We start from the raw sequence: 53,026 nt of genomic DNA, 5'->3' as shown, positions 1-53,026 counted from the left end.
CTGCGAGGGCGGCCGGCGCCGCCCTGCGCCTGGGCGCCTTCGGGCCGCGGCCGCCCGCGCCCGGCGCACCCCGCGCCCGCCTCAGCGGCCAGGTGCACAGCACCGCCCGCGACCGGGCCGCGATCAGCCATCACTACGACCTGTCCAACGACTGGTACGCGGCCCTGCTCGACCCGTCGATGGCGTACTCCTGCGGGTACTGGACGGCGCCTGACGACCCCGGGTACGGACTCGCCGACGCCCAGCGCGACAAGCTGGAACTGATCTGCCGCAAGCTGGCGCTCACCCCCGGCGCGCGCCTGCTGGACGTCGGCTGCGGCTGGGGCGGCCTCGCCCTGTACGCCGCCCGCGAGCACGGGGTGCACGTCACCGCCGTCACGCGCTCCCGCGAGCAGCGCGACCATGTGGCGTCCCGTATCCGCGAGTCGGGCCTCGGCGACCTGGTCCAGGTGCGGCTGGGCCACTACCGCGACATCGGCCCGGCCGCCGGAGCGGGGTACGACGCGGTGTCCGCCGTGGAGATGGGCGAGCACGTCGGCGAGCGCGACTACCCGGGCTTCGCCGCACGGCTGCACGGCCAACTGCGCCCGGGCGGACGGCTGTTCGTCCAGCAGATGTCCCGCGCCTCGGCCGCACCGGGGGGCGGCGCCTTCATCGAGGCGTACATCGCGCCCGACATGCACATGCGCCCGGTCGGCAGGACCGTGGACATGCTGGAGTCCGCGGGTCTTGAGGTGCGGTCCGTGGAGTCCGTGCGGGAGCACTACGTGCGCACCATCAGGGCCTGGCTGCGGACGCTGGAGGAGGACTGGCCGCGGTTCACCGCCCTGGCCGGCGAACCGACGGCACGCGTATGGCGGTTGTACCTGGCAGGCTCGGCACTGGCCTTCGCCGAGCGGCGTATGGGCGTCGACCAGTTCCTCGCCGTGCGCCCCGCACCCGGCGGCAGGTCCGGCATGCCCGGCACGCCGTCGCGCTGGTACGGGGCACGCCCGTGAACGCGGCGGCGGGCAGCGCGGGAGACGGTTTCGCGTGGGCGGCCTTCGCGGCGGGACTGGGCTGGTCCGCGGCCGCCGGCCTCGCGGTGATGCTCGCCGCCTTCGCCGCCGGTGCGGCCAAGGGCGTCCACCGGGGGGCGGACGTCGCGTGGGGGGTGGCTTTCACCGCGGTCGCCGGCGTCACATGTGCGGTGTCGGCCGGGCACGGGGACCCGGCACGGCGGTATCTCATCACCGCGGCGACGGCCGTGTGGGGCCTGCGACTTGCCGCGCACATCGCCCGCCGCGGCTGGGGACGCGGCGAGGACGCGCGCTACGACCGGCTGCTCGCCAAGGCGCCAGGCAGCCGCACCGCCTACGCCCTGCGCACGGTCTACCTGGCCCAGGGCGCCCTGGTCTGGCTGATCTCGATGCCAGTCCAGGCCGGGCAGTACGTGCCCGCCCGGCCCGGAGCCGTCACCGCGGTGGGCGCCGCGCTCTGGGCGGCCGGCACCCTGTGCGAGGCCGTCGGCGACCACCAGCTCGCCCGCTTCACCGCCGATCCGGCCCACCACGGCCGCCTCATGGACCGGGGCCTGTGGTCCTGGACCCGGCACCCGAACTACTTCGGGGACTTCCTCGTGTGGTGGGGCCTGTATCTGGCGGCCTGCGGCAGCCGGCAGTCCGCGGCGGTCTCCGCACCCGCGCCGCTGCTGATGTCGTACCTGCTGGTCTTCGGCAGCGGCAAGCGCCTGCTCGACCAGCACATGGCCGAACGCCCCGGCTACGCCGAGTACACGGCCCGCACCAGCGGCTTCGTCCCCCTCCCGCCCCGCTGGTACGCCCGCCTGCGCAAGGCGGGCGCCCGCATCGGGGCGGGGTCCGCGAACACGGCCAGCCGCAGCAGGAGGTAGCGGCCGACCCCGACCAGCGCGGTGGCCGACAGGTACACCGTCTGCTGCAGGACGACCCCGGTGCCGGGACGGAGCGCGGCCAGCGCGGCGACCGCGCCGGAGGTGGCCAGCCAGCCGAGGACCATGGTGGCCGCGCTCTTGAGGTGGCCTGCCAGGCCGGGCCGGCCATGGCCGAACGAGACGCGGGCGTGCAGCTCCGTGGCGAGCACGGTGGAGACGACGGTGGTCAGCGCGTTGGCCGCCATCCACGGCATCCACTGCGACAGCACGACCAGCGCCGCCGAGGCCGCCAGGGTGACCCCGCTGCCCAGCCCGGCGAAGCGGCAGAAGGCCGCCGCGTGCCGACGGATCAGTCGCAGGCCGTCCATGGTGGTCCCCTCCGTGTCCGCTGCCCCGGGAGGGGCTGTCGTCGTCATGCCGCAGACCGTCGCCGACCGGCCCTTCACCGCGGTTTCAGCGCGTTCTCAGGGGTGCCGGCAGCGCTGAAACCGGTGCGGCGCGAGGGTGGACGGGCCGGGCGTCTTGTCGAACCCAGGACTGATCGACAAGCTGTGTACATGACACTTCCATGGCGCCTGCCCGGCGAGGCCGGCTGACGTACGTCAGCGCCATGCGCCCCGCGGCATCCCGCCGGCGGCGGCGTAGCGGACACGCAAGATCACGCCTGACCCGGAGGTCGGACATGCGCTTGACATTTGCACGAGCACGGCGCCGCGGGTGGTTGAGAGCGCTCCATCTGGTGCCCGTCGTCGCGGTGACGGTGGCCGCCACCGTCACCGCGACGCTGAACGCCCAGGCGGCGGTGCCCCCCACGCCATCGGGCTTCACGCTCACCTGGAGCGACGACTTCAACGGTGCGTCCGGCACCGGCATCGACCAGAGCCTGTGGAAGTACGACACCGGGCCGGGCAGCAACTTCGGCACCGGCGAGATCGAGACCATGACCAGCAGCACCTCGAACGTCTATTACGACGGTCAGGGCCACCTGGTGCTCCAGGCGCAGCACTCCGGTTCCGACCCGCGCGGCGGATGGACGTCCGGGCGGGTGGAGACCCAGGCCGCGACCTTCGGCGCCCCGGCGGGCGGTGTCGTCCGCATCGAGTCCGTCCTCCAGCAGCCCGACGTCAGCACCGCCAACGGGGCCGGCTACTGGCCGGCGTTCTGGATGCTCGGCGCGCCGCTGCGCTCCGGTGTGACCTGGCCGAAGTCCGGCGAGATCGACATCATGGAGGACATCAACGGCCGCAGCTCCGACTTCAGCACCATCCACTGCGGGGTGAGCCCGGGCGGGCCGTGCAACGAGTCGACCGGCATCGGCTCGGGCGAGCGCGCCTGCTCCGGCTGCCAGACCGGCTTCCACGACTACGCGGCGGAGATCGACCGCTCGGTGTCGCCTGAGCAGATCCGCTTCTACCTCGACGGGAACAACTTCTTCACCGTCAACGCCAACCAGGTGGACGCGACGACCTGGTCCGACGCGATCGACCACCCGTTCTTCATCATCTACGACCTGGCGATCGGCGGCGGCTTCCCCGACGCCTTCGGCGGCGGCCCGAACGCGGCCACGGTCTCCGGCGGCAGGCTGGTCGTCGACTCGGTGGCCGTGTACAACAAGGGACCCGGCTCCGGGGGAGGCGGCGGCGGTACGGTGAGCGGCCAGACGATCACCGGTCCCGGCGGCAAGTGCGTGGACGTGGCGGGCGACGACAACGGCGGCGACGGCACCGCGGTCCAGCTGTGGGACTGCCAGTCCGGGGCCAAGGACCAGCACTGGACCTGGAGCGGCCAGACCCTGCAGACCCTCGGCAAGTGCCTGGACATCGCCGGCGGCAACAGCGCCGCCGGAACGCAGCTGCAGCTCGCCACGTGCAACAGCGGCGGCTACCAGTCCTGGGTGCGGCAGGCCGACGGCTCGCTGCGGAACCCGGCCAGCGGCCGGTGCGTCGACTCGCCGTCGGGTGCCACCGCCAACGGCACGCGGCTGCAGATCTGGGACTGCAACGGCTCCGGCGCCCAGAAGTTCGCCATCGGCACCCCGATCTACGGCCCCGGCGGCAAGTGCGTGGACGTGGCGGGCGACGACAACGGCGGCGACGGCACCGCGGTCCAGCTGTGGGACTGCCAGCAGGCCACCTCACTCGACCAGAAGTGGACCTGGAGCGGCCAGACCCTGCGCACGCTGGGCAAGTGCCTGGACATCGCCGGCGGCGTCAACGCGGCGGGAACGCAGCTCCAGTTGGCCACCTGCAACGGCGGGGGCTACCAGAACTGGGTCGCCAACGCCGACGGTTCGCTGTCCAACCCGACCACGGGCCGGTGCGTCGACTCGCCGTCGGGCGCGACCGCGAACGGCACGCGGCTGCAGATCTGGGACTGCAACGGGTCGGGCGCCCAGAAGTTCGCGCCGGCCTGAGAGCGGGACCCGGGTGCCGGCGGGCACCACCTGGCGCGTGCCCGCCGGCATCACGGTCCGGTATCGACCGCAGAACAACGCGATGTTGCCCAGCTACCTGCCCGACCGGGGGGTAGACGCCCCCTGCGGCCGCAGAGGGCGGCCGGCTGAGGGGGGCGGCGACATGCAGAAGTGGACCGGCCGCGCGTATCCGCTCGGAGCGACGTACGACGGCTCAGGAACGAACTTCGCGCTGTTCTCCGAGGCCGCGGAGAAGGTCGAGCTGTGCCTGATCGACCAGGGCCGGCGCGAGCGGCGGATACCGCTGACCGAGGTCGACGGCTTCATCTGGCACGCCTACCTGCCCGGCGTCGGCCCCGGCCAGCGCTACGGCTTCCGGGTGCACGGCCCCTACGAGCCGTGGCGCGGGCACCGCTGCAACCCGGCCAAGCTGCTGCTCGACCCGTACGCGAAGGCCATCGACGGCCAGGCGGACGGCCACGAGTCGCTGTTCGGCTACCCCTTCGGCGATCCGCAGGGCCTCAACACCGCCGACAGCCTTCGCCACACGATGCTGTCCGTGGTGACGGACCCGGCCTTCGACTGGGGCGACGACCGGCCGCCGGGCCACTCGTACCACGAGTCGGTGATCTACGAGGCGCACGTCCGCGGCCTGACCCAGCTGCACCCGCAGCTGCCCCGGGAGCTGCGGGGCAGCTACGCGGGACTGGCGCACCCGGCCGTGATCGACCACCTGACCGGGCTCGGCGTGACCACGCTGGAGCTGATGCCGGTGCACCAGTTCGTCCAGGACGGCCACCTGCTCGACCGCGGGCTGCGCAACTACTGGGGCTACAACACCATCGGCTTCTTCGCCCCGCACAACGCCTACGCCTCGGCCCGCGGCAGGGGCAGCCAGGTCACCGAGTTCAAGTCGATGGTCAAGGCCCTGCACGCGGCCGGCATCGAGGTGATCCTGGACGTGGTCTACAACCACACCGCGGAGGGCAACCACTTCGGCCCGACCCTGTCGATGCGCGGCATCGACAACGCCTCGTACTACCGGCTCGTGGACGACGACCCGGCGCACTACTTCGACACCACCGGCACCGGCAACTCGCTGCTGATGCGCAGCCCGCACGTGCTGCAGCTGATCATGGACAGCCTGCGGTACTGGGTCACCGAGATGCACGTCGACGGCTTCCGCTTCGACCTGGCGGCCACCCTGGCACGGCAGTTCCACGAGGTGGACCGGCTCTCCGCGTTCTTCGACCTGGTCCAGCAGGACCCGGTGGTCAGCCGGGTCAAGCTGATCGCCGAGCCGTGGGACGTCGGCGAGGGCGGCTACCAGGTCGGCAACTTCCCCCCGCTGTGGAGCGAGTGGAACGGCCGCTACCGGGACACCGTGCGCGACTTCTGGCGCGGCGAGAACTCCACGCTGCCCGATCTCGCCTCCCGGCTGACCGGCTCCTCCGACCTCTACCAGGACGACAGCCGCCGGCCCCGGGCCGGCGTCAACTTCGTGACCTGCCACGACGGTTTCACGCTGCGCGACCTCGTGTCGTACAACGACAAGCACAACGAGGCCAACGGCGAGGACAACCGCGACGGCGAGAGCCACAACCGCTCCTGGAACTGCGGCGCCGAGGGCGACACCGACGACCAGGACGTCCTGGACCTGCGTGCCCGCCAGCAGCGCAACCTGCTCACCACCCTGCTCATCTCGCAGGGCGTCCCCATGATCAGCCACGGCGACGAGTTCGGCCGTACGCAGCACGGCAACAACAACGCCTACTGCCAGGACGGCGAACTGTCCTGGACCCACTGGGACCTCGACGCCGGGCAACGCGAACTCCTCGACTTCACCCGGCGGTTGATCACGCTGCGGCGCGACCATCCGGTCTTCCGGCGCCGCCGGTTCCTGCGCGGCGACACCCCGGGACCCGGCCTCGGGGACGCGGTGTGGCTCACCCCGGGCGGCCGCACCATGGCGGAGGGCGACTGGCACCGCGACGACGCCCACGCGGTCGCCCTCTTCCTCAACGGCGACGCCATCTCCGAACCCGGCCCGCGCGGCGGCCTGATCGTGGACGACTCCTTCCTGATCCTGCTCAACAGCCACCACGAGCCCGTCGAGTTCGTCCTGCCGGGCCGGGCCTACGCGGAGGCGTGGCAGGTCGCCGTGGACACCGCCACCGGCGCGGAGACCACCGACGAGACCGAGGCCAAGGCGGGCGGCACCCTGTCCGTCCCGCCCCGCGCGACCCTGATCCTCACCAGCCCGCGCCGCCGGTCCGGCCGTATCCGCCGCGCCCTGAACGCCGCCCGCCGCCCGCTCAGGCCCCGCTAGAGCGGTGGCCACCTCCCCGGCGGGCCGCGACCGCCGGGCGAGGGCACGGCGCAGGACCTCCGAGGCCGGCTCGCCCCCCGCGGTGGCGCGCCCTAGTCCTTACGCCGGTACTTCGGGCCACCCATCATGAACACCAGGGTCGCCACGGAGAAAGCGATCACCACCAGCGAGAAGCCGATCGTCTCCAGTGCTCTCATCGTGAGGTCCTCTCCTGGGCGCGGCTTTTGCCACAGGCCTCACCGCGCAGCCGTACAGGCCCTTCGACCCACCGTCTCACGGCTCACCCCGGTCGGCAGATCGCACGCCACCAGCCGAAACGCGCGTCTCACGGACCGGACGGGGGCACCAGGCCGCGGCCGCCGGCTCCCGCGATTCAGGAGATCACCGTGCTCGCCGCCCACGGCAGGTCCAACGCCGAGATCGCCGCGGAACTCGTCCTCAGCGTCCTGACAGGTGGCGGGCCACCCCGAGCCCGATACCGCACGAAAGCCCGTGGCGGGTGTGGCAGCGGATCCGGCACTATCCCCGTGTGATCGTGATGCAACCCGTTCGGGTGATCGAGCTGCCGGTAGAGCAGGTACGCACGCTCGTCGCCGGGGCGCAGCAGGACCTGCTGGACTTCCTCAGCCTTGCCGGAACCTGGGCAGGACAACACCTGCCGGCACACGCCGCCGCCGTCACCGCAGCCCTGGCACGGGCACTGGACCTGGAACCCGCACGATGGCCGGCTTCCTGACCCACCGAGCGTACGTGGACGACGCCCACCTCCCCCTCCGTCGCCGGCACAGCGCGCTGCGGACCTGCATCACCCTCTTGGTGGCGAGACGGGTCCTGGCGCCAGGCGTCGTCCGGGCCGTCCCACCTGCTCCGTAGCCACCATGGTCGCGCCGTACGGCTTCCGGGCGACGTACCACCACCTCACGCACGGGATCTGGCAGCGAGCGCACATGAGCGACGACGGCATGCCGAACCCACACTGGCCTGCGGGCTAGCCAGTTGGATGCGGCACTGCGAGCGCTCGGAGAATGAGATCCCGTCAGCTAGGCCGGAACCCGCACGCTTCTACCCATGCGGAGGGCGCGGACGTCGGGCGGTTGGGGCCGCTGGCGAGCCGGCGGCCACGGGCCACCTGCCGGGCTCGGCCGGCCCGGCGTGGGCTCGGGGTCGATGCATGCAGCATGAGCGCCTTCGGGCGCTTCGTCTGCCACGACGGCTCTTGACCTGGAGCGCGCTCCAGATCCCAGCATGGAGGGCATGAACACCACTGATCCCCAGATCGTCCTCGGGACGATGGACTTCGGCACCCGCGTCGACCCTGACCGAGCCTTCGCGATCCTCGACTCCTTCGTCGCCGGCGGCGGCATCTGGCTCGACACCGCGAACTGCTACTCCTTCTGGAGCGACCCCAGTGGCGTCGGCGGCGCGAGCGAGCGCGTCATCGGCGCGTGGCTGCGGGCACGCCCGGGCGCGCGTGACGCGGTGCGGATCGCAACCAAGGTCCGACAGAATCCGCTGGTCCCGCACTCCTGGCCGGAAAGCGCCGAAGGGCTGTCCGCCCGCGCCATCCGGGCTGGTGTGGAGGAGAGCCTGGAGCGGCTCGGCGTCGATCACGTGGACCTGCTCTGGGCACACGCCGAGGACCGCACCGTTCCGCTGGAGGAGACGGTCGGTGCCTTCGGCGAGCTGGTCACCAAGGGGGTGGCCCTGCGGGTCGGGGCGGCGAACCATGCCGCCTGGCGCGTCGAGCGTGCCCGGTCGCTCGCGCGGGAGCAGGGTGCGGAGCCGTGGACCGCCCTGCAGTTGCGCCACTCGCTCGTCCAGCCGCGCCCGAGTACTTCCCTCTCGGAGGCCGGCCACCGGATGCTCGCCGCCGAGGACTTGGACCTCGCTCGGTCGGAAGGACTCTCCGTGTGGTCGTACAGCTCGCTCATGTGGGGTTCGTACGTGCGTGCGGACAAACCCCTGCCGGAAACCTATGACCACCCCGGGACCGCCGGGGTGCTCGCGGTCCTGGAGGAGGTCGCCGACGAGCTGTCGGCCACTCGCAACGAGGTCGTCCTCGCATGGCTGATGCGGCAGGGCATCGACCCGATCGTCGGCGCGAGCCGCGTGGAACAGATCGAGCAGGCACTCGCTGCACGCCAGGTGCGGCTCGGCGACGAGCACCTGGCGCGCTTCGCCGAAGCGCGGTAGCGGCGGTTCCTGGCGCCGGCCGAGTGCCGGTCTGGAGGGGAAAACCGGTGGCGCGCGCCGGCGGGAGGGGCTGACGTGCGCTCACCGCCGGCCTCCTCGCCGGCCGCTCCCATGAGGGCCTTCTTCGCGTCGGCCGGCGGCTCGGGTACGTCTTCGTAGGCGTACGTGTTGTCCTTGCCGCCGAAGCTGTAGATCTTCGCGGGCTCCCGCATCTGCTCGGTGAGCCGCTCGGCCTCTCCCTGGAGGGCCTCGGCGAGGTCCATGCTGCGTACGGCGAGCTGGGCCTTGCGTTCGCGGGTGGCGACCTCGGTCATCTCCGCATTGGCGAACGTCACGCCCATTGCGGCAGCCTGGATGCTGACCGTGCGGGTGCCCCGGCCGATGGTGCGGGCGATCTCGTTGCAGCCGAGGCCCTGCGCGTGCAGCTCGCGGATCCGCTCCCGCTCTTCGTCGGTGACGGGCGTGAAGGCTCCCACGGGTCACCTCCTCGCGAGCGGGTGCGCGCCTGGCGCGCGGTGTCAGCTGACGGTCTGGCAGCTGTCCCAGTGCCACTTCCCGCCTTCGCGGGTCCAGGGCTGCCCTTTGCGGTCCATCGCGGGGATGTGCCCGGCACCGTAGGTGACGCGGGCGAGGTTCCCGGACAGTTCGTCGATGTGGATGTCGGTGGCGACTTGGGACCCGTAGTCGTGGTGGCCCTTCTTCGCGAGGACGGCCCACTCGTACTTCGTCATGTTGAGCTTGCATCGGGCGGACACGAGGTCGTAGCCGTCGAGGTCGCCGTTGAAGAGCTTGGTGGTGTAGTCCTGCACAGCCTGGGTGAGCGCCGTCTTATCGGCGGCCGCGGGGTCCTGCTTGCCCGCGGCGGGCGCGGGGCCGGCCGCGGTGTTCCCGGCGGGGGCGGGCTGGTCGGCCTTGTCGTCACTGCTGGAGGAGCAGGCGGTCAGGGTGAGGAGTACGGCGGCGAGCGTGGTCGCGGCGGCGATACGGGTACGCATGCGGGTCAGCGTGCCGTATCGGACTGACAGTCAGGGGCGGTGTGACGGTGCTGTGACCGATTCCGTCAACTCTTCCGCGCGATGGCCGCGTTCGCCCAGAACATGACCTCTTCGAGCTTCGTGATCGCCAGTGCCTTCTCGCGGCCCTCGGGCAGCAGATCGTCCAGCGACCCGGCGAGCGTGGCGCAGCGCTCACGGACGATGGTGTGCGCCTCCTGCCGCTCGGACGGATGCGCCTTCCAGTCGCGGCCTGACGCAAGCGGCGCCCCTCCCCAGGTCTCGTGGGGAGGGGCGCCTGCGCGTGAGGGTAGCCACCTGCGCCACGCCTACGACGGGCGGGGGCGCTCATCCGTCGTGTAACGCCCTGCTGGTTCCCGTGGTCGCGTCACCGCTGCCGGAGTGGCCGCCAGGTCGCCCTTTGTCCATCCTCTGGGTAGTAGACCTCCGGTGTGCCGTCGTCCGGGTACTCGTCGAACATCATCTTGTCGAGTTCGTATCGCACGGATTCCAGAGTCTTCAGAGCCTCTTTGAGCAGTTCCTCTGGTACTGCTTCCGGTCCCGCCTGCGGGTAGGCGTTGGCGAGCTGGATGGTCCGCTTCTGCAGTTCGTCCCTGACGCAGGCCAGGGACAGCCCCAGGTCTTGGTGCTCCTCCAGCGTCAGCCTCGGCTTCATGGGCCTCTCCTTTGGGTGGCGTCACGGGCGGGCGCCGGGCTAATGATGCAGCACCCGTCCGGCCCTGCCCGACCTGCGGCCCTCGCCGCCTACTCCTAGCGTGTCCTCCGGGGGCCGTCTTGCGAGAGGACGCCGTCGTGCCCCCGATCTGGAGTGGAACCTTGACTTTCGGCCTGGTCGCGATCCCGGTCCAGGTCCAGCCGGCCACCCACTCGCACAAGGTGGGTTTCCGGCAGATCCACCTGGACGACGGTGGCAGGGTGCGGAACCGCAGGATCTGTGAGCTGGAGGATGACCCGCACCCGCTGGGCATGGATGAGATCGGCCGGGCGTGGGAGGCGCCGGACGGGACGCTGGTGCCGCTGTCGGACCAGGAGCTCGACGACCTGCCGCTGCCGACAGCGAAAACCGTGGAGATCTCGGGCTTCGTCGAGCTGAGCGAGATTCCGGGGGAGCAGTTCGGCACCCCCTATTTCCTCAGCCCGCAGTCTCCGGCGGCGAACAAGCCCTACGTGCTGATGCGTGAGGCTCTGGCCCGGGCCGGGAAGGGCGCGGTCGGGAAGATGGCCATGCGGGGTACGGGGGAGACCTTGGCGGTCATCCACGCCCAGGGTGAGGTGCTGGTCCTGCAGCGCCTTCACTGGCCGGACGAGCTGCGGTCCGCGGACGACGCCCGGCCCCGCGGTGACGTCGACCTCACCGAAGACGAGATCCAGGCGGCCCTCGACTACATCGGCGTCCTCGGCGACCTCGACATGGAGACCATGCACGACGAGTACGCGGCCGCCGTCCAGGATCTCCTGGAGGCCAAGGCCGCCCACAAGGCGCCGCCCATGCCCGCCGCACCCGAGCGGGAAGCCGGCGGGGTCACCGACCTCATGACCGCCCTCCAGCGGGCCACAGAGCAGGCCCGTGCCAACCGCGGCGAGGATGCCGACGTCCACCACATGGGGGAGCGGACGCCCGCCAAGAAGACGGCTGCGAAGAAGGCCCCCGCCAAGAAGACCGCGAAGGCCCCGGCCAACCGCGGAGGGAAGCGGGCCGGCTGATCGGGCGCGCCGGTTACGACGCGACGGCCGGGACGGTCCGTACTGTGGCTGGCTCGGTGGGTGTTGTGACCCTGCCGAGCCATTTCGTCTGCCCGGGTAGCGGCACGGGCAGTGTCGCCCACTTCAGGCCGAGGACGTCGACGAGCTGTTGCAGGGCGGTGTGCACTTCACCCTCTGACTCGGCGATCACCGCGTATGTCACAGCCATAACCCCATGGTGCCGGTGTGGGCGGTGTGCGCGCAGGGAACGCCGGGACACGCCGACGGATGACGTTTCGTCACAGCACGGTCACGGCGCCCACACGGTGCGTACACCTCTGCCACGCTCACCCCCGACCAGACCACCACCAAGGGGGACGATCGTGCGCACCCGCACCACCATGACTATCGCCGCAATCACGCTTCTCGGCGCAGCGCTCGCCGGATGCGGAGACCGCGGCAACGGCAACGCGAAGGCGCAGTCCAGCACCTTGACCACAGCCGTTAGCGCCTGGAACGCCATCCACGCCGAAGTGCCGACCTCGTCGTTCAATCGGACCGTGACGGCCGCGAACGACAGCAACCACCTCCTCGGTAGGCCCCACCAGTACACGTCCGCGATCAAGTTCAAGGACCGCCGTGTCAAGGGCGACGACATCGTCGCGACCGACCAGTACGACGTGTCATGGGGCGGCGGCATAGAGGTCTTCGACAGCAACGACGACGCGAAGGCCCGGGCGAAGTACATCCAGGCCGTCACCAAGAGCATGCCGATGTTCGCCGAGTACGACTACGTACACGGCCCCGTCGTCATCCGGGTGAGCCACTACCTGACGCCGACGCAGGCAGCCGAGTACGACAAGGCCGCGGCGACCCTCGGCTGAAGCTCGCTTAGCCCCGGCGACGACAACGCCGACGTGGACGGATCACCGTGCCCGAAGAGCGCGCTTGCCGTGACGGTCGGGGTCACGGGCCTGGAGTTCGTCATGCAGACCGACGAAGCGAATGCCGGAGCCGCATGAGGCTGGCTAGATGACGTGGTAGGTCCATCGTTGCGGCCTGCCAAAGGATCCTCGCCACGTCACGGACTACCCCCGCCTGCGCGGGGAGAACGGAGTGGCACTGCCGCCGGAACGGGCGTGGCTGCAGACAAGGCCGCGCTGCGCAGTGGTCCGGTGAGGTACTCGTACGGGTAGTCGGATCGGGCCTCGCCGACGGCGTCTTGTGGGGATGCGGGGCTACTGGTGCGGGCCGTGACGAAGCGGCCCTCTCGCTGGAACGTGACGACAGTCCTATCAGCGTGCACGAGGCTGCCCCGTTCTCAGTCGTTCGGGTCCTTGTCCCACCCCGCGACGGCGGGGTGGGACAACGCGTGGGTTGAGGATCTGCGCATTGCGCGGTTTGGCCCGGCCGCAGTTCGGTGGTAGATGCCGTAGCGCGCGACGGGCGCGGGTGTCTCCGGTGCTGATGGGGGAGTCGGTGGAGGCCCAGGTGCGCAGGGGGCTGTCAGTGGCGGGGGTGACGCGGTCGTGCTGGTGATCCCGGCAACGGTGATGCGGCGGGCGTCGGGCCGGAGCTGGGCGGGGGCGAGGCGGAGCGTGCCTGCGCGGCGGCAACTCGAGCGCTGGCGGCTGATGCGGCTGAGCGATTTCGACCACGGCTGCTGCTCGCCTCAGTTGGTCCCTCGTGAATCGAGTGGGGAGGGCGGGAAGCGAAGAGCGGGGAGTCGGTGTGCAGACCATGCTCGTCGGCTGGAAGACTGGATGCCTGTGACGAATTCTGATCTTGCTCGCCGCATCCACGCCGTCTCCCACCTGACCGGGCAGTTCACGCTCCGGTCCGGACGCACTGCCACCGAGTACTTCGACAAGTACCGGTTCGAGGGCGACCCCGCTCTGCTCGACGAGATCGCCCAGCGGATGGCCCCGCTCGTGCCGTCCGGAACCGAGGTCCTGGCCGGCCTGGAGATGGGCGGCATCCCGGTGGTGACCGCGCTCGGCCGACACACCGGTCTGCCGTGCGCCTTCGTGCGCAAGCAGGCCAAGCCGTATGGCACTTGCCGGCTGGCTGAAGGAACCGAAGTGGCCGGCCGCCGTGTGCTGGTGGTCGAGGACGTGGTGACCAGCGGCGGACAGATAGTGCTGTCGACCGCCGACCTGCGCGTCCTGGGGGCCGTCGTGAGCGAGGCCCTGTGCGTGATCGACCGTGAGCAAGGCGGTGCTGATGCCCTCGCGGCGGAGGGCATCAGCCTGCTGTCGCTGCTGACCGCGGAGGATCTGCGAACCGCCACCGCGCGTTGACCGAGTGCTGTCGGCGTACTCACGTATGTGCAGCGGTGGGTACGGATGAACGTGCAGGGCAAGAAGCCACCGATGTGCGGGCATCGCTGTGCGAGATGATGGGGCGGTGGATCTTCGTTACTTCAATCAGACCGGCTGGACCGCCATCTTCAACGGCACCGAGACCGAGACCGGCCGCATGGTGCGGGTGGAGGCGTGGGATCCGGCAACCGGGACGGCTCTTGTCGTCGATCCCAAGCGAGGCGCCATGCGTCCGGTCACAGACTATGAGGACTTCTCCCACCTGGAGAAGGCTGACCAGGTCGTAGCCGCGGTGCCCGGAGGGGGGTGGCGAGCGTACTGGAAGGACGAGGGCCCCGGGAAGACTCCGCTGACGGAACAGGTTCTCGCGTGGCTGATCACCGCGCACGGCCGGGCGACGGCCATCACCATGGACGCTCATGGGCATGTCGAGGATGCAGATAGCGCGGACGCTTTCATTCCGCCGGGCGAGGAACTGGGGCATGCCTGAGAGCCTTGGGATCAGGCGACTTCTGTCTCGCGCTCGATGGCTTTCAGGCGGTTCTTCAGCCGGTAGCTGGGGCCGTTGATAGCGACGACTTCGCAGTGGTGCAGGAGGCGGTCGAGGATGGCGGTGGCGAGGACTTCGTCACCGAAGACCTGTCCCCATTCAGCGATACCGACGTTGGTGCTGAGGATCGTGCTCGACTTCAGATACCTCTGGTTGATCACCTGGAATAGCGCGGAGGCGCCGTCCTCGGGCAGCGGGAGGTAGCCAAGTTCATCGATGATCAAAAGCCTGGGACCTGCGAAGAAGCGCATGCAGGCCTTCCACCGGCCTTCGAGTGCGGCCTTGTGGCACTTGGCCGCGAGCTCGGCCGCGGTGGTGAAGTAGACCTGGTGGCCGGCGTCGACGGCTGCCCGGCCGAGCGCGACGGACAGCATCGTCTTGCCGACCCCGGGCGGGCCGACGAACAACACGTTGGACGCGTCGTCGAGGAAGCGGAGGGTGGCCAGGTCCCGGATCAGCTTCTCGTCGACGCCGGGCTGGGCGGAGAAGTCGAAGTCGGACAAGGTCCAGGGCTCGGGCAGGCAGGCGAACCGCTCCCGCGCGGCGAGGCGCCTGGCCTCGGTGGCTTCGACCTCGATCTCCAGCAACCTCTCCAGCGCGGCCGTCATCGACAGGTTCTCGCCCCGGGCCTGGTCCAGCACCCGGGGCAGGGCCTCGAACGCGTCGTTCAGCTTCAGGTAGGACAGGTGTGCCCGCAGCTGCGAATAGCGGCGCGCTTCGCTCATGTGGGCTGGTGACGTGCTCACTCGCCGGTCTCCTCCTCGGGTGTGGGTGCGGTCGGCCACGGCGGCATAGGTGTCGAGGTTGATCACGACCCGCTCGGCCGAGCCGGCGCCGGCCGCTCGGCCGCGCAGCCGCGCGGCCTCGGCCAGCGCGGCGGGTGAGAGCGGGCGGCGAGCCTTGGTCTTGCACGGGGGCCCGGTCGCTGACCTGCGCAAGGACCGCCCGCTCCAGCGCGATCACGTGCCCGCTGTCGCGGACCCTCCGCCCGGCCCCGGGCGGGGCGAGCTCGTGGCGGGCGACCACCGCCCGCCCGGCCGTGACGATGTGCAGGTAGTTCTCGCCGAGCCGGTGCCGGACGGTGACCCGCATCCCCGGCATCCCGGGCGGGACCGAGTAGAAGTTGCCCTCGAAGGAGACCAGCGCCTGCGGGCTGACCGTCCGTTCCGCCTCCAGCTCGGCCGGAAAGGGCAGGGTGGGCGGCGAGAGCAGGGGCTCGGCAGAGGCGAGCTCCGCGACAGTCACCTTCACTCCGTCGACGCTGCGGCGGCGCTCGTCCATCCGGACGGCGAGCTTGTCGACGCCGGTCTGGGCCTGCTCGACGCTGATGCCGTCAGGGACCGTGCGCCACCAGCGTTGCGCGGCAGTGTGGTTGGCCTTTTCGACCACGCCTTTGCGGTTGCCGCGACGGGGCGGGCAGATCGCGACCTGAACGCCGTAGAACTTCGCGACCCCGGCGAACGCGGAGGTGACCTGGCCGCTGGAGGGGTAGCAGACGGTCGCCATCCGGTCGAACCGCCACCGCCGGACGGTCCCCCCGAGCCGGCGCAACACCTGGTCGAGGGCCTGGATCAGGTGCGGGAAGTCCTCCGACTCCGCCAGCACCGCCCGCCACCGGCCCGAATGCGCAAGCGCCCCCACCAGCAGATGGGCGTGGCCATCGACACCCCAGCCCGTCGGCGGCTCGGGCAGCTCGATCCAGTCGAACTGGATCTCCTCGCCCGGCGGGTGCTCGATCACCGCCCGGTCCCGGCCCTTCGATGCGTGGCAGGGCTCGCAGTGCGGCCGGACCTGGTAGCGGCAAAGCGCACCCGTGAAGGTCGAATAGGCGCCCCGGCAGCCGAGTTGGACCAGCTCGTCGAAGAGAGTGGAGGCCCACAAGTGCGGGTCGTCGGCGAGCCGTTGGCGGCAGTAGTCCAGGAACGGTACGAACGCATCCGGGGCCTGGCGGCGCTGCCGCGGCGCACGCTCGCCGTTCAGGTAGGCGCGGATCGTCTTGCGGTCGCGTCCCAGATGGCGGGCGATCGCCGAGATCGTCCAGCCCTGGCGACGCAGCGCGTGCGCGTCGAGGTCTTCCTCCACCGTGAGCACCCAGCTCTCCGACGAGGCCCAACTCGTTGCTCACGCAGGCTTGCCGCACCCAACCCCGGCCATCCCGACACGCCGGACGACACCACCCGAAGGGTGGGGAACTCAGCCCAGCAGGTTTGCCCCACTCCCCAGCAGCACCTGAGGAAGTTCAAATAGCGCCATCAGCAAGTTGATCTGGCTCCACTCACGGTCTGAGGGGCCGTGAAAGGCTCGACAGATGGACTACGCGTTCGATGCTCCTCCCGTTGATCGGGAGCTTCTGGAGTTTGCCGTTGGCCTGGTCGGTCGCGCCGGGCAGATGTCGGCGCAAGGTTTCATCAGTGGTCACTGGCGGAGCCATCTCAAGGAGGACGGCACCGAGGTCACGGAGATCGATGTGGCGGTTGAGGAACAGATCAGGGACGAGCTGAGCCGGCACGTGCCGGACGACGGGATCTTCGGCGAGGAGGGAGGTACGGCCAGCGGGCTATCGGGGCGGCGATGGATCATCGACCCCATCAACGGCACGAAGTACTTCACTCACCGGGTTCCGCTGTTCTCGAACGATCTGGCCTACGAGGACGAATACGGTCCAGCTGTCGGCGTGATCAACATGCCCATGAGTCAGCTGATGATTGTGGCGGGTCGCGGTCTGGGCTGCTGGGTGCTGACCGGTCGGGACCCGGACCTGCGATCTGGCCGCCGTGCGTGGGTCACGGAGCGGACTGGTCTGGGCGGGGCAAGGACGATGATGCACAATCCTGCCGGATGGCCGGAGGAACTCCTTTCCGCTCTCCACCGCCGGGTCTTCCTGGTGCCCTCAACGGGCGTGATCGTAGCCCTGGTGACGGGCCGGGCCGATGCCGGAGTCATTGCCGGTCCGCCGCTGGGTTACGAGGACGTCGCTCCGATGCCGGTCATCGTCACCGAGGCGGGTGGCCTGGTAACCGACCTGGGCGGAGCGTCCGTACTGGAAGGCGACATGTCGGTGCTGGCCACCAACGGTCGGCTGCATGAGGAGTTCTTGCAGTTGGTGAAGGGCTTGCCACGTAACCGCGACGTTCAGGCCCTCACGCATGGTGATTACTGACCTCGGCGCTTCAGGGTGACGATGATGGGAGGTCGTCGATGGGGCCCGTCTGACAACGTCCAGGGCCGCAGGCTTCTACGAGGTAATGGAGGGCGGGATCTAGGACGCACCGTCGCTGGCGGTCTCGCCGCGGCGCGACTCAAGGCGATCGACCGCTTGCTCGCTCCATGCCCGGATGACTGATGCCTGCTCGGGGGTCAGTGAGTCGAGGACGTAGCGGCGGATGTTGCCGCCGTGCACGAGGATGGCGCTCTGGGCGGCGCGGCACCCCTCGGTGGTCAGCCCGATCCCCGCGCGGCGACCATCGATCCCGTACTTGGTGCGCTTGACGAAGCCGCGCTTTTCCATGCGCGTCAGCTGATGTGAGACGCGGCTCTTGTCCCAGTCGAGCGACTCGGAGAGTTCGCCGACACGCATCTCGCGACCAGCAGCCTGCCACAGCGTCACCAGCATGCTGAACTCGGCCTTCGAGACGTCGCATTCGCGCTGCAGATCACGCTCCAGCTCCCTGGCGAGCAGCCGTTGCGCGCGCATCCAGAGGTCCCAGAACTCCCATTCCTGGGGTTCCAGCGGTCGAGTCTCCGTCATGCCGCCGAGGATACCGCGACCAGCAGAGTTGTCACTTCAACTCTTCGCAATCTAGAGTTGACACGTCAACTCTTTCGGAAGGAAGACATGTCACTCCGCATCGCGCTCATCCTCGGAAGCACCCGCCCCGGACGCCGCGGCGACCAGATCGCCGCCTGGGCACTGGAAGCCGCCCGTGCCCACGGCGGAGCCGAGTACGAACTCATCGACCTCGCCGACCACAACCTCGGCAACCTTGATGAGCCCGGCAACCCGAACCTCCAGCAGTACCAGCACGACCACACCCGTACCTGGGGGGCACTCGTCGACAGCTTCGACGGCTACGTGTTCCTCGTTCCCGAGTACAACCACTCCTACCCCGGAGCGCTGAAGAACGCCCTGGACTACGTCTACCGGGAGTGGAACGACAAGGCCGCCGGGATCATCAGCTACGGCGGCTGGGTCTCCGGGGCCCGGGCCGCCGAGGCGCTGCGGCTCGTCCTCGCCGAACTCCAGGTGGCCACGGTCCGGGCACAGCCCACCATCTCGACACACCCCTCGTTCCACACCGGCACCTTCGTCCCCCAGGAGGGCCTCGACACCGCTGTGGGCGGCATGCTCGACCAGGTGATCGCCTGGTCCGGCGCTCTGCGCGGGGTCCGTGAGGCTAGGGCGCGGACAGCCGCGGCTGCATGAGGCCCGATTGTCTGGCCTCGGCGCTTGAGGGTCATGGTGGTGGGAGATCGAGTGTGAGGCTGCTGGCGGTCAGGAAGCCGTCGAGGATGCTGGACCGGTACTGCAGGCGCTTGAGGCGGTTGCGCACGAGGGCTTCGAGTCGGTCGAGCGCAACGCTGGCGAGGTTGACGAGGCTTCGCTTCACGTGCGCCCAGAGGTACTCGACCGGGCTCAACTCCGGTGCGTAAGCAGGCAGGAGGAAGACTGTCAGCCACTCGCGTTCGTCGATCATGTGGGGCATGGCTCGGGAGACGTGGGTGTTCAGCCGGTCCCACACCAGCACGATCGGAGCCTTGACCAGCTGGTGCACGCCGTCGAGCAGGCCGATGTAGTCGCGTTCGGACAGGCTGCGGCGTTCGTCCTTGCGGCCGCCGTGCCGCAGGACCCGGTGGCACAGCCGGGTCCTGGAGCCCGGCCGCATCGCGATCAGCCCGGCGACCGAGACCCGTCCGGAGCCGCGGCCGCCGACCTTCACAACGGGGGTAGTGCCCCGCCGTCCCCACGTGCGCCCTTTGGGCGGCCTGCGGGTGAATCCTGCCTCGTCCTCGAAGCAGACCCAGCCGCCGCAGGCCGCTCGGGCGCTTTTACCTCCGCCCAGGTCACCTCCCTCCATGCAGCAACGGCCTGCTCGTCGCGTTCGGCAGCCCGGCGCGCGGAGACCTGCGGGCTGAAGCCGAGCCGACGTATCAGACGGGTCGCCCCCGAGACGCTGTACGAGACATGGAACTTGCGGCCGATCAGCGTGGCCACCCGCGCTCCGGTCCACACCTGGTCCCAGCCATGGGCGGCCGGCCCCTGGTCGAGGTACCCGGCCAACTTCTCCTGGCTTCTCACGGACAGCCTGCAGCGCTGCCCACCAGCGCCCCGAGAGGCAAGCGCCGCCTCCCCGTCCAACATCCATGCCCGATACCACTGGTAGGCCGACTTTCGGGACTGAAACGTTCCGGGTTCGGTGGAGGCTCGATCCTCTCAAAGAATCGAGCCTCCACCGAACCCGGAACGGTTCACGGGCCAGCGTGCGCTCGGTTCAACGGTGGCGGCGGGCCTGGCAGGAGGCGGGCCGGCCTGGGCTGCGTTCGACCGGGCCGGTGTCGCTGCCCAAACTGAGCGACGCGCTGTTCGCCGTGCTGGAGAAGGAGCTGGACAAGGGCCCGGTGGCGCACGGATGGCAGGATCAGACCTGGACTTTGGCCCGCATCAAGACCCTCATCGGGCGCCGGTTCCACAAGAGTTTCACCCTGTCGGGCATCGCGCAGATGCTGCGCCGCCACGGCTGGAGTCACCAGGTCCCCGCCCGGAGGGCCGTGGAGCGAGACGACTCGGCCGTGGCCGGGTGGGTGAAGGAGACCTGGCCGTCCGCGGAAGCACCGCGGCGGCGCTCGATGCCTACCTCGTCTTCGAAGACGATGCCGGCTTCTCGATGACGCCGCCAACCGTCCGCACCTGGTCCCGCCGCGGCAACACCCCAGTCGTCACGGTCCGTGGACGCTCCCAGCGCCGCATCTCCATCGCGGCCCTGACCTGCTACAAACACGGCGAGCGCTCACGCCTGATCTCCCGGCCGATCATCCACCGGGACCACAAGGACGGCGGGCGGCGCAGCTTCGCCTGGACCGACTACCGCGATCTGCTCGTCGCCGCCCACAACCAGCTCGGCCGCCCCCTCGTGCTCGTGTGGGACAACCTCAACGTGCACCGCGACGCCCGCATGCGCGCCTTCATCGACGCCCACGACTGGATCACCGTCCATTTCCTGCCGCCCTACGCGCCGCAGCTCAACCCGGTCGAAGGTATCTGGTCCCTCCTGCGCCGCCGGTGCCAGGCCAATACCGCCTTCACTGACCCCGTCCACCTGATGCGCAACCTTCGGCAGGGGTTACGAGAGGTCCAATACCGTCCCGACCTCATCGACGGATGCCTGGCGGCCACCGGTCTCACCCTAAGGGCACCAGACCTACGAACTCACTAGCCGCTCCCGTGGTCGTTGTCCGACCGCCACAGCCAGCGAAGGGCATCCGGAAGCAGGACGCCTCCATGGTTGGGGCTGTGGCCTCCGTCGCCCAGGACCAGCCGGAAGTCATAGCCCGCTTCCGCGAGAGCGGCTGCGACGCGCAGGTTGTTGGCGAGCCAGTTCCTCTGGGATTCGTTCCACCGCAGGTCACGGTGGCCTGCTTGCAGAAAGATGCGCAGCGGTTTGCGGGGAACGCTGGGAATCAGGTCGGGGTAGGGATTGCCGTCCGGCATCTGCGCGAAGCTGGACAGGTATCCGATGACCCGTCGAAACTTGTCCGGTCGGAGCCATGCTGCAGTGAAGGCGCAGTTGCCGCCACTGCTGCCACCGCAAATGCCCCACCGTTCGGGTTCCTCGGCGATCGAGTAGCGCGCAGTGATCCGAGGGATGATCTCGGTCAGGAGGAAGGTGACGTACCGGTCGTCGAAGGCGTCGTACTCGTTGTTGCGATTCTTCGGGACCTCGGCATCCGGGAAGACGCCGGGGTCGACGAACACGGCGATCATGACCGGGATATCACCGCTGTGGATGAGATTGTCCAGGACTGTCGCGCCGCGCACCTGCCCGTCCGGGTCCAGGTACCACCATCCGTCTTGGAACACCATCAAAGACGCCGGCTTCGAAGGGTCATACTGCCTGGGCACGTGAACCCAGAACTTCCGGACGGTCCCCGGGTAGATCGCGCTGTCGATCCAGTCGAACGCGATCGTCTCGCCAGTGGGCACGCCCGGTTGTACTACCGAGTCGGGTCCGTAGGCGTAGCGCACGTCCGACTGGTCGATCGGAAGCGGCTGGTAGGGCATCTCGCTACTCACGCGGAGCACCCTAAGGCGGCCGCCATCCTGATCCAATGGGATTAACGCAGAGCCGCCGGAGGGCAGCTGACAGCCCTGGTCCCTATGCGCAGTCAGGTGCTCCAGCAGGTTCAGGACCGGCCCACCGTCATCGACGGTACTCGTTGCCAGCGGGCTCACCCTGACGACACCACGCCTACAAGGTCAGTAGTGCCAGGGAGCCAGGACGGTGAGCGCATCCGATGGAATCCCCAGCAGACCCAATCGGGACAGGAGCGCTACTTCCTGTTCCTGCGTGACCTCGATCCACAGGGCCGTTCCCGAGTCGCTGGCGCTGAAGACCAGCCGACCTTCTCGCCAGCCTTCGGCATGGATTGTGTAAGGAACCAAGTCCGACAGCACTTCGAACTGCCCGTCGTCTTGGACATCAATGTCGATTCCCATCCCAAGGTCGGAGCGCCCGGAGCGACTACCGCGCACGACCTCATCACGAGCCAGCGACAGGGCACGCTCATACGAGTGCAGGACCTCGGGCGGCCAGGCGTCACCGCTGTAGGCATCGACGTGGGCTGCGTCGAGGCTCGAACGCAGCACGTGAAGCGCTTCGCGATGAACACGCACAGCGTGCGCAGGGCGAACTCCACCCACGAGTACGAGCTCGCCGAGCTGGACGCCATCCTGACTGACCACATGCAGGACCCTCCCACAGCCGTTCGGTCGACTCCACAGGTAAGACGCCACAACATGATCATTGACATGACCAAGGCGGGGAGAACGGAAAGCGGCTGCGCAGGCGCACATAGATGATCGGACCATTGCGCGGGGAAAACGTGTGTGGTCTTGGGGTCACATTCCATTGGGTCCGGACCACCCACCGCCAGCGCGGGAGAACAACATGAGCGGTACGGCGGCCATCCATGGCGCCCGACCACCCCCGCCTGCGCGGGGAGAACCGGTGACCGGCGCCTACGAGGCTGAGGCCGCTCTGGACCACCCCCGCCTGCGCGGGGAGAACCCCTTCACCACCTGCGGTTTCCGAGAGGGTTTGCAATCTCTTGACTCGGTCGCCGTTGGCCCATAAGGCCATTTTGGCAGAGGTTGGAGCCGAGTGAATTTTGCGACTGTTTTGGCTCATGTGTTCGCAGATCCCCGGTGTCAAGTGGCCCTGGCGGGCCGTGCGTGACGTTCGGGAGGGGGATTATGGTCAGCGCTCGATGACTTGGCGGCGAGGCCACCGCTGGGCGGGTTCCCGGTGTTGGCTACACGAGGACTGCGGTCTGATCAAGCTGTGGTTGCTTCCCGATCATCGAGCGTCATATGGCTTGGTGATCGGAGACGCGCATGGGCGGTTCGGAGGTCCGGGAAGTAGAAGGAGTAGAAGGTGAGGCGGCCTCGGGGCCGCGAAGCCTGTCTGCGGTCGGTGGGGGACGTCTTTGCGGGCGGTTTCACGTGGGGTGGCATCGCTCGGGCAGGCCGGTTGTCCAGCCGACGTGGCGGGTGGTCGCTGACGACCGTGTCGCTGCTGATGCCGTTGCCGGTGTGTACGGGGGTGAGTCCGAGAGCGTGGGGCCGTCGTCGTCTGGGTTTGAGGTGGTCACGCGAAGCGATTCTGTGATGATCGTGGTGCCGGGGCGGGAGGCTGTTCTGCCGGGGATGGTTCTGGGTGGGCACGGGCAGCTCTTCCACGCCTGCGAAGGAGCGACGGCGAGCGATATGTCGTGTGGTGCATGCGCCTCCACGGGGGAGGGACGAAGGGAAGCAGCGTGGACGGGCCAGGGCGCACGGCCGCGGTCGCGGTCGCGCTTGAGGTTCGGGCTGGTTGAGTTGCCGGATCTCGGCCCCTTCGAGATCGCGTCGTCGTCGTGGGATTTTGCCGAGTCGCTGATCGGACTGGGTGCGGTGTTCGATGACGCAGCGGACGAGGTTCGAGGTGTGCTGCGGCTTGAGACGGTGGGGTTCACTACCCTTTCCGGCATTGCGGTGAGCTATCGGAAGCCCGTCCTCGAGTGGGGCGCGGGAAGGGGCGTTGTCGGGCGCGGCGCGTTGGGGCTTGCCGCATAGCCGGTCGGCGCCGGCCGGGTGCCGGCGGGCGCGGGAAAAACCGGTGGCGCGCGCCGGCGGGAGGGGCTAACGTCCGGGGTGTTCGTTGCGGGAGCCGGATGGGCTGCCGTGTCGGCCGTGATGTGTGACCAGGGAGGTGTGGACCGATGGCTGTCTTTGCGATGGGCGTTGCCCGTATTCAGCAGATCGTGTCAGGCATTCCCGTGGTCTCCGGCTGACCTCTTCCTTCTTGCCGCGCGCTGGGCGCGCGGGCCGCCGGGGCCACCCGTGTGAAGGGTTCCCCCTTGTCTTTTTCCTTTCGTGACGCCTCCTCGCACGCGCTCGTGCCCTATGGGTGGGACGACGTGTGGGAGACGGATTTCGCGCCGTACTCCGAAGCGGGCCTGGTGGCCGGGCGGGTGGTGCGGGTGGACCGCGCCATGTGCGACCTGTTCACCGCGGACGGGCCGGTGCGGGCCGACACCGCGCTGGTGACGCCGCCCGACCCGATGCAGGTGGTGTGCACCGGCGACTGGGTCGCGGTCGACCCGGCGGGCGGTGACCCGCGCTTCGTGCGGACGCTGCTGCCGCGGCGCACGGCCTTCGTCCGCTCCACCTCCTCCAAGCGCTCCGAGGGCCAGGTGCTGGCCGCCAACCTCGACCACGTGGTGATCTGCGTGTCGCTGGCGGCAGAACTCGACCTCGGGCGGCTGGAGCGCTTCCTGTCGCTGGCCTGGGAGAGCGGCGGCACACCGCTGGTGGTGCTCACCAAGGCCGACACCCTGGCCGACACCACCCATCTGCTGGCCGACGCCGAGGCCGCGGCGCCCGGTGTGCAGGTGCTGGTGGTCAGCGCCGCGACCGGCGCCGGGCTCGACAGCCTGGCGGCCGTGCTGACCGGTGGCAGCGCGGCGCTGCTCGGCCAGTCGGGCGCGGGCAAGTCCACGCTGACCAACGCCCTGTTGGGCCGTGAGGTGCAGGAAGTGCAGGCCACCAGGGACGCCGACGGCAAGGGCCGGCACACCACAACCACCCGCGACCTGCTGGCACTTCCGGACGGCGGGGTGCTCATCGACACCCCGGGGCTGCGCGGTGTCGGGCTGTGGGACGCCCAGTCCGGGGTCGGCCAGGTCTTCGCCGAGATCGAGCTACTGGCCGCGGACTGCCGCTTCCAGGACTGCTCGCACCAGTCGGAACCGGGCTGCGCGGTGCTCGCAGCGCTCGACGACGGCACGCTGACGCACCGCCGGGTCGACAGCTACCGCAAGCTGCTGCGCGAGAACGCCTGGATCGCCTCGCGCACCGACCAGCGGCTGCGCGCCGAGATGCGGCGCGAGTGGAAGCAGCGGTCGGCGGCGGGCCGTGAGATGTACGAGCGCAAGCGGGGCGGAGGCGGCGGCCACCGTAAGACGGTCTGACCCCCCGGCGTCACCCGGGGATCCCGTGGGCTATCCGGGTGACCTCACCCGGCGCCGCCGTCACGCCCGTGGCGGCGGCGCACCGCGATCGGGCTGCCGGCGCTCCAGAACGAGCCGATGACCCCGGCCACCACCAGTGCGACGATCACGATCCCGAGGATCACGGAGTAGGCCATGGCAGTCCTCCTCGTTTCCCGGCGCGGTCTTCACCGCACTCTCACGTTCGCTGCCTGACCGTGACCTTCCCGTTGCCTGCCGTTCCCAACCCACAGGGTTCCGACGCGGTTTCGCGGTCCTGCGGCCGAACGACCGTACGAGCCGACGGTGATGGCGCCGGGGTGCGCGGCGGGTCAGGCGGAGGCGCGTACCACCAGTTGGGTGGGGGTGACGATCGGGGTGAGCGCGGACACCCCGCCGGGAACCGAGGACGGCTCAAGAGCGCGCAGCAGCAGCCGCGCCATCATCCGGCCCATCTCCTCGATGTCCTGCCGGATCGTGGTCAGCGGCGGGTCGGTCCACTCGGCGACCGAGACGATGTCGTCGAAGCCGATCACCGCGACGTCGTCGGGCACCCGCAGTCCGCGCTGCCGCAGCACCCGCAGCGCGCCGGACGCCATCACGTCGGAGGCGGCGAAGACCGCGTCGAGGTCGGGGGAGCGCTCCAGCAGCTTCTCCATCGCCTGCGCGCCGCCCTCCGGGGTGAAGTCGCCCTCCGCGATCAGCCCCGGGTCGATGTCGGGCAGGATGTCCCGGAAGCCGTCCAGCCGGTCGATCGACGCGGTCTGGTCCAGCGGTCCCGCGATGTGCGCGATACGCCGCCGGCCCAGCTTCTGCAGGTGCCGGACGGCGTCGCGGGCGCCGCCGCGGTTGTCGCAGTCCACGTAGAGCGTGGTCGGCCCCGCTTCGGCGTCCGACCAGCCGGGCCTACCGCCTATCACCGTCGCCACCCCCGCCTTGCGGGCCATCAGGGGCAGCGAGTCGTCGTCGTGCAGCGAGAAGATCAGGGCGCCGTCCACGTGGCCGCCCGCCAGATAGCGGCCCACCCGCTCGTAGTCGGCGGCGCCCTCGGTGAGCAGCAGCACCAACTGGTTGTCGTGCGCGGTCAGTTCCTTGCTGATGCCGCGCACCTGCTGCGCGAAGAAAGGGTCGGCGAAGAACCGCGTCTCGGGCTCCGCCACCACCACGGCGACCGCTCCGTTGCGTCGGGTGACCAGGGTGCGGGCCGCCTGGTTGGGTACGTAGCCCAGCTCGTCCACGGCCGCGCGCACCCGCTCGACCAGCGGCGCCCGTACGCCCTCGCTGCCGTTGACCACCCTGGAGGCCGTCGCCCGCGAGACGCCGGCCCGCGCCGCGACTTCCTCAAGGGTGGGGCGGGCCGCGAACGTCGGGTCGGACACGGGGAGGGCTCCTTCGCACGCGGATAACGAAAAGTTCCGGGATCGGCACGGACAGCGTAACGGGTCACCCGGCGTTGCGTGAGAGCGCTCTCTTATTTCATAGCGTGAGCTTTGCCCCGCGGGGTGTCCACCGCGGGGGGGTGCAGAGGTTCGCTTCAGCCGTCCAGGCCCCAGCTGATGATGGAGTACGGGGTGATCCGGATCAGCTCGGGGCTGAGGTGCTCGCCGTAGTCGTGCGGGCCGACGATCTGCTCCGCGGTACCGCGGATCTCGACCCCGCGGACCACCCACGGGTCGCTGCCGGGCCGGTCGTCCACGACCAGCGAGACGTAGCGGTTCGCCGCGACGTTCCGCCACTTCTTCGTGGTGGCCATCGCCCAGCCGCCGATGTCGATCGTGCTGTCGGGGCGCAGCAGGTAGCCGACCGGGTTGGCCTGCGGCCGGCCCTTCGCGTCCACCGTCGCCAGCCGGCCGAGGTTCTGCTCGTGGAGGTACGCCAGTTCTGCGGCGTTCAGTTCGGTCCGTGCGGATTTCGTCGTCATGTACCAACCCTGGCACGCCCGCGGCACGCAGGCATCGGACCTGCGGCCCAGGCGAGTCCTAGGCCGCAGGTCCGAGCGGGTGGCGGGCTCAGCCCGCTGCGCCGGTCAGGGGGTGTTGTTGGCCAGGGCCAGCAGGCGGGAGCTGTCGCCGCTGAAGCGGTCGCGGTCGACGGCGCCCGAGATGCCGCTCACCGATCCGGAGTCGGTGTACTGCCAGAACGTCCAGTACGGGAAGCCGCTCGGGATGGTGGGGCTGGCCGCGGACGTCCAGTGCGCCACGTTCAGCGGGCTCCTGGCGGACATGCCGCCCCAGCCGCCGGTGCACGAGTTCCACCAGCTCGCGCTCGTGTAGATGACGACGTCACGGCCCGTGTTGGCCTTGTAGGTGTTGTAGAAGTCCAGGACCCACGACTGCATCGACGCGGCGGACTTGCCGTAGCAGCCGCCTTCGAGGTCCAGCATGCCGGGCAGCGTGAGGTTGTCCGCCGACCAGGCGCCTCCGTGGCTCGCGAAGTAGGTGGCCTGTGCGGCACCCGTGGACAGGTCGGGCCGCGCGAAGTGGTAGGCGCCCCTGATCACCTTGGCGTTGTAGGCGTTGAGGTAGTTCGCGTTGAAGGTCGGGTCCTTGTACGTGGTGCTCTCGGTGGCCTTGATGTACGCGAACGAGATGCCGGCCGACTTCACCGACGTCCAGTTGATCGTGCCCTGGTAGTGCGACACGTCGATGCCCACCGGGTTGGCCGCGTTCGGTGTCACCGCGCCGGGGGCGCCCAGGGTGAGCTGCCGGGTGTCGGGCGCGAAGGCCTTGCTGTCCTGGGTGTAGCCGACGCCCATGTAACCGCCGCCGAGCGGGATGTTGTTGCCGGACGGCAGGGCGCTGGCGCCGGCCGTGCCCGCCGACATCGTCGCGGCGAGCGCCATGGTCGCGCCGAGGACTCCGGCCGCCATCAGTTTCCGCTGCGCAGCCGAGGTGTTGAGGATTCGGGAGAACAAGGCATTCCTCCTGGCACGTTGGGGTGGTGCGGGGTGGGGGTGCGCGCGCTGCACGGGGCTGTCCGACCGGTGGGTCTACTCGCGTAGCTTGCGAGCGGTCGGCGACCGCCACCGCTTCGGCGGGGTGGCGGGGTGCTGAGGGGCAGGTCCTGCGGGTGGTGCGGGGTGGGGGTGTGCGGCGTCGCGCGGTGGTGCCGTGCTGTGCGGTGCTGGGCGGTTCCGTGCGGTGCCGTGCAGTGCACGATCGTGCTGGGCGGTGCGGTGCGCGCGGGGTGATTGATGTGAACGCGTCATGAGTGACGCATGAACTTCCCCTCGGCGTAAAGGGGGTGGGGGTGAATCGCAGCGGTCTAGACCACGGTGGGGCGCGTGGAGCTGGGGCGACGGAGTGAGGGCCGCGGAAGTTTCAGCGGGGTGAAAGCCGTGCGCCCCGCGGTTCGGGTCGCGCCGGTCGGTTCTGGCTGCGCCAGGCGGGTCGGGTCGCGGGTCCGCTCCTGAGTCCGCCCTGGGTCCGCGCGTTCGTTCCGGGTGCCCGCGGCTCAGGCCGCGACCGTCGCGATCAGCCAGGTGCCGGCCACCAGGAGGCACGCGAGGAGTTCGACCAGGACCGAGCAGCCGACCGTGCGCATCGCCCGCCTGGTCGCCGTCCAGGCGGTACGGTGGCCGCCGCCGAGGCGGACGCGTTCGGTGACGTAGATGCTGCCGACGAAGCCGAGGACGGCGCCCAGCACCGGGATGAGGACGAAGCCGACGATGGCGACGGCGGTCGCGTCGACCATCGTGCGCCAGGTGACGCCCGAGTCGCGGATGCGGCGGGTGGGCAGCCGCCAGACCACCACCTGCGCGACCGCGAGCAGGCCGGTCGCGCCGGCCAGCACGCCCCAGGTCAGGCTGGTGTGCTCGGACGTCGCCCACCACAGCACGGCGGCCCAGCACAGCAGCGTCCCCGGTACGCCGGGAACCGCCACGCCGACGAGGCCGAGCAGCATCACCGCGCCGATCAGGCACGCCTGTGCGGTCCCCATGGGTCCCACCCTGCCGGATTCCCGCGGCCTCCGCCCGCTCGGGGGGTGATGTTGCCGGTGTGACGGGTGCCGTGCGGGGGGCGGCGCGGCGTTTCCACGTTTCCCGGCGGCCCGGGCGGTGGACAATAAGGGCATGAGCCAGCAGGGGGAGTCGCGCCAGGGTCAAGAGGACGACTGGTGGCGGCAGTTGTACGACGACGAGGCCGCCGCGGGTCCGCGGGCCGCCGGGTCGGATTCGGTCGACGCGCACTTCGACTCGGCGCTGACGGCCATGACCCCGCCGCCTCCGGCGCCGTCCGCCGCGGACACGCTGCGGCTCCGCCGCCCGACCGCCCCGGTCCCGCCCCCCTCCTGGCCCCGCCCGACCCGGACCCCGCCGCCCCCGCGCACGGGCGACGCCCCCGCCCCCGCGCCGGAACCCTCACCCGGGTGGGTGACGGGCACTGACGCGCCGGATGCCGAGCCGGCGCCCGCGGAGGCGGCCGGGCCTGACGCCCCGCAGACCGACCTGGCCCCGCCGGAACCGGCTCGGTCCCCCGGGATTCCGCGGGACGCGGACCTGCCGCCCGTGCCGGAGGCCGAGGCCGAGGTCGGGGTCGGGGTCCCGTGGGAGGAAGCCGCGCCGCCCGGGCCGTACGGGGACGGGATTCCGCCGGAGGCCGAGGCCGAGGTCCGGGTCTCGCGGGACGACGACCGGTCACCCGGGCGGGATCCGGAGGCCGGCCGGACACCGCCGGCGGCGTCGGAGACGGATACGGCCGGCGACCGGGGCAGCCGGGACGCGGACGGGAGCCCGGGCCGGTCGGAGTCGCTGCCGTGGGACGCGTGGTCGGCGCGGCCGATGTTCCCGGCCCCCGCGGAGGACGACGCCCCGGACGAGGAGCCGGTACGCCCCTGGGACGCATGGTCCGCGCAGCCCACCTTCCCCGAGGGCCGGGCCGAGCCGGCCGACGAGCGTGACGACGTACCGGCGCCGCCGAGCCCCTGGGGCGACGCACCGCCCCCGCCCGCGGAACCCTGGGCGCCGGTCGCGCCGCCGAGCGCAGAACAGCGCCCGCCGGGGTGGCCCGTCCCGAGGTTCACCGACCGGCGCGACGTACGCGCCGTTTCCGAGGACGTCGGCGTGACCCTGCGCCCCGCCGAACCGTGGGCATCGCCCCCACCCCTGTCCCCCAGCCCGGCGCCGGACGGCGCCGACGCCCGGCCTGCCCCGGACGACCCGTCCGACCCGCCCGCCGACGCCCTGGCGGATCCCGCCTCGTCGCCCGTGAGCGGCCCGGACGGCTTGCTCGGCCCGCAGCCCGGCTCGTACGGCTCGTACGGCTCGTCCAACCCGAGCACCGCGCCGCCCGCGCGACCGGTGGCGGACGGCCCGACCGCCCCGCCGGCGGGCGGTTTCGGCGCCCCGCCTGTTCCGGAGCCCGGGGCTCCCGCCTCGTCGCCCTCCGATGCGCCGGACCGCCTGCCGGTTCCGCGGCCCGGGGCATACGGCTCGCCCGCCGCGCCGGACCGCTCGCCCACTCCCGGCCTGCCGCCCGCCGCCGACGGCCCGACCGCCACGCCCGCGCCGCCGTCCGCGGCAGGGGACCCGCCCATCCCCGGCCGGGAGGCCGAAGCGGCGCCCCCGGACCCGCGGAGTGCCGGCCTCGCGGGCCACGTGGGCGCCGTCGCCGCGCCCGGGCGCGGCGAAGGGTGGGGGGAGACCGCGTTCGGGGAAGGCGGGGTGCGGTGGGCGCCGGAGTTGCCGCCGGGGTGGGTGGCCGCGGCGGGGGAGGAGGAGCCCGAGGCGGAGGTCGTGGGCGGCGGGCCGCCGACGTACGCGGCGGAGCCGACCGCGTGGCCAGAGGCCGACCCCGACCGGCTCGACGGGCTGGTCGCCGACACCGTGCTCGACGGGGCGCAGTACGGCGTCCTCACCCTCCGTACGGTCAGCGTGCGCGGCGACTCCGCGCGCTACCGCGGCCAGCCGCGCAGGGACGCGCTGCTCACCGCCCGCTTCGGCACCGGCGACGACGCGCTGCTGCTGGTCGCGATGGCCAGCGGGGCACGGGCCGCGGACGACGCGCACCGGGCGGCGCAGGACGCGGTGCGGTGGATCGCCGGGGCGGTCGGCCGCAGCAGGGAGCGGCTCGCCCAGGACATGCGGGCGGCCCGGCGCGGCTCGCTGAAGTCGGGGCTGCACCGGCTGACCGACCGCTGCTACGGGCGGCTGCGTGCCCGCGGCGAGGACCTCGGCCTGGACGAGGGCACGTACACGGCGTCGCTGCGCTGCCTGCTGCTGCCCGCGGACCCGGCGTGCCCGGTCCGGCTGTTCTTCGGCGTCGGCGACGGCGGCCTGTTCCGCATCAGGTCCGGGTCCTGGCAGGACCTCGACCTGGCACCTGACGAGACCGCCGCCCCGTTCCGCTTCCGCGCGACCGTCGCCCAGCCGGGTGACGCCCTGGTGATGTGCAGCGCGGGGCTGGCCGAGCCGCTGCGCGGGGAGCCCGCGCTGGGCGCCCATCTGGCCGAGCGCTGGGGCGGCGGCCGGGCGCCGGGCCTGGCGGCGTATCTCGCCGACACGCAGACCCGGGTGAAGGGGTACGCCGACGACCGCACGGCGGTGACCGTCTGGGACGCCTGACAGGCCCGGCCGCCACGGCCCCCGCGCGGATGCGCCCGCGCGGGGGCCGTGGCGAGATGGGTACATGGCGAAGCAGACCGTGGCCGAGCAGTTCATCGACATCCTGGTGCGCGCGGGCGTGCAGCGGCTCTACGGGGTGGTGGGCGACAGCCTGAACCCGGTGGTGGACGCCGTCCGCCGCAACCGCTCGCTCGAATGGGTGCACGTCAGGCACGAGGAGACGGCGGCCTTCGCGGCGGGCGCCGAGGCCCAGCTGACCGGGCGGCTCGCCGCCTGCGCCGGCTCCTGCGGCCCGGGCAACCTGCATCTGATCAACGGCCTGTTCGACGCCCACCGCTCGATGGCCCCGGTGCTCGCGCTCGCCTCGCACATCCCCAGCAGCGAGATCGGCACCAGCTACTTCCAGGAGACGCACCCCGACCGGCTGTTCACGGAGTGCAGCCACTACAGCGAGCTGATCTCCAGCGCCCAGCAGATGCCGCGGGTGCTGCAGACCGCGATCCAGCACGCGGTGGGCCGCGGCGGGGTCTCGGTGATCACCCTGCCGGGCGACATCGCCGCGCACCCGGCGCCGCAGCGCAGCATCGAGCACGCGCTGGTGACCCGCAGGCCGTCGGTCAGGCCGGGCGACGCGGAGATCGACGCCCTGGCCCGGCTGGTGGACGGCGCCCGCCGCGTCACCCTCTTCTGCGGCAGCGGCACCGCGGGCGCCCACGACGAGGTGATGGCCTTCGCCGAGCGGGTCAAGTCGCCGGTGGGGCACGCGCTGCGCGGCAAGGAGTGGATCCAGTTCGACAACCCCTACGACGTGGGCATGAGCGGACTGCTGGGCTACGGGGCGGCGTACGAGGCGATGCACGAGTGCGACCTGCTGCTCCTGCTGGGCACCGACTTCCCCTACAACGCCTTCCTGCCGGACGACGTGACCATCGTGCAGGTCGACGTCCGCCCCGAACACCTCGGCCGGCGGTCGACGTTGGACCTGGCGGTGTGGGGCGACGTGGCGGAGACGCTGCGCTGCCTGACCCCGAAGGTGCGGGAGAAGTCCGACCGGCGCTTCCTGGACCGGATGCTGAAGAAGCACAGCGACGCGCTGGAGGGCGTCGTCAAGGCCTACACCCGCAAGGTCGACAAGCACGTGCCGATCCACCCGGAGTACGTGGCCTCGGTGCTGGACGAGGAGGCCGCGGACGACGCGGTCTTCACCGTCGACACCGGGATGTGCAACGTGTGGGCGGCCCGCTATCTGACGCCCAACGGCCGCCGCCGGGTGATCGGCTCGTTCACCCACGGCTCGATGGCCAACGCGCTGCCGCAGGCGATCGGCGCGCAGTTCCTGGACCGGCGGCGGCAGGTGGTGTCGATGTCGGGCGACGGCGGATTCAGCATGCTGATGGGCGACTTCCTCACCCTGGTGCAGTACGACCTGCCGGTGAAGGTGGTGCTGTTCAACAACTCCTCACTCGGCATGGTCGAGTTGGAGATGATGGTCGAGGGCCTGCCGGCGTACGGAACCACCAACCACAACCCGGACTTCGCGGCGGTGGCCCGCGCGGCGGGGGCGTACGGGGTGCGGGTGGAGAAGCCCAAGGAGCTGCGCTCGGCGCTCAGGGACGCCTTCCGGCACAAGGGTCCCGCGCTGGTCGACGTGGTCACCGACCCGCATGCGCTGTCCCTCCCGCCGAAGATCACCGGTGAGCAGATCGGCGGCTTCGCGCTGTCGGTCGGCAAGGTGGTGCTGGACGGCGGTGTCGGCCGGATGGTGCAGATGGCCCGCGCCAACCTGCGCAATGTGCCGCGCCCGTAGGGTCGTTCACGGGCGCGGCACACTGCGTGCGGGCTGCGGTCAGCCGGTGATCAGCCGGTGATCAGCCGGTGATCAGGTCGAACTCCTCCCAGGGGCCGATCGCGGTGCGGTTGGCGATCAGCGCCGAGCTGCCGCCGTTCTCCGCGGTCACGTAGTTGTTGTTGACCCGCGCCTTGAGGCTGACGCTGCCGTCACCGTTGTGGATCAGCTGGAACTGCTCCCAGGTGCCGACCGCGTCGACCTTGGCCAGCAGGGGTGCGGCGCCGGCGTTGTCGGCGGTGACGTACTTGTTGTTGGCGTGGGCGCGCAGCGCGATGTAGCCGCCGCCCTGGTCGATCTCGTCGAACTGCTCCCACGGCCCGATCGCGGTGCGGTTGGCGATCAGCGGCGCCGCGCCCGCGTTGTCCGCGGTGACGTAGTCGCCGTTGGCGTGCGCCCGCAGCGAGATCACCGTGCCGTTGCCGGGGTTGGTGCCGCCGCCGTCAAGCCCGACCTGGACGTTGCCCAGGTGCCGGGCCGCGGTCGCGGGGGATCCGCCGACCTGGGCGTAGGGCAGCGAGGAGGTCGGTGCGGACGTCCGCTCCACCAGGTAGGACTGCCCGGAGGAGACGGGCACGTTGATCGTGCCCGCGGTGGTGGACGCCACCACGACCGCGCCGGACGAGCCGTTGACGACCTGGACGGCCTGGCCCGGCCAGGGGTTGCGCACGCGCATGGTCTGCGACGACCCGGCCTGGATGGCGACCGTGACCGGGGTGCCGCCCTGCACCTGCACATCGACCTTGGTGTTGCCCTGCACCGACACGGTGCCGGCGGCGTCCCAGCCGGACGGCCAGGCCGGTGCGATCCGCAGCAGCCCGTCGTAGTCCTGCACCAGCGCCTCGTTCAGTGCCGTGGCCACGCCCGACATCTGCTCGATGTAGCCCTCGGTGCCGACGCTGTTGCCGAGGTCGGCCAGGCCGTTGATGTAGACCTGGTGTCCCTGGGTGATGGACACCAGCTTGGCCGCGACCTCACTGGCGAGCCCGAGCCTGGCCGCGTCGATCGCGTCCATGCTCCAGTCGTTGCCGCCGGTCACCGGACGGTGGTTGTACGTGCGCACGCCGAGGTCGTGCAGCGCGCCCGGGTCGTCGGTGATCAGGTTGTACGGCCATACCGGTTCGAGGCCGATGTTCTCGCTGTTCCTGATCTGCGCGGTCGGCTGGTAGGAGTCCGCGATCATGTTGTTGTTCTGCGCGTCCGAGGATGGCGGCAGCACCTGGGTGCGGCCGTAGTCCGTACGCGCCCACGGCGGTATCTGGCCCTGTGCGGTGGTCAGTTGGTTGATCAGCGTGGTGTCGCCCGTGTTCAGCAACTGGGCTGCCTTGACCACCACGGGGAAGAGAGCCGCGTCCGCCGCCAGGTCGGTGGTCGGGTCCTGCACCGCCCACTGCGTCTCGTGCGCGTTGGCGACCGCGTGCAGCTTCCCGTCCGAGCCGACCTTCTGGTAGGCCAGCAGGAAGATCGCGGAGTCCTTCATCAGCGGGTAGTACGTGCGCAGGAAGTTCAGGTCACCGGTGTCCTGGTACTGCTGCCACACGTAGAGGCTGATCTCGGCGCCCGAGGTGATGTCCAGCGCGTTCCAGTTGGGGCTGCCGGGCTGGCTGCAGGCCCCGTTGGCCCCGGGGTTGGGGTCGCCGCCGTTGCCGTTGAAGCGCATGACCTCGGGCACGCAGGCGCCGGGCAGGCCGCCCATCTGCTGCTTGGTCCAGGCCTCGATGGCGGCCAGGTTGTTCTGGTAGAGGCTGAAGATCGGGATGTTCAGCGCGAAGTTGCCCGACGACATGTTGGCCGATATCTGGGTGCGCAGATTCCACAGCCAGGTCGCGGACGGCGTCCAGTTCTGGTGGTCCTGGCCGAAGTTGAACATGTCGGCGACGCCCGCCTGGCTGCCCGGGATGGTGCCGCGCATGGAGGCGGCCTCCATGAACAGGTAGATGGTGCGCAGCGTCTCCATGTACTGGGCCTGCCCGTCGGCCGAGTTGGCCTCCAGGATGCCGCTGTTCGCCCAGAAGTTGGCCCACCAGGACTGCTGGGTGCCCAGCAGCGAGGACTCCGCGGCGGTCGCGTCGGAGCCGAGCAGGCCCGACGCGGTGCTGCCGGCGTTGCCGCCCGTCCAGGTGGGTGCGCCGGCGATCACCCGGTAGGAACCGTCGGTGTTCGGGCTGAAGTCGACCTTCACCTGGGTGCTGTTGACCACCTGGGCCGACACGTTGCGGCCGCCCGCGGACAGCGCTGCCAGCGAGCCGAAGGTGCGGCCGGACGCGCCGGCCTCCTGGTTGTCCACCCAGGTCTCGGCCAGGGTGCCGATCGAACCCGACACGGCTGCCTGCGGGTTGCGGCCCGACCACAGGCTGACCGTCGCGGACTGGGCCGTGTCGGGGTCGGCGCCGGTCACGTCGACGATCAGCTCGTCCTTGGTGGCCGACACCCACGCCTTGAGCGTCATACCGCCGCCGGTCTCGGTGAGCACCCCGGTGTACAGGTCGAGGGTGCCGTGGAAGTCGGCGGCGCCGGTGAGCTTGGACAGGCCGGGGATCTGCACCTGTCCCGGGGACTTGCGGCCCGGCAGGGTGTCGGCCCGGTTGAGCTGCGCGGTGAAGCCGCCGGCGGCCCAGGCCGCGACGCCGAGCGAGCCGTTGCCGAGCGGCAGCGACTGCGCCGCCTGGTTGTTGGGTGCGCCGAGCACGATGTCGGAACGGCGGACGACATTGGGGGTGTCGACGTGGAAGCTGCCGTTCTGCCACGCGGTGGTCGCGGTCGCCGCATTCGCGGTCGGCGCGACGGCGGGTACGAGCAGCCCGGCCGCGAGCAGTGCGGTCGTAGCCACGGCTGATGGTCGGATCATTCGGCGTCTGCCGAAAGTGTGGGGCTTTCGGTTCACGAGTGGGTCCTCCTGAGGCAACAGGACGTGTGGCACAGGCGCAACATCCGAGAAACACAGGGGATGAATGGGCCACACAGTGGCGGCAGGGGAGGGCCGTGTCAAGGCTTCCACCCGTCATACATCGGACCTATATGCGGTCCGGCGGTAATGTGCCGTTCACCCGGCGACACCGAGGGCGGCGTACGACGGTGGCCGCAGCCGTCCGAAGGACTGGCACCGGGCACCGATGGGCATGCCTTACGACAGGGGGGATCGGTCCGGACCAGAACGGGGGAGGCCCACGGACACTACGGGGAATCGCTTACGGTACGCGGTGGCGCGCGCGGATCTGCGCGCCGTCGCGGACACCCGCAGACGGCTGCGGGACCAACTGCGGCAGTGGGGGGTGCCGGCGCTCGCCGACACCGCGGAACTGCTCGCCACCGAGATCGTCACCAACGCGCTCCAGCACACCGGCGGCGGCGCGGTCCTGACCGCGACGCTCTCGCAGGGACCGGCGCGGCGGCTGCGGGTCGAAGTGCACGACACCCTGGCCAGGCGCCCGCCGCCGCGTCCGCAGGGCGCGGTGCCCCCCGCGGACGACGCCACCTCGGGCCGCGGACTGCTGCTCGTCGAGGCGCTCGCCGACACGTGGGGCATCCAGGCGCGCGGCGCAGGCAAGACGGTGTGGTTCGAACTCGGCGCCAGGGCCGCGTGACGCCCGACCCGGGGTCCGTACGGGCGGCGGCCGCACCGCCCGGGAAGCAGCGAGCCGCGTACGGGCGACCCATGCCCGTACGCGGCTGCGTGCTGCGGTGAACGGAAGTCCGGTCAGCCGAACTGCCGCTCCATCTCCTCCAGTTTGCGCTCCAGCGAGTCGAGCCGCGGCAGCGTCATGGTGTCGTCCTCCGCCGTCAGGTCGATCGCGAAGGGCGCCGCACCCGCCGTCGACGGCTGCGCCTCCTCACGCACCGGCTGCAGCGCGGGCCGGGAGCGCACCGGCAGCTCCGCGGACGGGAGTTCCGCCGCGGTTCCTATGGCAGGCTCCGATGCGGCCTGGCCGCCTGCCGCGCTCGCCGCGGGCAGCTCCACCTGCCGGCCGCCCCTGCCGCCGCGCGGCCAGGGCCTGTTCGACCGGTTCAGCGCCTTGATCTTGGCGCGCTCCAGCCGCTCGTGGTCGCGCTGCCGCAGCTCCTTGTGCTCGCGCTGCCGCTTGTCCTCGCGGACCTCCTCGACCGCCTCGTCCAGCGACCGCACGCCTTCGAGCAGCATCAGCGACCAGGCGGCGAAGGTCTCGCGCGGAGCCCGCAGCCAGCGCACCATCCGGATCTGCGGCAACGGGCGCGGCACCAGGCCCTGTTCGCGCAGCGCCGCCCGGCGGGTCTGCTTCAGCGCCCGGTCGAAGAGCACCGCGGCCGACAGCGACATCCCGGCGAAGAACTGCGGAGCACCGGCATGGTCCACCCCGCGCGGCGCGTGCACCCAGTTGAACCAGGCCGCGGCGCCGGCGAACAGCCACACCAGCATGCGCGAACCGAGCGCCGCGTCACCGTGGCTGGCCTCCCTGACGGCCAGCACCGAGCAGAACATCGCCGCCCCGTCCAGGCCGAACGGCACCAGGTACTCCCAGCCGCCGGTCAGGTTCAGGTTCTCCCGACCGAAGCCGACAAGGCCGTGGAAGGACAGTGCGGCGGCCACCGCGGCGCAGCAGAACAGCAGCACGTACGACGCGCTGCCGTAGATCGCCTCCTTGCGGCGGCGGCGCTCCTCGCTGCGCTCCCACGAGTCGGCGGGGGCGTTCTTGTCCGTGGTCGGACGGCGGCTGCGGAACACGACGGCACAGGCCGCGAGCACGACCAGGCCGACGATGCCCGAGAGCACCCAGTCCAGTGATATGTCTCTCATGTGCGTTTCCTCGTGTCGCTTCCGTCGCGCTCGGGCCGCGGGACGGCTTACGGCCGACATCTTTGCGAAGAGCGCGGGTGAGTGCAGACGTTATGGCACAAGAGTCCCGCCAATGATGACTTTGGTCGAACTCGCGTGCCACAACCGCTGAGTTGAGCGAAAGCGTAGCGTGATCGATCACGCGACCGACGCGCGGCGCCTGATTCGGTCGGTCCCGGTCCCGCGCGGGCAGGTCGCACAGGTCCGCTCCGGGCTGACGGTGTAGAACAGGCAGCACGTCAGGCGGTCGCGGGAACAGCCGCCCTCCGCCGCGTCGGGAGTGCGATGTGCCTGGTCGGCGCCGCGGAAGTGGGCGCCGCCTGCGTAGGGGGCGGTGCCGCCCGGCAGCAGCGCCGTCAGGTCGGCGACCGCACGCTCCTCACGGCCCATCAGGCGGCCGACGTACCAGAGGCCTTCGGTGATCTCGTCGGTCGCCATTCCCCACAGGGCGTGCGGCCCGCGCCGCAGCCGGGGCCGGAACGCGTCGAGCACCGGCGCCAGATGCTCGGCGATCGCCGCCCGCAGTTCGTCGCGCAGCGCCGCCTCGGTGGGCAGCACCCGGGCGCCGGGCAGCGCCGCTGCCGGGTCGTCCGGCAGGCAGCCGAAGGAGCGGGTGCGTACGGTCATCCGGCCGGACGCGCGGTGGAAGGACACGTCGGCCACCGGCAGCCGCGGCACCCGGCGGTGCAGGAACCACGGCACCGTGAAGAGCAGGCACGCGGGCCAGGCGTAGCGGTGCAGGGCCAGAGCCGCGGCGACGTCGGGCCGCGGGGCGCGGCCGTGGTCCCTGGCGATCTGCTCGGCGTCCCACCCGGCGAAGGCGTCCAGGACCGTACCGCCCGCCGCGAGCTGCTCCGCGCTGACCCAGCCGGCACCGGACCGCGGCTCGCCCTCGGTCACCCGCAGGCCGGGGAACGCGGCCGAGAGGCGGGCGTAGGCGGGGGTGGTCACGGGCATGCGGGAACCGTCCGATACAGGGCCGGGGATCACCGGGGGAGGTAAGCCTTACCTTAACGTGTACGGGCGGAGGCTAAGCTCACCGCAATACGCCGGGCGGGTGACCGCCTGGCCCGTGAGCGGTTCCGACCGAGGTGAGAGGGGGTGGCGACCGATGGAATCCGTCGCGCCCGCGCAGGCCGGCCGGGCGCCGTTGCCCGCGCCGCGCCGGATGCCGGAACGGCACTCGGTACGCGACCAGGTCCTCGCCGAGCTGCGGGACGCGCTGCTCGCCGGCGAGCTGCCACCCGGCTCCGTCCACTCGGGACCCGCCCTCGCCGCGCGCTACGGGGTGTCCGCGACACCCGTGCGCGAGGCGATGCAGCTGCTGGCCAAGGAGGGTGCGGTGGAGGTGCTGCCGAACCGCGGCTTCCGGGTGGTCTGCTACGGGGAGCGCGAACTCGCGCAGATCGCGGAGGTGCGGATGCTGGTGGAGGTGCCGGTCGTGATCGGGCTGGCCCGATCACTTCCCACCTCGCGGTGGGAGGAGCTGCGGCCGGCGGCCGAGGCCGGGGTGGCCGCGGCGGCGGCCGGCTCCCGGGCGGGCTACGCGGAGGCGGACCGCGCGTTTCACCGGGCGCTGCTCGGACTCGGGGGGAACCCCCACGTTGTCGCTGTCGCGGACGATCTGCATCGGCGGGCGCAGTGGCCCACCGCGGGGCCTGTGCAGGCCCCGCGCCCGAGCCTTTCCGCGCATGCGGCGCACCACGCCGTGCTCCTCGCTGCGCTTGGCGGGGGCGGGGGTGCGGAACCCCTCCTCCGCGCCCACCTCGCCTCCTGCCCCTGACGGGCAGCGCCCGTCCCTGCCCCTTGCGGTGCGCTGCCTGCCTGCGGCGCGGTGGTGGTTGCGCGCGCAGTTCCCGGAACTGCGCGCGCAACCACACGCCGGGGGAAAGAAGCCGTGCCGCCGCGAGGGGCAGTCAGCCCAGGCGCGCCGCCTGGAGTGGACCCGCCCCGGAGGGGCTAGGTCGGGAAGGACGGGGCCAGCCAGGTGGGGATCGCGCCGAGGAGGGTGAAGAGGCGGGCCGCCTCCGCGCGCAGCGGGGTCGCCTCGTCGTCGGAGGAGACCTCGGCCAGGGCGAGCAGCGCGGGCGCCGTGCCGACCAGGTGGCCGAGGGAGACCCGCAGCCGGAGGGACTCCGCGAAACCGTGCCGGGCCTCGGCCAGGTCACCGTCGGCCGCGGCCAGCCCGGCCAGATGCCGCCACGTGAAGGACGTGAGGAAGGCGTCCCCGTGCGCCACCGCGCCTGCGTGCGCCCGCCGGTAGGCGGCCCGCGCGGCCGCCGGGTTCTCGGCGATGTTCTCGGCGACGAGCCCGCGCCTGAAGTCCAGCAGCGGCCGTCCGGGCGACCCGGGCGACAGCAGCGCGGCGCTGCGGCCGAACGCGGAGCGCGCCTCGTCGGCCCGGTCCCGTACGGAGTGCAGCGTCGCGCCGTACGCCAGGAAGCCGCGCTCGGAAGCCGCGGCCCCGCGCTCCTCGTCGGTGCCCGCGACCGCCTCCGCGACCCGCAGCGCGTCCTCCGCCTCCGCCCACCCGTCGAGGTGGTAGAAGCAGCCCTCGATGAGGAGCTCCGCCCGCCGCAGCGCGGCCCCCGGGTCGTCGGCGCAGTGCGGCGCCAGCAGCGCCGCCGCCTCCGCCCAGCAGCCGCGTGCCCGCAGCCGCCATACGTCCGGTACCCCGACCACAGATTCCGACAGGGCGGTTTCCGCCACAGCTTCTCCCCCAAGCGCGTCGTCGAGCCAGTGCGAAGTGCGTGCCGTTCAGATGCGGACGGGGTCCGGCGCGGGCCGGTATCGGGTGCACATGTCCGGCAGTTGTCCGCGTGCCTGCCGGTGGCGGAAGTTCAACATGCGCCGGGGCCTCCCGCCAAGGGGCTGGAGATCACATCTTGTGAACGGGATCACTAACTCATCCGCAGCGCCAGGAAGAAGTCCAGCTTGTCCTCGAGTCGGGCCAGGTCACGGCCCGTCAGCTGCTCGATCCTGCTGATCCGGTACCGCAGGGTGTTCACGTGCAAGTGCAGCCGGCTCGCGCACCGGGTCCAGGAACCGTCGCAGTCGAGGAAGGCCTCCAGGGTCGGGATGAGTTCCGAGCGGTGCCTGCGGTCGTAGGCGCGCAGCGGGTCCAGCAGCCGGGCGGTGAAGGCGCGGCGGACGTCGTCGGGCACGAACGGCAGCAGCAGGACGTGCGAGGCCAGCTCCTCGTGGCCAGCGACGCACACCCTGCCCGGGCGGGCGGCGGCGACCCGGCGGGCGTGCCGGGCCTCCTCCAGGGCGCCGCGCAGGCCCTCGGGGGAGTGGACGGCGGCGCTGACGCCGACGGTGAGCCGGCCGTCGTCGCCCAGGCCCCGGCTCAGCGGCCCGCGCAGCAGGCCGAGCAGCGCCTCGGCGTGCAGCGGTTCGGGGGCGGCCCCTGTCATGCCGGGGCCGGGGCCGGACCAGGCGTCGGCGCCCGACCCGGGGACGGGTGCGCCGGCGGTCAGCGGCACCAGCGCCATCGCCTTGTCCTCGACGTGCGCCACGGCGATCCGGTCGGTCCCGTCGCCGCCCTGCGCGGCCCGGTCGGCCAGCACCTCTTCGAGCAGCGCCTGTGCCGCCGGCCCCGCGGGCACCTCGCCGCCCGCCCACTCGACCTTGGCGATCACGATCTGCCAGTGCGGTTCGCCGCCCGCCCCCGGCACCAGCACGGGTGCGGCGGCCCGCAGCCGCGCCCCGACCTCGGCGGGTGCGGCGCCGCCCCTGACCAGGTCGAAGACCTCGCCGGCCAGGCGCCGCCTGACCGCGCGTGCCGCGTCCCTGCGGTCCCGCTCGACCGCGATGAGCTGGGTGACCCCCTGCAGCAGGTCGAGCCGTTCGGCCGGCCACTCCCCGGCGTCCGCCTCGACGGCCAGGAACCAGTCGGACAGCACCCGGGAGCGCACGTCGGCCCCGCCGGCCCCGGCCCGTACCGGGAACAGCGAGTACGTACGCCCCTGCACCGCGATCCGGTACGGCCCCGGGCGGGCGGTGCGGGCCGCGGCCTGCTGGGCGCCGGCCAGCTCCGCGCGTACGGGGGCGGGCAGCGGGTGGCCCGCGCCGCCGATCTCCCGTCCGGTGGACGACAGCACCCACGCGCGCAGGTCCAGGTCGGTGCCGAGCAGGTCGAGCACCGCGTCCGGGCCGCCGCCCGCGGGGCCCGACGACATCAGCCGCCGGTGCCGTTCGACGACCGCCGCCAGGTCGCCGGCCCGCTCGCCCGAGACCTGCCGGACGACGTATTCGGTGATGTCCGCGAAGGCGACCCGCTCGTCCACCGCGAACAGCGGCAGCCGGTGCCGGGCGCAGGCTGCCACCAGGTCGTTGGGGATCGCGCCCAGTTCGGCCTCGCCCGCCGCGAGCCCGGCGACGCCCGCGGCGGCCAGCAGCGTTACGAAGTCGTCGCTGTCGGCCGCGGTACGCCGCCAGGCCAGGCCGGTCAGCACCAGCTCGCCGCCGGTGAGGTAGCGGCTCGGGTCGCGCAGGTCGGTGGTCATCACCCCGCGGACCGGTCGGTCCAGCTCCGCCTCGCCGCCGAGCAGCTGCAGGCCGAGAGCTTCGGTGTCGAGGAGCGCGCGCAGCCGCATCGTGGTCGCCTTGTCCTGTCGTGCCATTGCCGGGTCGTTGCCTGGCCGGAGCCGTACGTGGCCAGTGGGAAACCGTGAGGTTTCCCCACCGTCTCTTTCAGAGGAATCTACAAGACCCGGCTGTTGGCCAGCTCAGCGCTTCATGGTTTCGGTGACTGCACCCGGACGGCCCAGCCGCCGTGTACTGGCCTCACGCAGTGTGTAAAGGACATGGACAGCCCCGGTCGTACTCCCGCTCGCCCCCGGACCCGGAGAAGAGACAGCCCATGGAATTCCTGCGCCCCGCCAGCTGGCAGGAGGCGCTCGCCGCCAAGGCGGAGCACCCCACGGCCTTGCCCATCGCGGGCGGCACCGACGTGATGGTCGAGATCAACTTCGACCACCGCAGGCCGGACCACCTGCTGGACCTCAACCGCATCGGCGAGCTGGAGGAGTGGGAGACCGGCACGGACACCGTACGCCTGGGCGCCTCGGTCCCCTACGCGCGGATCATGTCCGGGCTGCGCGCGGAACTGCCCGGTCTCGCGCTGGCGAGCCACACCGTGGCCTCCCCGCAGATCCGCAACCGCGGCGGCGTCGGAGGCAACCTCGGCACCGCCTCGCCGGCCGGCGACGCCCACCCGGCGCTGCTCGCCGGCGGCGGCGCGGTCGAGGCCGAGTCGGTACGCGGCAGCCGGCTGATCCCGATCGACGACTTCTACACCGGGGTCAAGCGCAACGCGCTGGCGCCCGACGAGCTGATCAGGGCCGTGCACCTGAAGAAGGCCACAGGTCCGCAGCAATTCTCCAAGGTCGGCACCCGCAACGCGATGGTGATCGCGGTGTGCGCCTTCGGCATCGCGCTGCACCCTGACACCCGCACCGTCCGCACCGGCATCGGCTCGGCCGCCCCCACCCCGATCAGGGCCGGGACCGCCGAGGAGTTCCTGACCGCGGCCCTCGACGAGGGCGGCCTGTGGGACAGCCGCAAGCCCGTACCGCCCGCGGTGGCGGGGCAGTTCGCCGCTCTGGTGGCCGGCGCCGCCAACCCGATCGACGACGTCCGCGGCACCGCGGCCTACCGCCGCCACGCGCTGGGCGTGATGGCGCGCAGGACGTTGGGCTGGACGTGGGAGCAGTACCGAGCTGAGGGCTGACGTACGAGCACGCGCAGTGGCCGGCGGAGGAACGAGGCCGTCCGCGGAGGGTGTGAGCAGGAGGACCGACCACAGGATCGAGGGCTGACGCACGAGCACGCGCAGTGGCCGGCCGAGGAACGAGGCCGTCCGCGGAGGGTGTGAGCAGGAGGACCGACCACAAGATCGAGCAGGGGAGCGCGTCATGCGCGTGAGCTTCACCGTCAACGGGCGGCAGCAGGAGGCCGACGACGTATGGGAGGGCGAGAGCCTGCTGTACGTGCTGCGGGAGCGGATGGGGCTGCCGGGCTCCAAGAACGCCTGTGAACAGGGCGAGTGCGGGTCGTGCACGGTACGGCTGGACGGGGTGCCGGTGTGCTCGTGCCTGGTCGCCGCGGGGCAGGTGCAGGGCCGGCGGGTCGACACCGTCGAGGGCCTGGCCGGCGCGGACGGCGAACTGTCGCCGATCCAGCAGGCGTTCGTGGACGCCGGCGCCGTCCAGTGCGGCTTCTGCACCCCGGGCCTGCTGGTCGCGGCCGACGAGCTGCTCGAACACAACCCGTCGCCCAGCGACGGCGACATCCGCGAGGCGCTGTCGGGCAACCTGTGCCGCTGCACCGGCTACGAGACGATCCTCGACGCGGTCCGCCTGGCGGCCGCCCGTACCGGACAGGCGGTGTGAGCGCGATGGGCATCACCCGGACCCCCACCAGCCTCACCCAGTCCTCCGCCACCCGGGGCGGCATCGGCGAGTCCACGCTGCGGCCCGACGGCACCCTCAAGGTCACCGGCGAGTTCGCGTACTCCTCCGACCTGTGGCACGAGGACATGCTGTGGGGCTACACGCTGCGCAGCACCGTCGCGCACGCCGCCATCGTGTCCATCGACACCGGTGAGGCGCTGGCCACCCCCGGCGTCTACGCGGTGCTGACCTACGACGACCTGCCCACCGAGGTCAAGCACTACGGCCTGGAGATCAGGGACACCCCGGTGCTCGCGCACGGCAAGGTCCGCCACCACGGCGAGCCGGTCGCGCTGGTCGCCGCCGACCATCCGGAGACCGCCCGCAGGGCCGCCGCCAAGATCCGCGTCGAGTACGAGCCGCTGCCCGTCATCACCGACGAGGCCTCGGCGACCGCGCCGGACGCGGTCCTGGTGCACGAGGGCCGCGACGACCACCACATCGGCCATGTCCCGCACCCCAACATCGTGCACCGCCAGCCCGTCGTCCGCGGCGACGCGGCCGCGGCGGCCGCGCGCGCCGACGTGGTCGTCAGCGGCGAGTACGTCTTCGGCATGCAGGACCAGGCCTTCCTCGGCCCCGAGTCGGGGCTCGCGGTGCCCGCTGAGGACGGCGGAGTCGACCTCTACGTGGCCACCCAGTGGCTGCACTCCGACCTGGGGCAGATCGCCCCGGTGCTCGGACTGCCCGAGCGCAAGGTCCGGATGACGCTGTCCGGCGTCGGCGGGGCCTTCGGTGGCCGGGAGGACCTGTCGATGCAGATCCACGGCTGCCTGCTGGCGCTGCGCACCGGCAAACCGGTCAAGATCGTCTACAACCGCTTCGAGTCCTTCTTCGGCCACGTCCACCGCCACCCGGCCAGGCTCTGGTACGAGCACGGCGCCACCCGCGACGGCCGGCTGACCCATGTGCGGTGCCGCATCGTGCTGGACGGCGGCGCCTACGCCTCCTCCTCGCCCGCCGTGGTCGGCAACGCCGCGTCGCTGTCGATCGGCCCCTACGTGGTGGACGACGTCGACGTCGAGGCGCTGGCCCTCTACACCAACAACCCGCCCTGCGGGGCGATGCGCGGCTTCGGCGCCGTCCAGGCGTGCTTCGCCTACGAGGCCCAGATGGACCGGGTCGCCGCCGAACTGGGCATGGACCCGGTCGAGTTCCGGCAGATCAACGCCATGGAGCAGGGCGCGGTGATGCCCACCGGCCAGACCGTCGACTCGCCCGCGCCCGTCGCGGAACTGCTGCGCCGGGTCAAGTCCCGCCCGCTGCCGCCGGAACGGCAGTGGGAGACCACCGAGGGGGCCGACGTCCGGGCGCTGCCCGGGGGCCTGTCCAACACCACCCACGGCGAGGGCGTCGTCCGGGGTGTCGGCTACGCGGTCGGCATCAAGAACGTCGGCTTCTCCGAGGGCTTCGACGACTACTCCACCGCGCGGGTGCGGATGCAGGCCATCAACGGCGAGGCCGTCGCGACCGTGCACACCGCGATGGCCGAGGTCGGCCAGGGCGGTGTCACCGTGCACGCGCAGATCGCCCGCAGCGAGCTGGGCGTCACCCAGGTCACCATCCAGCCCGCCGACACGCAGGTGGGGTCCGCAGGGTCCACCTCCGCCTCCCGGCAGACGTACATGACCGGCGGCGCGGTCAAGAACACCTGCGAGGCCGTCCGCGCGAAGGTCCTCGACCTCGGCCGCCGCAAGTTCGGCACCTACCACCCCGCGTGGGCCACCGCGGAACTGCTGCTGGAGGACGGCAAGGTGGTCACCGACGGCGGCGAGGTGCTGGCCGGCATCGCCGAGGTGCTGGACGACGAGGTCGTCGACCTGGAGCTGGAGTTCAGGCACCGGCCGACCCAGGCCTTCGATTTGCGCACCGGCCAGGGCAACGGCCATGTGCAGTACAGCTTCGCCGCCCACCGCGCGGTCGTCGAGGTCGACACGGAACTGGGCCTGGTCAAGGTCGTCGAACTGGCCTGCGCCCAGGACGTCGGCAAGGCCCTCAACCCGCTGTCGGTCGTCGGCCAGATCCAGGGCGGCACCACCCAGGGGCTCGGGGTGGCCGTGATGGAGGAGATCGTCGTCGACCCCGTGACCGCGCTGGTGCGCAACCCGTCCTTCACCGACTACCTGATCCCCACGATCCTCGACACGCCGACCATCCCGGTCGACGTGCTCGAACTCGCCGACGCACAGGCCCCGTACGGGCTGCGCGGCGTCGGCGAGGCACCCACCCTGTCGTCCACGCCGGCGGTGCTCGCCGCCATCCGGCAGGCGACAGGGCTCGCGCTGAACCGGACCCCGGTACGCCCGGAGCACCTCACCGGCCCGTAGCCGCGCGAGCGCGCAAGGCAACCGTTCGTCTCGGGCCGTCCCCCGGGTCGTGCCGGCCACGCAGATCCCAAATCCCGTCCGTACCCGCTGACCGCCGTGTTCACCGTCTACTTCGCCCTGCACCCCATCGAAGGCAGGCTCGGGGTCAAGTGACCGCCGGACCGCGAGAACCGAGGAGCTGAGCGCCATGCTGGACATCGCCGACGACCTGCACCGCTGGTGCGACCGGGGCCGGCCGTTCGCCGTCGCGACCGTGGTCGCGACCGGCGGCAGCGCCCCGCGCCACGCCGGTGCGGCGCTGGCCGTCGACGCGGACGGCGCCGTCGTCGGCAGCGTGTCCGGCGGGTGCGTGGAGGGCGCGGTCTACGAGCTGTGCCAGGAGGTGCTGGCCGCCGGTGACACGGCCCTGCCGGTGCTCCAGCACTTCGGCTACTCCGACGAGGACGCCTTCGCCGTCGGCCTGACCTGCGGCGGCGAGATCGACGTCCTCGTCCAGCGGATCGCCCCGGCCGCCTCCCCGCAGATCGCCGCCGCGCTGGCCGCGGCCGCCGCCGGGGAGGCGGCCGCGGTCGCCAGGATCACCGCAGGCCCCGCCCACCTGCTCGGCCGGGCACTGCTGGTACGGCCGGAGGGCGCGCACCAGGGCACCCTCGGCGACCCGGTGCGGGACGCCACCGCCGCCGCGCAGGCCCGGGCGGTGCTCGCCGCGGGCCGCACCGCACCGGTGGAGATGGGCGCCGACGGCAGCCGCTGCGGCGAGCCGCTGACGCTGCTGGTCGAGACGAGCGTGCCGCCGCCGCGGATGCTGGTCTTCGGCGCCATCGACTTCGCGGCGGCCCTGGTACGGGCCGGCGCCTTCCTCGGCTACCGGGTGGCCATCTGCGACGCCCGCCCGGTCTTCGCCACCCCGCGCCGCTTCCCCGAGGCCGCCGAGGTCGTCGTGGACTGGCCGCACCGCTACCTCGCCGCGGAGGCGGACGCCGGGCGGCTCGACGCCAGGACGGTCGTGTGCGTCCTCACCCACGACGCCAAGTTCGACGTCCCGCTGCTCGAACTCGCGCTGCGCCTGCCCATCGCCTACGTCGGCGCGATGGGCTCCCCGCGCACCCATCACGACCGGCTCGGCCGGTTGCGCGAAGCCGGCCTGCTCGAAGGCGAGCTCGCCCACCTGCACTCGCCGATCGGGCTCGACCTCGGCGCGCGCACGCCGGAGGAGACGGCGCTCTCGATCGCCGCGGAGATCATCGCGCACCGCAACGGTGGTTCGGGCATGCCCTTGAAGGGCGCCCACACCCCCATCCACCCGGACCTCCCCCCGGTGGGGACCCGCTGACTGCCGTGACGTACCGGGAGTCCGCCGCGGCGAAGGTGCGGTGGGAAGATGACGGCTTCGACCCTCCTGAGAGGCCGTCCTCGTGCCCACGCCTGCCGACCACCTCGCACTGGCGCGTGCCGAGAGCGACAGCTCCGTCCTGCAGCGCCTGGCACGGTGTCCGTACCCCTTCGTCTGGCACGCCCTGGCCGCCAATCCCCACACCCCGCCCGAAGCCCTCCAGGCGCTGAGCACGGCCCGAGACAGCGTCTGGAACGACAACAGGCTTCTCCGCCTGCTGGCAGAACATCCCGGCGCGAACCCCGTCGTTCTTCGAGCTGTCCTCGACTCCGTGGCAGCCAAGCTCGACGAGGGCGAACGGCCCTACGCCGCCGTGCTCGCCCTGGCGGACCGGCTGGAACTGGAGGCGGACGAGGTGAGGAGGCTCGGAACCCTCCGCGGGGCGTCTGCCCGACTACGCCGCCTGCTCGACCTGCGGCTGAGCGCCCGCATCTGAGTCACCTCGACAGCAGACACCGACGACGCCGAGCACGCCGTGACGGCACCTTTCCGCGCGGCCTGCCGTTCCGCCCGGCGCACGTCATCCTGCGCCACCGATCAGCAACCGACCGATCAGCAACCGACCCATCAGCAACCGACCCATCAGCAACCGACCCATCGGCGACCGCACGCCGCGTCGGCCGCCGAACGGGCGAGCCGCCGGCCCTCGGCCGCATCCGCGGGGAACTGCGCGCGCAACCCACCGCCGGGGGGAAGCGACCGCCCACCGCCAGTGGCAATTACCCAGCCCCCGGCGGGGGGAGCTGGGGGACCGGCTGGATCACGTGGCGGCGGGAGAGTTCGCGGCGCCACGCGGCGACTTCCGCCGCGTCCGCGTGGCGGGGGTTCCAGAGGGACACCACCGTGGTGTCGGCCAGTTCGTGGTGGACGCCGCGGAGGTCCCGCAGCACCCACACCGTGCCGTGGCGGGGCCTGACCGGGAGGCCGGCGACGGGGCCGCGCGGCAGGTCTGCCTGCCAGACGAGGGCGCGGGTGAGTTGCGCGAGGGCCGGCTCGTCGAGGAATTCGGCGGCCCATTCGGCCGCCGGGGTGCCGCGGTCGCCGTGCAGCCGCTCGGCGAGGGTGCCGCGGTGGGCGGCGACCTGGTCGCGCAGGTGGGTGAGCTGTGCGCGGAGGGCCGCGTACTGCACGGGATTCCGGCGCCGCACGTGCGGCGGAACCCCCGGCCGCACGCGGCCCTTGGCGGCGCGGAAGCCGAGGGTGACGGCGCCGTCGGGGTGGACGGCGAAGACCGCGGTGTAGGCGCCCAGCGGGTGCCGCAGGGCCTTGCTCTCCCAGCCGGGCGGGAAGCGCCGCACCACGTTGAGCTGTTCCGCGGCCAGCGCCACCGTCTGCACCGGGTGCCCGGTGATCACCCGCCGGTGCACGCCCGTGCCGGGCTCGCCGCCGAGCGCGCCCAGGGCTGCGAGGCCTGAGCGCAGAAGGAAGGCCGCCTCCTCGGCGGAGTGGTCGCTGAGGTACTGCAGCGACAGCCCCAGTTCGATGAGGGCTTTGTGCCGTCCCGACAGGCATGCGGCCCAGGCCAGCGCGCCCAGCAGCCGCAGCGAGCGGCCGCCCGGCACCCCGGGGTGAGCGGCCCGGTCGGGGCAGTCCTCAGGGAGCCCGCGGGCGGCGGCGAGCAGTGCGGGCAGCGCGCGGATGGCGGTCGAGGACCTCATCAAGTGTTCGCGGACCGTGCCGAGCCAGCGGTAGTCGGGGCGCACGTCGAGGTCCTGGGTGCACAGCCGCAGCAGTTGGACGACCCCCGGGTCGTACAGGCGCGGGCCGAGCCCGCAGCGGGCCGCGACCGCGTACGGGTCGCCGGGGGGCAGCAGGGTGTCGGCCTCCGGGTCGGCGCCCAGCAGGTCCCGCAGCCGGGCGGTGATGCGCTCCCGGCCCGGGAGCGGGCGGCCCGTGCCGTGGTGCGGGGCGCAGAGTTCCAGTGCGCTGCGGACGGGGCCGAGCAGGGGGCGGCGCGCGTCGGCGGGCAGTTCTGCCAGGGCGGCCAGCGGCAGTTGCAGGGCGCGTTCGCCGCCGGTGCCCCAGGCCGTCGCGGCGAGGTCGGGCGGGCGGGTGACGGCGAGCCGCAGCATTTCCGCGACTTCCCCGGCGGACCAGCCGCAGTGCACCGACGTGAGCGCCTTGGCGGCCCACCACTCCTGGTCGTGGCAGCTCAGGGCGCGTCGGTCCTGCTGGAGCCGCAGGGCGAGGGCGCGCCGTTCCGCGGCGGGCAGCGCGGCGACGGCGGCGCCGCTGTGCGGGGCGCGTATCGCGTCGGGGTCCGTGGCCTCCGACAGCCTGCCGGGGAAGGCGTGCGCGTCCTGCCGCCCCGCCTCTTCCAGTGCGGTCGGCGGGAGGCCGCGACTGCCGGCCTCCTTTCCGCCGCGCCGGAGCAACCGCCGCCACCAGCCCATCCCGTCCCCCTCGCCGGTCGTGCGGACCGTGACTGTCCGCATCGGCCCCTACCGTAGGGGCCATGGCCACCACCCCGCCGCTGAGCGACCGCACCCTCAACCGCACCCTGCTGGAGCGGCAACTCCTGCTGGATCACGTCGAGATGGGCGTCACCGACGCAGTCGCGCATCTCATGGGCCTGCAGTCACAGACACCCACCTCCCCCTATCCGGGGCTGTGGACGCGGCTGTCCGGGTTCGAGTTCGGCGAGTTGGGCGCGGGGCTGACCGAACGGCGGCTCGTGCGGCTGGTGCTGATGCGCAGCACCGTGCATCTGGTGACGGCGGCGGACGCGCTGCGGTTGCGGCACTGGATCGGCCCGATGCTGGAGCGGTCCTTCCGCAGCTCCCAGTGGGCCGCGGGGGCGGCGCCCGCCGACCGGGACGCGGTCGTGGACCACGCCCGCGGGCTGCTGCGCGAACAGCCTCGTACGCCGGCGGAGTTGCGGGCCGCGTTCGCCGACCGGTTCCCCGACGCCGACCCCGCCTCGCTGGTCAACGCGGTGCGGTCCTGGGTGCCGCTGGCGCAACTGCCGCCGCGCGGGGTGTGGGGCGCGGGCGGGCAGCCGGTGTACGGGCTGCTGGAGGACTGGCTCTGCGAACCGCTCAGCGCGCCCGACCCCGAGGACCTGGTCCGCCGCTACCTGGCGGCCTACGGCCCGGCGAGCCCCGCCGACATGCAGAAGTGGTCGGGCCTGACCGGGCTGAGGGAGGTCTTCAAGCGGATGGACCTGCCGGCGTACCGGACCGAGGACGGCCGGGCCCTGTACGACCTGCCGGGCGCGCGGCTGGCCGACGCCGACCTGCCGGTGCCGGCCCGTTTCGTCGCCGACTTCGACAACCTCGTGCTGTCGCACGCGGACCGGACCCGTATCGTCCCCGAGACGTACCGCTCCCGGGTGATGACCGTCAACGGCATCGTGCGCGGCACGATCCTGGTCGACGGATTCGTCGCCGGCACCTGGCGCTTCGACCGGGCCAAGGGCGCGGCGGCCGTCGCCGTCACGCACTTCGTTCCGCTGGGCGCCGCGGACCGGGCGGCGCTCAGCGCGGACGGCATGCGGCTGCTGGCCGCCGCGGACCCGGGCGCCGCGCACGACGTGACCTTCACCGCGGGCTGAGTCAGCGGTCCGGGGTCAGCGGTCCGGGGTCAGCGGGCCGCCTCGAAGGCCCGCCCGGCGGGCGTCTCCACGGCGCCGCTGCGGAAAAGGCCGCTGCTCGGCTTGCTGTCGTCGGCGCCGAGGCCGAACCACGCGTACCGCTGGAGGTACGGCAGCCCGTCCAGCATCTTCGCCGCCGACGTGACGAAGGCGGCCTGCTGCTGGTCGGTGGGGAAGCGGGTGCCGCCTGAGAAGTCGATCAGCGCGAACTCCGTCAGCCAGATCGGCTTGTGGTAGCGGTTGTAGACCGCCTGGAGGTACGACTTGAGCTGCGCCACCGCGTTCGGCGTGCTGAAGTCGCCGCCGTACCAGTGCAGCGCGATGAAGTCGACGCGGTAGCCCTTGGCCTTCGCGCCCGACATGAAGCGGTCGAGCCAGCCGCCGGCGGTGTCACCGCCGTAGGCGACCGCGGGGCTGCCCAGCACCTTGCCGGCCGCCTCCAGCTTCGGCCACAGCGAGAGCGCCTGGTCCACCGTCATGTTCGACTGCGCCGACATGTCGGGCTCGTTGAAGCCCAGCAGGTACGGTCCCGCCTGCTTCGCCTGCGCCAGCGCGCCGGTGCTCGCGCTCGCGCTGCCCCAGATCATCGGCACGAAGCCGGGGCCGCTGACCCCGCTGTGGGTGGTCGACCAGGTGTAGTACCAGGCGGCACCCGACTTGCCGAGCGCGGAGTTCACGCCGTTGAAGCTCCACACCCCGACGCCCTTGCGGGCCGAGGTGGCCGGGGCCGCGGGCGGCGCCGGCTCGACGGGGGCGCGGGTGGCGGGCGGCCTCGTGGTGGTCGCCGAGGCCGCCGGCCTGGGGGAGGCCGTCGACGGGCTCGGCGAGGCGGTGGTGGCCGGCGGCGGCGTGGTGGCGCTCGGGGCGGCGGTGGTGGCGGGACGGGTGGTGGCGGCGGCGACCGC

At 71.8% G+C, this 53,026-nt stretch carries 43 protein-coding genes and 6 pseudogenes; 26 read left to right on the top strand and 23 right to left on the bottom strand.

Going from position 1 to position 53,026, the window contains the following annotated elements; translation table 11 throughout:
- The 6 genes from NFU81_RS28155 to NFU81_RS28130 all read left to right on the top strand — a co-directional run.
- Positions 1–998, top strand: a 998-nt coding sequence (locus NFU81_RS28155) for an SAM-dependent methyltransferase (RefSeq protein WP_251495642.1), incomplete at its 5' end; no start/stop codon positions are given.
- Positions 995–1,891, top strand: a complete 897-nt coding sequence (locus NFU81_RS28150) for a DUF1295 domain-containing protein (protein WP_251495640.1) — start codon at positions 995–997, stop codon at positions 1,889–1,891. The genes NFU81_RS28155 and NFU81_RS28150, both read left to right, overlap by 4 nt.
- A 721-nt stretch (positions 1,892–2,612) precedes the next feature.
- The gene (locus tag NFU81_RS28145; RefSeq protein ID WP_251495638.1) at positions 2,613–4,304 is read left to right on the top strand and encodes a ricin-type beta-trefoil lectin domain protein; all 1,692 of its coding nucleotides are present in this window, start codon (positions 2,613–2,615) and stop codon (positions 4,302–4,304) included.
- Positions 4,305–4,467: 163 nt separating this feature from the next.
- On the top strand, positions 4,468–6,633 hold the full coding sequence (gene glgX / locus NFU81_RS28140; RefSeq protein WP_251495637.1) for a glycogen debranching protein GlgX: 2,166 nt from the start codon (positions 4,468–4,470) through the stop codon (positions 6,631–6,633).
- Positions 6,634–7,162: 529 nt separating this feature from the next.
- Entirely contained in the window at positions 7,163–7,369 is a 207-nt protein-coding gene (locus NFU81_RS28135; RefSeq protein ID WP_251495635.1) for a hypothetical protein, read from the top strand.
- Between the two features lie 518 nt (positions 7,370–7,887).
- Complete coding sequence (locus NFU81_RS28130; RefSeq protein ID WP_251495633.1) at positions 7,888–8,826, top strand: aldo/keto reductase; 939 nt, start codon at positions 7,888–7,890, stop codon at positions 8,824–8,826.
- Positions 8,827–9,194: 368 nt separating this feature from the next.
- On the opposite strand, the pseudogene NFU81_RS41380 reads toward NFU81_RS28130, so the two are convergent.
- The 4 genes and pseudogenes from NFU81_RS41380 to NFU81_RS28120 form a co-directional block, all read right to left on the bottom strand.
- Positions 9,195–9,302: pseudogene (locus NFU81_RS41380) on the bottom strand (helix-turn-helix domain-containing protein); the annotation flags it as partial.
- A gap of 42 nt (positions 9,303–9,344) precedes the next feature.
- Complete coding sequence (locus NFU81_RS28125) at positions 9,345–9,821, bottom strand: hypothetical protein (protein WP_251495631.1); 477 nt, start codon at positions 9,819–9,821, stop codon at positions 9,345–9,347.
- A gap of 65 nt (positions 9,822–9,886) precedes the next feature.
- A pseudogene (locus NFU81_RS41375) lies at positions 9,887–10,051 on the bottom strand (Acb2/Tad1 domain-containing protein); the annotation flags it as partial.
- A 155-nt stretch (positions 10,052–10,206) separates the two neighbouring features.
- On the bottom strand, positions 10,207–10,494 hold the full coding sequence (locus NFU81_RS28120; RefSeq protein WP_251495629.1) for a hypothetical protein: 288 nt from the start codon (positions 10,492–10,494) through the stop codon (positions 10,207–10,209).
- Positions 10,495–10,631: 137 nt separating this feature from the next.
- Between NFU81_RS28120 and ku the strand changes: the two genes are divergently transcribed.
- Positions 10,632–11,543: a non-homologous end joining protein Ku gene (gene ku, locus NFU81_RS28115; protein WP_479688510.1), complete on the top strand. Its 912-nt coding sequence runs from the start codon at positions 10,632–10,634 to the stop codon at positions 11,541–11,543.
- A 13-nt stretch (positions 11,544–11,556) separates the two neighbouring features.
- On the opposite strand, the gene NFU81_RS28110 is transcribed toward ku, so the two are convergent.
- A complete protein-coding gene (locus NFU81_RS28110; RefSeq protein ID WP_251495625.1) occupies positions 11,557–11,751 on the bottom strand; it encodes a hypothetical protein in 195 nt (64 codons plus the stop codon).
- Between the two features lie 172 nt (positions 11,752–11,923).
- Here NFU81_RS28110 and NFU81_RS28105 point away from each other — a divergent pair, with 172 nt between their 5' ends.
- The 3 genes from NFU81_RS28105 to NFU81_RS28095 all read left to right on the top strand — a co-directional run bounded on the left by NFU81_RS28105 (position 11,924) and on the right by NFU81_RS28095 (position 14,333).
- Positions 11,924–12,406 carry a hypothetical protein gene (locus NFU81_RS28105; protein ID WP_251495623.1) on the top strand — a complete coding sequence of 161 codons (483 nt, stop codon included), beginning with the start codon at positions 11,924–11,926 and terminating at the stop codon, positions 12,404–12,406.
- A gap of 645 nt (positions 12,407–13,051) precedes the next feature.
- Positions 13,052–13,822 (top strand): orotate phosphoribosyltransferase, encoded by a 771-nt coding sequence (gene pyrE, locus NFU81_RS28100; protein WP_251495621.1) that lies wholly within the window; start codon positions 13,052–13,054, stop codon positions 13,820–13,822.
- Positions 13,823–13,928: 106 nt separating this feature from the next.
- Entirely contained in the window at positions 13,929–14,333 is a 405-nt protein-coding gene (locus NFU81_RS28095) for a hypothetical protein (protein WP_251495619.1), read from the top strand.
- 11 nt (positions 14,334–14,344) lie between these two features.
- Here NFU81_RS28095 and istB read toward each other — a convergent pair whose 3' ends face one another.
- Positions 14,345–15,331, bottom strand: a complete 987-nt coding sequence (istB, locus tag NFU81_RS28090) for an IS21-like element helper ATPase IstB (protein WP_251495617.1) — start codon at positions 15,329–15,331, stop codon at positions 14,345–14,347.
- 124 nt (positions 15,332–15,455) lie between these two features.
- Positions 15,456–15,674: pseudogene (locus NFU81_RS41370) on the bottom strand (Mu transposase domain-containing protein); the annotation flags it as partial.
- Between the two features lie 1,027 nt (positions 15,675–16,701).
- Between NFU81_RS41370 and NFU81_RS28080 the strand changes: the two are divergent.
- Complete coding sequence (locus tag NFU81_RS28080; protein WP_251495614.1) at positions 16,702–17,553, top strand: inositol monophosphatase family protein; 852 nt, start codon at positions 16,702–16,704, stop codon at positions 17,551–17,553.
- A gap of 99 nt (positions 17,554–17,652) precedes the next feature.
- On the opposite strand, the gene NFU81_RS28075 is transcribed toward NFU81_RS28080, so the two are convergent.
- Positions 17,653–18,141 (bottom strand): MarR family winged helix-turn-helix transcriptional regulator, encoded by a 489-nt coding sequence (locus NFU81_RS28075; RefSeq protein WP_251495612.1) that lies wholly within the window; start codon positions 18,139–18,141, stop codon positions 17,653–17,655.
- An 87-nt stretch (positions 18,142–18,228) separates the two neighbouring features.
- Here NFU81_RS28075 and NFU81_RS28070 point away from each other — a divergent pair, with 87 nt between their 5' ends.
- Complete coding sequence (locus tag NFU81_RS28070; RefSeq protein WP_251495610.1) at positions 18,229–18,816, top strand: NADPH-dependent FMN reductase; 588 nt, start codon at positions 18,229–18,231, stop codon at positions 18,814–18,816.
- A gap of 31 nt (positions 18,817–18,847) precedes the next feature.
- Here the strand turns inward: NFU81_RS28070 and NFU81_RS28065 are convergent.
- Positions 18,848–19,788 (bottom strand): annotated as a pseudogene (locus NFU81_RS28065) (IS630 family transposase); the annotation flags it as partial.
- Between the two features lie 74 nt (positions 19,789–19,862).
- Between NFU81_RS28065 and NFU81_RS41365 the strand changes: the two are divergent.
- Positions 19,863–20,824: pseudogene (locus tag NFU81_RS41365) on the top strand (IS630 family transposase); the annotation flags it as partial.
- Here NFU81_RS41365 and NFU81_RS28045 read toward each other — a convergent pair.
- Together NFU81_RS28045 and NFU81_RS28040 are read right to left on the bottom strand one after the other, a co-directional pair.
- Positions 20,821–21,681, bottom strand: coding sequence for an alpha/beta hydrolase (locus tag NFU81_RS28045; RefSeq protein ID WP_251495604.1), 861 nt, complete (start codon positions 21,679–21,681; stop codon positions 20,821–20,823). The pseudogene NFU81_RS41365 and the gene NFU81_RS28045 sit on opposite strands and share 4 nt — an antisense overlap.
- 183 nt (positions 21,682–21,864) lie before the next feature.
- Positions 21,865–22,350, bottom strand: coding sequence for a hypothetical protein (locus NFU81_RS28040; protein WP_251495602.1), 486 nt, complete (start codon positions 22,348–22,350; stop codon positions 21,865–21,867).
- Positions 22,351–23,001: 651 nt separating this feature from the next.
- Between NFU81_RS28040 and NFU81_RS28035 the strand changes: the two genes are divergently transcribed.
- Positions 23,002–23,721 carry a recombination directionality factor gene (locus tag NFU81_RS28035; RefSeq protein WP_340188953.1) on the top strand — a complete coding sequence of 240 codons (720 nt, stop codon included), beginning with the start codon at positions 23,002–23,004 and terminating at the stop codon, positions 23,719–23,721.
- Between the two features lie 284 nt (positions 23,722–24,005).
- A complete protein-coding gene (gene rsgA / locus NFU81_RS28030) occupies positions 24,006–25,118 on the top strand; it encodes a ribosome small subunit-dependent GTPase A (protein ID WP_251495597.1) in 1,113 nt (370 codons plus the stop codon).
- A gap of 44 nt (positions 25,119–25,162) precedes the next feature.
- Here rsgA and NFU81_RS40855 read toward each other — a convergent pair whose 3' ends face one another.
- From NFU81_RS40855 to NFU81_RS28010, 5 genes are all read right to left on the bottom strand, one after another.
- A complete protein-coding gene (locus tag NFU81_RS40855) occupies positions 25,163–25,294 on the bottom strand; it encodes a hypothetical protein (RefSeq protein ID WP_274037667.1) in 132 nt (43 codons plus the stop codon).
- 174 nt (positions 25,295–25,468) lie between these two features.
- Positions 25,469–26,515 (bottom strand): LacI family DNA-binding transcriptional regulator, encoded by a 1,047-nt coding sequence (locus NFU81_RS28025; RefSeq protein ID WP_251495595.1) that lies wholly within the window; start codon positions 26,513–26,515, stop codon positions 25,469–25,471.
- Positions 26,516–26,670: 155 nt separating this feature from the next.
- Positions 26,671–27,057: a PPOX class F420-dependent oxidoreductase gene (locus NFU81_RS28020; RefSeq protein ID WP_251495593.1), complete on the bottom strand. Its 387-nt coding sequence runs from the start codon at positions 27,055–27,057 to the stop codon at positions 26,671–26,673.
- A 105-nt stretch (positions 27,058–27,162) separates the two neighbouring features.
- Complete coding sequence (locus NFU81_RS28015; protein WP_251495646.1) at positions 27,163–28,005, bottom strand: GH25 family lysozyme; 843 nt, start codon at positions 28,003–28,005, stop codon at positions 27,163–27,165.
- Between the two features lie 584 nt (positions 28,006–28,589).
- Entirely contained in the window at positions 28,590–29,075 is a 486-nt protein-coding gene (locus tag NFU81_RS28010) for a DUF456 domain-containing protein (protein ID WP_251495585.1), read from the bottom strand.
- A gap of 133 nt (positions 29,076–29,208) precedes the next feature.
- On the opposite strand from NFU81_RS28010, the gene NFU81_RS28005 reads away from it, so the two are divergent.
- Positions 29,209–31,698: a protein phosphatase 2C domain-containing protein gene (locus NFU81_RS28005; RefSeq protein WP_251495583.1), complete on the top strand. Its 2,490-nt coding sequence runs from the start codon at positions 29,209–29,211 to the stop codon at positions 31,696–31,698.
- Positions 31,699–31,762: 64 nt separating this feature from the next.
- On the top strand, positions 31,763–33,505 hold the full coding sequence (locus NFU81_RS28000) for a pyruvate dehydrogenase (protein WP_251495581.1): 1,743 nt from the start codon (positions 31,763–31,765) through the stop codon (positions 33,503–33,505).
- A gap of 61 nt (positions 33,506–33,566) precedes the next feature.
- On the opposite strand, the gene NFU81_RS27995 is transcribed toward NFU81_RS28000, so the two are convergent.
- Positions 33,567–36,374, bottom strand: coding sequence for a fascin domain-containing protein (locus tag NFU81_RS27995; RefSeq protein ID WP_251495579.1), 2,808 nt, complete (start codon positions 36,372–36,374; stop codon positions 33,567–33,569).
- Positions 36,375–36,744: 370 nt separating this feature from the next.
- On the opposite strand from NFU81_RS27995, the gene NFU81_RS27990 reads away from it, so the two are divergent.
- The gene (locus tag NFU81_RS27990; protein ID WP_308208329.1) at positions 36,745–37,128 is read left to right on the top strand and encodes an ATP-binding protein; all 384 of its coding nucleotides are present in this window, start codon (positions 36,745–36,747) and stop codon (positions 37,126–37,128) included.
- Positions 37,129–37,241: 113 nt separating this feature from the next.
- Here NFU81_RS27990 and NFU81_RS27985 read toward each other — a convergent pair whose 3' ends face one another.
- Both NFU81_RS27985 and NFU81_RS27980 read right to left on the bottom strand, forming a co-directional pair.
- Entirely contained in the window at positions 37,242–38,315 is a 1,074-nt protein-coding gene (locus NFU81_RS27985) for a DUF2637 domain-containing protein (protein ID WP_251495575.1), read from the bottom strand.
- A 177-nt stretch (positions 38,316–38,492) separates the two neighbouring features.
- The gene (locus tag NFU81_RS27980) at positions 38,493–39,311 is read right to left on the bottom strand and encodes a (2Fe-2S)-binding protein (protein ID WP_251495567.1); all 819 of its coding nucleotides are present in this window, start codon (positions 39,309–39,311) and stop codon (positions 38,493–38,495) included.
- On the opposite strand from NFU81_RS27980, the gene NFU81_RS27975 reads away from it, so the two are divergent.
- A complete protein-coding gene (locus NFU81_RS27975) occupies positions 39,310–40,137 on the top strand; it encodes a GntR family transcriptional regulator (protein WP_422665307.1) in 828 nt (275 codons plus the stop codon). The two genes, NFU81_RS27980 and NFU81_RS27975, sit on opposite strands and share 2 nt — an antisense overlap.
- A gap of 176 nt (positions 40,138–40,313) precedes the next feature.
- Here NFU81_RS27975 and NFU81_RS27970 read toward each other — a convergent pair whose 3' ends face one another.
- Positions 40,314–41,063: a hypothetical protein gene (locus NFU81_RS27970; protein WP_251495562.1), complete on the bottom strand. Its 750-nt coding sequence runs from the start codon at positions 41,061–41,063 to the stop codon at positions 40,314–40,316.
- 191 nt (positions 41,064–41,254) lie between these two features.
- Positions 41,255–42,952: a PucR family transcriptional regulator gene (locus tag NFU81_RS27965; RefSeq protein ID WP_251495644.1), complete on the bottom strand. Its 1,698-nt coding sequence runs from the start codon at positions 42,950–42,952 to the stop codon at positions 41,255–41,257.
- 266 nt (positions 42,953–43,218) lie between these two features.
- Between NFU81_RS27965 and NFU81_RS27960 the strand changes: the two genes are divergently transcribed.
- The 5 genes from NFU81_RS27960 to NFU81_RS27940 all read left to right on the top strand — a co-directional run bounded on the left by NFU81_RS27960 (position 43,219) and on the right by NFU81_RS27940 (position 48,965).
- A complete protein-coding gene (locus NFU81_RS27960; RefSeq protein WP_251495559.1) occupies positions 43,219–44,088 on the top strand; it encodes an FAD binding domain-containing protein in 870 nt (289 codons plus the stop codon).
- A gap of 184 nt (positions 44,089–44,272) precedes the next feature.
- Positions 44,273–44,749, top strand: coding sequence for a (2Fe-2S)-binding protein (locus NFU81_RS27955; RefSeq protein ID WP_251495556.1), 477 nt, complete (start codon positions 44,273–44,275; stop codon positions 44,747–44,749).
- A 5-nt stretch (positions 44,750–44,754) separates the two neighbouring features.
- A complete protein-coding gene (gene pucD, locus NFU81_RS27950) occupies positions 44,755–47,136 on the top strand; it encodes a xanthine dehydrogenase subunit D (RefSeq protein ID WP_251495554.1) in 2,382 nt (793 codons plus the stop codon).
- Positions 47,137–47,323: 187 nt separating this feature from the next.
- Complete coding sequence (locus NFU81_RS27945) at positions 47,324–48,469, top strand: XdhC family protein (protein WP_251495551.1); 1,146 nt, start codon at positions 47,324–47,326, stop codon at positions 48,467–48,469.
- 82 nt (positions 48,470–48,551) lie between these two features.
- The gene (locus NFU81_RS27940; protein ID WP_251495548.1) at positions 48,552–48,965 is read left to right on the top strand and encodes a hypothetical protein; all 414 of its coding nucleotides are present in this window, start codon (positions 48,552–48,554) and stop codon (positions 48,963–48,965) included.
- A gap of 283 nt (positions 48,966–49,248) precedes the next feature.
- Here NFU81_RS27940 and NFU81_RS27935 read toward each other — a convergent pair whose 3' ends face one another.
- Positions 49,249–50,964, bottom strand: a complete 1,716-nt coding sequence (locus NFU81_RS27935) for a DUF4132 domain-containing protein (RefSeq protein ID WP_251495545.1) — start codon at positions 50,962–50,964, stop codon at positions 49,249–49,251.
- 20 nt (positions 50,965–50,984) lie between these two features.
- Between NFU81_RS27935 and NFU81_RS27930 the strand changes: the two genes are divergently transcribed.
- Positions 50,985–52,082, top strand: a complete 1,098-nt coding sequence (locus NFU81_RS27930; protein ID WP_251495542.1) for a winged helix DNA-binding domain-containing protein — start codon at positions 50,985–50,987, stop codon at positions 52,080–52,082.
- A 29-nt stretch (positions 52,083–52,111) separates the two neighbouring features.
- On the opposite strand, the gene NFU81_RS27925 is transcribed toward NFU81_RS27930, so the two are convergent.
- Positions 52,112–52,798: a glycoside hydrolase family protein gene (locus tag NFU81_RS27925; RefSeq protein WP_251495540.1), complete on the bottom strand. Its 687-nt coding sequence runs from the start codon at positions 52,796–52,798 to the stop codon at positions 52,112–52,114.
- Between the two features lie 4 nt (positions 52,799–52,802).
- Between NFU81_RS27925 and NFU81_RS27920 the strand changes: the two are divergent.
- A pseudogene (locus NFU81_RS27920) lies at positions 52,803–53,026 on the top strand (DMT family transporter); the annotation flags it as partial.

The organism is Actinacidiphila cocklensis (genome assembly GCF_907177275.1).
Taxonomy (GTDB): Bacteria; Actinomycetota; Actinomycetes; order Streptomycetales; family Streptomycetaceae; genus Actinacidiphila; species Actinacidiphila cocklensis.
The sequence above is the reverse complement of the archived record's forward strand: the minus strand, read 5'-3'. Positions and strand labels throughout refer to the sequence as shown.

Excerpts from the sequence above, each read along its gene's own strand:
- glgX (WP_251495637.1), top strand. The coding sequence starts at position 4,468 with ATGCAGAAGTGGACCGGCCGCGCGTATCCGCTCGGAGCGACGTACGAC.
- NFU81_RS28130 (WP_251495633.1), top strand. The coding sequence starts at position 7,888 with ATGAACACCACTGATCCCCAGATCGTCCTCGGGACGATGGACTTCGGC.
- NFU81_RS28125 (WP_251495631.1), bottom strand. The coding sequence starts at position 9,821 with ATGCGTACCCGTATCGCCGCCGCGACCACGCTCGCCGCCGTACTCCTC.
- NFU81_RS28120 (WP_251495629.1), bottom strand. The coding sequence starts at position 10,494 with ATGAAGCCGAGGCTGACGCTGGAGGAGCACCAAGACCTGGGGCTGTCC.
- NFU81_RS28110 (WP_251495625.1), bottom strand. The coding sequence starts at position 11,751 with ATGGCTGTGACATACGCGGTGATCGCCGAGTCAGAGGGTGAAGTGCAC.
- NFU81_RS28105 (WP_251495623.1), top strand. The coding sequence starts at position 11,924 with ATGACTATCGCCGCAATCACGCTTCTCGGCGCAGCGCTCGCCGGATGC.
- NFU81_RS28080 (WP_251495614.1), top strand. The coding sequence starts at position 16,702 with ATGGACTACGCGTTCGATGCTCCTCCCGTTGATCGGGAGCTTCTGGAG.
- NFU81_RS28075 (WP_251495612.1), bottom strand. The coding sequence starts at position 18,141 with ATGACGGAGACTCGACCGCTGGAACCCCAGGAATGGGAGTTCTGGGAC.
- NFU81_RS28070 (WP_251495610.1), top strand. The coding sequence starts at position 18,229 with ATGTCACTCCGCATCGCGCTCATCCTCGGAAGCACCCGCCCCGGACGC.
- NFU81_RS28035 (WP_340188953.1), top strand. The coding sequence starts at position 23,002 with ATGGGCGGTTCGGAGGTCCGGGAAGTAGAAGGAGTAGAAGGTGAGGCG.
- NFU81_RS40855 (WP_274037667.1), bottom strand. The coding sequence starts at position 25,294 with ATGGCCTACTCCGTGATCCTCGGGATCGTGATCGTCGCACTGGTGGTG.
- NFU81_RS28020 (WP_251495593.1), bottom strand. The coding sequence starts at position 27,057 with ATGACGACGAAATCCGCACGGACCGAACTGAACGCCGCAGAACTGGCG.
- NFU81_RS28015 (WP_251495646.1), bottom strand. The coding sequence starts at position 28,005 with ATGGCGGCCGGAGTCCTCGGCGCGACCATGGCGCTCGCCGCGACGATG.
- NFU81_RS28010 (WP_251495585.1), bottom strand. The coding sequence starts at position 29,075 with ATGGGGACCGCACAGGCGTGCCTGATCGGCGCGGTGATGCTGCTCGGC.
- NFU81_RS28005 (WP_251495583.1), top strand. The coding sequence starts at position 29,209 with ATGAGCCAGCAGGGGGAGTCGCGCCAGGGTCAAGAGGACGACTGGTGG.
- NFU81_RS28000 (WP_251495581.1), top strand. The coding sequence starts at position 31,763 with ATGGCGAAGCAGACCGTGGCCGAGCAGTTCATCGACATCCTGGTGCGC.
- NFU81_RS27985 (WP_251495575.1), bottom strand. The coding sequence starts at position 38,315 with ATGAGAGACATATCACTGGACTGGGTGCTCTCGGGCATCGTCGGCCTG.
- NFU81_RS27975 (WP_422665307.1), top strand. The coding sequence starts at position 39,310 with ATGCGGGAACCGTCCGATACAGGGCCGGGGATCACCGGGGGAGGTAAG.
- NFU81_RS27980 (WP_251495567.1), bottom strand. The coding sequence starts at position 39,311 with ATGCCCGTGACCACCCCCGCCTACGCCCGCCTCTCGGCCGCGTTCCCC.
- NFU81_RS27965 (WP_251495644.1), bottom strand. The coding sequence starts at position 42,952 with ATGCGGCTGCGCGCGCTCCTCGACACCGAAGCTCTCGGCCTGCAGCTG.
- NFU81_RS27960 (WP_251495559.1), top strand. The coding sequence starts at position 43,219 with ATGGAATTCCTGCGCCCCGCCAGCTGGCAGGAGGCGCTCGCCGCCAAG.
- NFU81_RS27955 (WP_251495556.1), top strand. The coding sequence starts at position 44,273 with ATGCGCGTGAGCTTCACCGTCAACGGGCGGCAGCAGGAGGCCGACGAC.
- pucD (WP_251495554.1), top strand. The coding sequence starts at position 44,755 with ATGGGCATCACCCGGACCCCCACCAGCCTCACCCAGTCCTCCGCCACC.
- NFU81_RS27945 (WP_251495551.1), top strand. The coding sequence starts at position 47,324 with ATGCTGGACATCGCCGACGACCTGCACCGCTGGTGCGACCGGGGCCGG.
- NFU81_RS27935 (WP_251495545.1), bottom strand. The coding sequence starts at position 50,964 with ATGCGGACAGTCACGGTCCGCACGACCGGCGAGGGGGACGGGATGGGC.
- NFU81_RS27930 (WP_251495542.1), top strand. The coding sequence starts at position 50,985 with ATGGCCACCACCCCGCCGCTGAGCGACCGCACCCTCAACCGCACCCTG.